The 52,569-nt window shown below is 50.1% G+C and carries 52 protein-coding genes, 1 pseudogene and 1 riboswitch (1 of these 54 only partly in view); of the genes and pseudogenes, 34 read left to right on the top strand and 19 right to left on the bottom strand.

Features of this window, described 5'->3' with window-relative positions:
- The 7 genes from trmFO to cobI form a co-directional block, all read left to right on the top strand.
- A protein-coding gene (trmFO, locus tag FMR86_RS07705) for a methylenetetrahydrofolate--tRNA-(uracil(54)-C(5))-methyltransferase (FADH(2)-oxidizing) TrmFO (RefSeq protein WP_163350516.1) crosses the window boundary here: on the top strand, positions 1–1,160 show its 3' portion. It extends 157 nt beyond the left edge of the window; only the last 1,160 of its 1,317 coding nucleotides appear in the window; the start codon falls outside the window, past its left edge; it ends in the stop codon at positions 1,158–1,160.
- Positions 1,161–1,274: 114 nt separating this feature from the next.
- Positions 1,275–2,612, top strand: coding sequence for an MATE family efflux transporter (locus tag FMR86_RS07710; RefSeq protein WP_163350517.1), 1,338 nt, complete (start codon positions 1,275–1,277; stop codon positions 2,610–2,612).
- A 19-nt stretch (positions 2,613–2,631) separates the two neighbouring features.
- Positions 2,632–2,833, top strand: a riboswitch (cobalamin riboswitch).
- A gap of 103 nt (positions 2,834–2,936) precedes the next feature.
- Complete coding sequence (locus FMR86_RS07715) at positions 2,937–3,839, top strand: sirohydrochlorin cobaltochelatase (RefSeq protein ID WP_163350518.1); 903 nt, start codon at positions 2,937–2,939, stop codon at positions 3,837–3,839.
- An 18-nt stretch (positions 3,840–3,857) separates the two neighbouring features.
- Positions 3,858–4,925: an iron ABC transporter permease gene (locus FMR86_RS07720; RefSeq protein ID WP_163350519.1), complete on the top strand. Its 1,068-nt coding sequence runs from the start codon at positions 3,858–3,860 to the stop codon at positions 4,923–4,925.
- Complete coding sequence (locus FMR86_RS07725) at positions 4,922–5,698, top strand: ABC transporter ATP-binding protein (protein ID WP_163350520.1); 777 nt, start codon at positions 4,922–4,924, stop codon at positions 5,696–5,698. The genes FMR86_RS07720 and FMR86_RS07725 overlap by 4 nt, the downstream gene beginning before the upstream one ends.
- Positions 5,616–6,566 (top strand): ABC transporter substrate-binding protein, encoded by a 951-nt coding sequence (locus FMR86_RS07730; RefSeq protein ID WP_239057172.1) that lies wholly within the window; start codon positions 5,616–5,618, stop codon positions 6,564–6,566. Before FMR86_RS07725 ends, FMR86_RS07730 begins: the two co-directional genes overlap by 83 nt.
- Entirely contained in the window at positions 6,567–7,274 is a 708-nt protein-coding gene (cobI, locus tag FMR86_RS07735) for a precorrin-2 C(20)-methyltransferase (protein ID WP_163350521.1), read from the top strand. It begins immediately after the preceding gene.
- 61 nt (positions 7,275–7,335) lie between these two features.
- Here the strand turns inward: cobI and FMR86_RS07740 are convergent, their stop codons facing one another.
- The 7 genes from FMR86_RS07740 to FMR86_RS07770 form a co-directional block, all read right to left on the bottom strand.
- Entirely contained in the window at positions 7,336–7,644 is a 309-nt protein-coding gene (locus FMR86_RS07740) for a HigA family addiction module antitoxin (protein ID WP_163350522.1), read from the bottom strand.
- A 10-nt stretch (positions 7,645–7,654) separates the two neighbouring features.
- Positions 7,655–7,939 (bottom strand): type II toxin-antitoxin system RelE/ParE family toxin, encoded by a 285-nt coding sequence (locus FMR86_RS07745; protein WP_163350523.1) that lies wholly within the window; start codon positions 7,937–7,939, stop codon positions 7,655–7,657.
- Positions 7,940–8,032: 93 nt separating this feature from the next.
- Positions 8,033–8,983 carry an aminotransferase class IV gene (locus tag FMR86_RS07750; protein WP_163350524.1) on the bottom strand — a complete coding sequence of 317 codons (951 nt, stop codon included), beginning with the start codon at positions 8,981–8,983 and terminating at the stop codon, positions 8,033–8,035.
- A 287-nt stretch (positions 8,984–9,270) separates the two neighbouring features.
- Positions 9,271–10,299: an aspartate-semialdehyde dehydrogenase gene (locus FMR86_RS07755; protein WP_163350525.1), complete on the bottom strand. Its 1,029-nt coding sequence runs from the start codon at positions 10,297–10,299 to the stop codon at positions 9,271–9,273.
- 206 nt (positions 10,300–10,505) lie between these two features.
- A complete protein-coding gene (locus tag FMR86_RS07760; protein ID WP_163350526.1) occupies positions 10,506–11,378 on the bottom strand; it encodes a methylenetetrahydrofolate reductase in 873 nt (290 codons plus the stop codon).
- A gap of 168 nt (positions 11,379–11,546) precedes the next feature.
- Positions 11,547–11,954, bottom strand: coding sequence for a (deoxy)nucleoside triphosphate pyrophosphohydrolase (locus tag FMR86_RS07765; protein ID WP_163350527.1), 408 nt, complete (start codon positions 11,952–11,954; stop codon positions 11,547–11,549).
- A 116-nt stretch (positions 11,955–12,070) separates the two neighbouring features.
- Positions 12,071–14,065, bottom strand: coding sequence for an ABC-F family ATP-binding cassette domain-containing protein (locus tag FMR86_RS07770; RefSeq protein WP_163350528.1), 1,995 nt, complete (start codon positions 14,063–14,065; stop codon positions 12,071–12,073).
- Positions 14,066–14,194: 129 nt separating this feature from the next.
- On the opposite strand from FMR86_RS07770, the gene FMR86_RS07775 reads away from it, so the two are divergent.
- Positions 14,195–14,494 carry a GIY-YIG nuclease family protein gene (locus FMR86_RS07775; protein WP_163350529.1) on the top strand — a complete coding sequence of 100 codons (300 nt, stop codon included), beginning with the start codon at positions 14,195–14,197 and terminating at the stop codon, positions 14,492–14,494.
- Between the two features lie 38 nt (positions 14,495–14,532).
- Here the strand turns inward: FMR86_RS07775 and FMR86_RS07780 are convergent, their stop codons facing one another.
- Positions 14,533–15,537 carry a glycosyltransferase family 9 protein gene (locus FMR86_RS07780; RefSeq protein WP_239057173.1) on the bottom strand — a complete coding sequence of 335 codons (1,005 nt, stop codon included), beginning with the start codon at positions 15,535–15,537 and terminating at the stop codon, positions 14,533–14,535.
- Between the two features lie 230 nt (positions 15,538–15,767).
- On the opposite strand from FMR86_RS07780, the gene FMR86_RS07785 reads away from it, so the two are divergent.
- From FMR86_RS07785 to FMR86_RS07890, 22 genes are all read left to right on the top strand, one after another.
- Complete coding sequence (locus FMR86_RS07785; RefSeq protein ID WP_163350531.1) at positions 15,768–16,835, top strand: hemolysin family protein; 1,068 nt, start codon at positions 15,768–15,770, stop codon at positions 16,833–16,835.
- Between the two features lie 14 nt (positions 16,836–16,849).
- Positions 16,850–17,266, top strand: coding sequence for a cytochrome c maturation protein CcmE (locus tag FMR86_RS07790; protein ID WP_163350532.1), 417 nt, complete (start codon positions 16,850–16,852; stop codon positions 17,264–17,266).
- Between the two features lie 58 nt (positions 17,267–17,324).
- A complete protein-coding gene (locus tag FMR86_RS07795; RefSeq protein ID WP_163350533.1) occupies positions 17,325–19,202 on the top strand; it encodes a heme lyase CcmF/NrfE family subunit in 1,878 nt (625 codons plus the stop codon).
- A 10-nt stretch (positions 19,203–19,212) separates the two neighbouring features.
- Positions 19,213–19,893, top strand: coding sequence for an ATP-binding cassette domain-containing protein (locus tag FMR86_RS07800; protein ID WP_373682461.1), 681 nt, complete (start codon positions 19,213–19,215; stop codon positions 19,891–19,893).
- On the top strand, positions 19,886–20,563 hold the full coding sequence (locus FMR86_RS07805) for a heme exporter protein CcmB (protein ID WP_163350534.1): 678 nt from the start codon (positions 19,886–19,888) through the stop codon (positions 20,561–20,563). The genes FMR86_RS07800 and FMR86_RS07805 overlap by 8 nt, the downstream gene beginning before the upstream one ends.
- 33 nt (positions 20,564–20,596) lie before the next feature.
- Positions 20,597–21,262, top strand: coding sequence for a cytochrome c biogenesis protein CcsA (gene ccsA / locus FMR86_RS07810; RefSeq protein WP_163350535.1), 666 nt, complete (start codon positions 20,597–20,599; stop codon positions 21,260–21,262).
- A gap of 219 nt (positions 21,263–21,481) precedes the next feature.
- Complete coding sequence (locus tag FMR86_RS07815) at positions 21,482–21,622, top strand: CcmD family protein (protein ID WP_163350536.1); 141 nt, start codon at positions 21,482–21,484, stop codon at positions 21,620–21,622.
- Positions 21,612–22,229, top strand: coding sequence for a tetratricopeptide repeat protein (locus FMR86_RS07820; protein ID WP_203544811.1), 618 nt, complete (start codon positions 21,612–21,614; stop codon positions 22,227–22,229). Before FMR86_RS07815 ends, FMR86_RS07820 begins: the two co-directional genes overlap by 11 nt.
- 481 nt (positions 22,230–22,710) lie before the next feature.
- Entirely contained in the window at positions 22,711–23,826 is a 1,116-nt protein-coding gene (locus tag FMR86_RS07825; protein ID WP_163350571.1) for a branched-chain amino acid ABC transporter substrate-binding protein, read from the top strand.
- Positions 23,827–23,907: 81 nt separating this feature from the next.
- Positions 23,908–24,810, top strand: coding sequence for a branched-chain amino acid ABC transporter permease (locus tag FMR86_RS07830; RefSeq protein WP_163350537.1), 903 nt, complete (start codon positions 23,908–23,910; stop codon positions 24,808–24,810).
- A gap of 72 nt (positions 24,811–24,882) precedes the next feature.
- Positions 24,883–26,106, top strand: a complete 1,224-nt coding sequence (locus tag FMR86_RS07835) for a branched-chain amino acid ABC transporter permease (protein WP_163350538.1) — start codon at positions 24,883–24,885, stop codon at positions 26,104–26,106.
- Entirely contained in the window at positions 26,099–26,902 is an 804-nt protein-coding gene (locus FMR86_RS07840) for an ABC transporter ATP-binding protein (RefSeq protein ID WP_163350539.1), read from the top strand. The genes FMR86_RS07835 and FMR86_RS07840 overlap by 8 nt, the downstream gene beginning before the upstream one ends.
- Positions 26,895–27,602, top strand: coding sequence for an ABC transporter ATP-binding protein (locus FMR86_RS07845; protein WP_163350540.1), 708 nt, complete (start codon positions 26,895–26,897; stop codon positions 27,600–27,602). The genes FMR86_RS07840 and FMR86_RS07845 overlap by 8 nt, the downstream gene beginning before the upstream one ends.
- Before the next feature lie 426 nt (positions 27,603–28,028).
- A complete protein-coding gene (guaB, locus tag FMR86_RS07850) occupies positions 28,029–29,486 on the top strand; it encodes an IMP dehydrogenase (RefSeq protein WP_163350541.1) in 1,458 nt (485 codons plus the stop codon).
- A gap of 12 nt (positions 29,487–29,498) precedes the next feature.
- Positions 29,499–31,046, top strand: coding sequence for a glutamine-hydrolyzing GMP synthase (gene guaA / locus FMR86_RS07855; RefSeq protein ID WP_163350542.1), 1,548 nt, complete (start codon positions 29,499–29,501; stop codon positions 31,044–31,046).
- Between the two features lie 353 nt (positions 31,047–31,399).
- Entirely contained in the window at positions 31,400–31,738 is a 339-nt protein-coding gene (gene tatB, locus FMR86_RS07860) for a Sec-independent protein translocase protein TatB (protein ID WP_163350543.1), read from the top strand.
- Positions 31,735–32,886: a twin-arginine translocase subunit TatC gene (gene tatC, locus FMR86_RS07865; protein WP_163350544.1), complete on the top strand. Its 1,152-nt coding sequence runs from the start codon at positions 31,735–31,737 to the stop codon at positions 32,884–32,886. Before tatB ends, tatC begins: the two co-directional genes overlap by 4 nt.
- A 38-nt stretch (positions 32,887–32,924) precedes the next feature.
- Entirely contained in the window at positions 32,925–33,512 is a 588-nt protein-coding gene (gene hisB, locus FMR86_RS07870; RefSeq protein WP_163350545.1) for an imidazoleglycerol-phosphate dehydratase HisB, read from the top strand.
- Positions 33,512–34,168, top strand: coding sequence for a hypothetical protein (locus FMR86_RS07875; RefSeq protein WP_163350546.1), 657 nt, complete (start codon positions 33,512–33,514; stop codon positions 34,166–34,168). The genes hisB and FMR86_RS07875 overlap by 1 nt, the downstream gene beginning before the upstream one ends.
- Complete coding sequence (gene hisA, locus FMR86_RS07880) at positions 34,165–34,893, top strand: 1-(5-phosphoribosyl)-5-[(5-phosphoribosylamino)methylideneamino]imidazole-4-carboxamide isomerase (RefSeq protein ID WP_163350547.1); 729 nt, start codon at positions 34,165–34,167, stop codon at positions 34,891–34,893. The genes FMR86_RS07875 and hisA overlap by 4 nt, the downstream gene beginning before the upstream one ends.
- Positions 34,894–34,999: 106 nt before the next feature.
- Positions 35,000–35,209, top strand: coding sequence for a heavy-metal-associated domain-containing protein (locus FMR86_RS07885; protein WP_163350548.1), 210 nt, complete (start codon positions 35,000–35,002; stop codon positions 35,207–35,209).
- Between the two features lie 136 nt (positions 35,210–35,345).
- Positions 35,346–36,539, top strand: a complete 1,194-nt coding sequence (locus FMR86_RS07890; RefSeq protein WP_163350549.1) for an aminotransferase class III-fold pyridoxal phosphate-dependent enzyme — start codon at positions 35,346–35,348, stop codon at positions 36,537–36,539.
- A 24-nt stretch (positions 36,540–36,563) separates the two neighbouring features.
- Here the strand turns inward: FMR86_RS07890 and FMR86_RS07895 are convergent, their stop codons facing one another.
- The 3 genes from FMR86_RS07895 to FMR86_RS07905 all read right to left on the bottom strand — a co-directional run bounded on the left by FMR86_RS07895 (position 36,564) and on the right by FMR86_RS07905 (position 39,358).
- Entirely contained in the window at positions 36,564–36,959 is a 396-nt protein-coding gene (locus FMR86_RS07895) for a bacteriohemerythrin (RefSeq protein ID WP_163350550.1), read from the bottom strand.
- 111 nt (positions 36,960–37,070) lie between these two features.
- A complete protein-coding gene (locus FMR86_RS07900) occupies positions 37,071–38,954 on the bottom strand; it encodes a pentapeptide repeat-containing protein (protein WP_163350551.1) in 1,884 nt (627 codons plus the stop codon).
- Positions 38,955–39,094: 140 nt separating this feature from the next.
- A complete protein-coding gene (locus tag FMR86_RS07905; protein ID WP_163350552.1) occupies positions 39,095–39,358 on the bottom strand; it encodes an RNA-binding protein in 264 nt (87 codons plus the stop codon).
- A gap of 445 nt (positions 39,359–39,803) precedes the next feature.
- Between FMR86_RS07905 and FMR86_RS07910 the strand changes: the two genes are divergently transcribed.
- Positions 39,804–40,244, top strand: coding sequence for a hypothetical protein (locus FMR86_RS07910; RefSeq protein ID WP_163350553.1), 441 nt, complete (start codon positions 39,804–39,806; stop codon positions 40,242–40,244).
- A gap of 91 nt (positions 40,245–40,335) precedes the next feature.
- Here the strand turns inward: FMR86_RS07910 and gatA are convergent, their stop codons facing one another.
- The 6 genes from gatA to FMR86_RS07940 all read right to left on the bottom strand — a co-directional run bounded on the left by gatA (position 40,336) and on the right by FMR86_RS07940 (position 48,594).
- Complete coding sequence (gene gatA, locus FMR86_RS07915) at positions 40,336–41,799, bottom strand: Asp-tRNA(Asn)/Glu-tRNA(Gln) amidotransferase subunit GatA (RefSeq protein WP_163350554.1); 1,464 nt, start codon at positions 41,797–41,799, stop codon at positions 40,336–40,338.
- A gap of 27 nt (positions 41,800–41,826) precedes the next feature.
- Positions 41,827–42,120 carry an Asp-tRNA(Asn)/Glu-tRNA(Gln) amidotransferase subunit GatC gene (gatC, locus tag FMR86_RS07920; protein ID WP_163350555.1) on the bottom strand — a complete coding sequence of 98 codons (294 nt, stop codon included), beginning with the start codon at positions 42,118–42,120 and terminating at the stop codon, positions 41,827–41,829.
- Positions 42,121–42,353: 233 nt separating this feature from the next.
- On the bottom strand, positions 42,354–44,414 hold the full coding sequence (locus FMR86_RS07925; protein WP_163350556.1) for a penicillin-binding protein activator: 2,061 nt from the start codon (positions 44,412–44,414) through the stop codon (positions 42,354–42,356).
- A gap of 235 nt (positions 44,415–44,649) precedes the next feature.
- Positions 44,650–46,572: a molecular chaperone DnaK gene (gene dnaK, locus FMR86_RS07930; protein ID WP_163350557.1), complete on the bottom strand. Its 1,923-nt coding sequence runs from the start codon at positions 46,570–46,572 to the stop codon at positions 44,650–44,652.
- 88 nt (positions 46,573–46,660) lie between these two features.
- Positions 46,661–47,239, bottom strand: a complete 579-nt coding sequence (gene grpE, locus FMR86_RS07935; protein ID WP_163350558.1) for a nucleotide exchange factor GrpE — start codon at positions 47,237–47,239, stop codon at positions 46,661–46,663.
- A gap of 143 nt (positions 47,240–47,382) precedes the next feature.
- Positions 47,383–48,594 (bottom strand): aminopeptidase, encoded by a 1,212-nt coding sequence (locus FMR86_RS07940; RefSeq protein ID WP_163350559.1) that lies wholly within the window; start codon positions 48,592–48,594, stop codon positions 47,383–47,385.
- A gap of 288 nt (positions 48,595–48,882) precedes the next feature.
- On the opposite strand from FMR86_RS07940, the gene FMR86_RS07945 reads away from it, so the two are divergent.
- The 3 genes from FMR86_RS07945 (at position 48,883) to FMR86_RS07955 (ending at position 51,958) form a co-directional block, all read left to right on the top strand.
- The gene (locus FMR86_RS07945; protein ID WP_163350560.1) at positions 48,883–49,116 is read left to right on the top strand and encodes a FeoA family protein; all 234 of its coding nucleotides are present in this window, start codon (positions 48,883–48,885) and stop codon (positions 49,114–49,116) included.
- A 3-nt stretch (positions 49,117–49,119) separates the two neighbouring features.
- Entirely contained in the window at positions 49,120–51,303 is a 2,184-nt protein-coding gene (gene feoB / locus FMR86_RS07950) for a ferrous iron transport protein B (protein ID WP_163350561.1), read from the top strand.
- 271 nt (positions 51,304–51,574) lie between these two features.
- The gene (locus FMR86_RS07955) at positions 51,575–51,958 is read left to right on the top strand and encodes a hypothetical protein (protein ID WP_163350562.1); all 384 of its coding nucleotides are present in this window, start codon (positions 51,575–51,577) and stop codon (positions 51,956–51,958) included.
- A 120-nt stretch (positions 51,959–52,078) separates the two neighbouring features.
- On the opposite strand, the gene FMR86_RS07960 is transcribed toward FMR86_RS07955, so the two are convergent.
- Both FMR86_RS07960 and FMR86_RS20815 read right to left on the bottom strand, forming a co-directional pair.
- Positions 52,079–52,249 carry an HTH domain-containing protein gene (locus FMR86_RS07960; RefSeq protein WP_163350563.1) on the bottom strand — a complete coding sequence of 57 codons (171 nt, stop codon included), beginning with the start codon at positions 52,247–52,249 and terminating at the stop codon, positions 52,079–52,081.
- A 211-nt stretch (positions 52,250–52,460) separates the two neighbouring features.
- Positions 52,461–52,569 (bottom strand): annotated as a pseudogene (locus FMR86_RS20815) (IS110 family transposase); the annotation flags it as partial.

Here is a 52,569-nt window from a genome sequence, read left to right on the forward strand (position 1 = left end):
ATTCCCTGCGTTCCGGTGAGCTGAACACCGCCATCGGGGTGCTCAAAAAGGAAATGGAAGCCCTCGGTTCCGTGCTCATGAAAGCAGCAATGAAGGCCCGTGTTCCCGCTGGTTCCGCGCTGGCAGTAGACCGTGAAGTTTTTTCCAAGCTGGTCACCGAGGAAATCGAGCAGAACGAATTTATCACTGTGGTCCGCAAGGAAATCACTTCCCTTGATGATCCTGAGCTGGCTGATTTTTCCAAAGTTATAGTTTGCGCCGGACCGCTCGCTTCCGAAGGGCTGACCGAAAGCCTGATCTCCAAAATCGGCGAACAGCGTTTATATTTTTATGATGCCATCGCGCCCATTGTCAGCCGTGATTCCGTGAACATGGACGTGGCTTTTTACGGCTCGCGCTACAAGCCTGAAGATGACGATTACCTGAACTGCCCCATGACCGAGGAGCAGTATTACTCCTTCATCAAGGAACTTAAAGAGGGCGAGCGCGTCGTGCCCCGTGAATTTGAAAAGGAAATCCATTTCGAGGGCTGCCTGCCCATCGAGGAAATGGCGGATCGTGGCGAGCAGACCCTTTCCTTTGGTCCCCTCAAGCCCGTAGGGCTGATCGATCCGCGCACTGAAGAGCAGGCTTACGCTGTGGTCCAGCTGCGTGCCGAGAACAAGGACAAGACCGCCTTCAACCTTGTAGGTTTTCAGACCAAGCTCAAGTATCCGGAACAGAAGCGCATTTTCCGCATGATTCCCGGCCTTGAGGACGTGGAATTCCTGCGCATGGGGTCCATTCACCGTAACACTTACGTCAACGCCCCGGAAGTTCTGGACGAAAAGCTGGCCCTCAAGGCCGATTCGCGCATTCATCTTGCCGGACAGATCACCGGAGTGGAAGGTTATCTCGAATCCGCAGCCTGCGGACTCTGGGTAGGGCGCATGCTCGCCGAGCAGGCCAAGGGCAACGAGCTTCCCGCGCCGCCGCCGGAAACTTCCATGGGCGCACTGCTCGGGCATCTGCGCGAAAAGAAAAAGAATTTCCAGCCCTCCAACGTCCAGTTCGGCCTCATGCCCGCGCTCAATAAACGCGCACCCAAGCGAGTTAGAAAAGAACTCTACGGTAAACGGGCAATGGAAATTTTTGAAAGCTGGTTCAACGCGAACTTCTAACAGCACAATTTTCAAAGCTATTCATTATTAAAACCAACTAAAAGGTTTTGGGATTCTTAAACCCTTTTGCAAAAGGGTTTAAGGCCCCCGGCAGGGTCGCCGAAGGCATCTCTAATGACAAATAAACATCCTTTTGAAATTAAACCGAACCGGACATTGCTGACTTTGGCGATTCCGGTTCTTTTCTCTATGGTCGCCGAGCCTTTGACCGGGCTGGTGGATACTGCCTTTGTTGCCAAACTGGGGCCTGAGCCGCTGGCCTCGCTGGGCATCGGGACTATTGTGTTCTCGTCCGTGTTCTGGGTTTTCGGATTCTTGGGCATCGGTACTCAGACTGAAGTCTCACACGCTCTGGGCAAGGGCGATCTGGAGAGGGCTGCATCGCTGGGCTGGATGGCGGCGGGGATTTCCGCTGTGCTGGGCATGGTTTTGATTGTTCTTGTCTATCCGTTTTTAGGGCATATCGCGGTGATGATGGGCGGCGAAGGGACCGTGCGTGATCTGGCCGTGGACTACATGGGCTACCGTCTGCTGGGTGCTCCGGCAGTGCTGGTGGTGCTGGCCTGCTTCGGCTCTTTGCGCGGCTATCAGGATATGCGTTCCCCGCTGTGGATTGCGGTGGGCATGAACGCGATCAACGTGGTGCTGGACTGGGGGCTTGTGTTCGGTAAAGGGCCGTTCCCGGTTATGGGCGTGGGCGGTGCTGCGCTGGCAAGTGCCATCAGCCAGTGGATCGGCGCAGTCTGGGCGGTGCTGGTGGTGCGTAGACATTACGGTTTTAATCTTGGATTCAGCCTTTCGGATGCACGGCGGCTGTTTGTGATCGGCGGGGATATGTTTGTGCGTACCGGGTGCGTATGTTTGTTCCTGCTGCTCTGCACCCGTTTTGCCACCAAGGCCGGGGCGGAGTCCGGGGCCGCACATCAGGCTATCCGCCAGTTTTATGTTTTTCTGGCCCTTTTTCTGGATGCTTTTGCTATCAGCGGGCAATCTCTGGTGGGCTATTTTGTGGGCCGCGCAGACCGGGGAACAGCGCGCAAAGTCGCGTCACTGGTCTGCAAATGGAGTTTCGTTACCGGGGTGCTGCTGACCATCGGCATGTATCTGGGGCAGCAGCCTGTTGTCTGGCTGTTGGTTCCGGAAGAAGCGTCCATGGTCTTTGGTCCGGCATGGCTGGCAGTTACTTTTTTGCAGCCGATCAACTCGCTTTCATTTGCCACGGACGGAATTCATCTTGGAACCGGGGATTTCCGCTATTTGCGTAATGCCATGCTGACAGCTGTTCTTACCAGCGCGAGTGCCCTTTTTGTGGTAGATTGGCTCCAGCCGGAAAATATGCTGTTTTGGATCTGGATAGTGGCCGGATTATGGACCAGTTTGCGGGCTTTGTTCGGTATGATCCGCATCTGGCCGGGGATTGGAAATGGTCCGCTTGCGTTGCGTCAGGATTGACAACGTGAGTGAACAATCATATCAAGCTTTTGCCTGAGGTGCTCTCGCGAGCTTAATAGGGAACCCCGTGAAAGTCGGGGACGGACCCGCCGCCGTGAGTCCTGTGTATTTTTTACCCCGTGGATCAAAGCCAGTTTGATCCTGCGTGCCACTGATTAAATTCGGGAAGGCCGGGTGAAATAGGACGAGTCGGAAGACCTGCCCGGGTACAAATCACGATCATTCTGACGGACAACGGGGCTTTTGCCTGTCAGAAATACTGTGCATGTTTGAATGTGCATGGTTCCACAATCTTATAAGCCCCCCAAATTCCAGGAGACTGTTATGCAGTGTCGTTTTGGGGACAAATCCAAGTTCATCCCCGCATTTCTTCTTGCCTGTTTTCTGCTGATTCCTTCACTTGCCATGGCCGGACACGGTGAAGCCAAACCTGTTAAAAAAGGCATTATGCTGGCTGCTTTCGGTTCCAGCATGCCCGAGACCCAGCCTGCATTTGATGCCATCGACAAGGCTGTGAAAAAGGCTTTCCCCGGTGTTCCGGTTTACTGGTCCTATTCTTCGGCTATTATCAGAGATGTGCTGGCTAAAGAAGGCAAGATTGTTGATTCCCCGGTTATGGCTATGACCAAGATGATGGATGCAGGTTTTACCCATGTAGCCGTGCAGTCCCTGCATACCATTCCCGGTGAAGAATATTTCGGAATAGTTGAAACCGTGGAAGCCTTCGAAGGCATGCCCAAAGGTATCAGCAAAGTAACTGTGGGCAAGCCGCTCCTTTACTCCGATGAAGACATGCGGCGTACTGTAAAGGCCGTTGTTGCCAACATTCCCAAAGACCGCAAGGCCAAGGATGCTGTTGTGCTTATGGGCCACGGAACCCACCACTTTGCCAATATTTACTACCCCGCTTCTCAGGATTATTTCTCCAAGGTTGACCCTAAGATTTTTGTTGGAACTGTTGAAGGTGCACCTTCCCTTGATGAGGTGAAAGTGCTGCTCAAGAAGAGCAAAGCCAAGAAAGTCTTCCTTATGCCTTTCATGTCTGTTGCCGGTGACCATGCCCGTAACGATATGGCTGGTGATGAAGATGATTCATGGAAATCCGAATTGACCAAAGATGGTTACAAGTGTGTTCCCGTACTCAAGGGTACCGCTGAATTCCCGCAGGTTGTGGATATCTGGGTTGACCATCTCAAGGTTGCTTTCAAGCACCTTGATGCTCATTAATTAAATCAGGCGGTGAGGATGGAATTTTCAGGTAATAGAAGGGCGCAGGCAGTTATAGTACTGTCCTTGCTCGTGCCGGTTTCCATCTTTGCCGCCTGTCTTTTCGGGGCTTACGGAACTGAACCTGCACAGGTTCTGGCGGTATTCAAGTCCGTTCTCGGTACCGGTACCCAGAAGGTTGATCAGGCCCTTTCGTTTATTATTATTGATCTGCGACTCAGCCGGGTCTGTCTTTCTTTTCTGGTGGGTATGTCGCTGGCTGTGGCCGGGACTGTTTATCAGGGCATTTTGCGCAACCCTCTGGCTGACCCGTTTACCCTCGGGGTAAGCAGCGGTGCTGCTTTCGGAGCCAGTCTGGCAATTTTCTCCGGTTCGACCGTGCTCGGTGCTGAACTGTGGACCAGATTCGGTAATCTGTTCCTGCCGCTGGCGGCACTTGCCGGGGCAATGGCCGCGCTTGGCGCGGTGCTCATGCTGGGCCGGATCGGTGGAAGACTGCGCCGGGAAACCATGGTTCTGGCCGGGATTGTGGTGGCGACTTTTCTTTCCGCGCTCATTTCCCTGCTTAAATCCCTTGATGAGGAGTCCGTGACGTCCATTGTTTTTTGGATCATGGGCAGTTTTCAGGGGCGCGGCTGGAGTCATCTGCAATTGTTTCTGCCGTACTTTATCGCCGGAATGATTCCGCTGGTTTATTATTCCCGTGAACTTGATATCCTGTCCCTTGGTGAGACTCAGGCCCGTCATCTGGGTATGGATGTTTCCCGCGTGCGTATGGCCCTGCTTATCGGTTCCGGTCTGCTGACCGGGGCGGCGGTGGCTGTGTCCGGGATTATCGGATTCGTGGGGTTGATTGTCCCCCATCTGGTGCGCATGTTTCAGGGCGCGGAACACAGGCCGCTTTTGCTGTCTTCCTCCCTGCTGGGTGGCCTGCTGCTGGTCTGGTCTGATGTTATTGCAAGATCGCTGCTTTCCGGCGGCGAGGAACTTCCGGTGGGCGTGGTAACCGCGCTGCTGGGCGGACCGTTTTTCTGCATTGTGCTTCGTTCCGGTTTTCGAAGTGGAAACGGGGGAAGCGGCTTATGATCAGGATTACGGACTTGAAAGCCGGATACGCAGGGCGGGAAGTTCTGCACGGGCTGAATCTTGAATTTCCCGCAGGTTCCATGACCGCCATTCTCGGTCCTAACGGCAGCGGTAAAACTACCCTTGTGTCATCAATTTCAGGTGTGCTTTCTCCTTTGAGGGGTACTGTTGAAATTGAAGGGCGGGAGGTTAATGCATACCGTCCCCGCGAACTGGCCGGGATTATGGCTGTGCTGCCGCAGCGGGTCGATCCTGCCTTCGGGCTGACCGTGAAATCCATGGTCATGATGGGCCGATACGCTCACGGTTCCGGTTTTTTCGGTTATGATGCAGAAGATGAATGCATTGTTGCCGAAGCTATCGGGCGGGTGGGGATCAAACACCTTGCAGAGCGGTCGGTGGCCGAGCTTTCCGGCGGAGAATTTCAAAGGGTGCTTATGGCCCGCACTGTGGCTCAGCAGGCCCGGGTTATGGTGCTGGATGAAGCTTCTTCCGGCATTGACGTGGCAGGAAAGATCGAGCTTTTTGATCTGTTGAAATCCATGAACCGGGATGGCGCGACCATTGTTTGCGTGATCCATGACCTCAATCTGGCGGCCCTTTATTTTGAACGGCTGGTCTTTTTATCCAAGGGTAATGTGGTTCTGGACGGCTCTCCGGCAGAAGTAATCACAGAGGAAAATATTTCAAATGTTTATGAAACATCTGTTGCGGTTGTTGAGCATCCCCGTCTCGGCGTTCCGCAGGTTCTTTTTTCTCCTGCTGCTGATTAGTTTTGCATCAGGCTTTGCTCCGTTTGGGGCGGTCAGTGCGCAGGCTGCGGTTTCAATTTCCGATGATTTCGGTAATGAGATAGCTTTGCAGGGACCGGCAAAACGCATTGTGGCCTTGTACGGATCGTTTAATGAGATTCTCTACGGTATGGATCTCGGCGACAGGCTGGTGGCCCGTACTGCTGCGGATCATTACCCGGAGCAGATTACAGCTTTGCCTTCCATCGGCACGCACATGCGGCCCAATCCGGAACTCATCGTGGCCCTCAAGCCTGATCTGGTGTTGCAGATGGCCGGGCGTTCGCAGGCTGCCACGGCCCTTGAACCTTTAAAGGAACGGGGAATTCCCTGTGCCATGTTCAAGGTCGCTTCCTTTGAAGAAATGTTTTCCATGATCCGCAGGTTGGGCGTACTCACCGGGGAATCGGACGCGGCAGGCAGATTGATTGATTCCATGAATGGCCGTTTGGATAAAGTGTTGCAGAAATATGTGACTTCATCCGTGCTGCCGTCCGTGTTTTTTGAAATACGATATCCTAACCTGCTGGCTGCCGGACAGGATTCAATTGTTAATGATATTATCCGTCATGCCGGGGGATTCAACTGCGTCAGTAATCGTAAAAAGATTGTGCGCATGGGCGAGGAAGAATTGATGCGGCTTAACCCGCAGAACTATGTTTACCAGACCGGACGCATGAATCCGTCTCCGGTCAGGCCTGATGAGCGCAGTCATTTTAGGCTCATTGATGCGGTGCGAAATAAAAGAATTTTAAAGGTGGATGAGTCGGTTTTTTCCCGGCCCGGTCCCAGAAATGTGGAAGCCGTGGAGATTCTGGCGGACTTCCTGCTTAATAATAAAGAGAAATAAATGAGTAATTCCGGAAAAATATATGGCATCGGGGTCGGCCCCGGTGATTCTGATCTGTTGACTGTGAGAGCGGTGCGCGTGCTGGAAAAAGTGGACGTGGTTTTCGCCGCTTCATCAACCAAGAATGAATATTCACATTCCCTTGAAATTGCATCCGAATTCGTGCGTGAAGATTGTGAAGTGGTCAAGCTCGGCTATCCCATGACCCGCGATAAGGAAGTGCTGACCGAGGCATGGGAAGATAATTGCCGCATTGCCTGTGAGATGCTCAGAGGCGGCAAAACAGCTGCGTTCCTGACTCTTGGTGATCCGCTCATCTATTCTACTTTCGGCTATATGATGCAGACCATGAAACGGCTTTGTCCTGAAGTGGAATTCGAGGTTGTTCCCGGCATCACATCATATCAGGCTGCTGCGGCGCGGTCACAGCAGGTGCTGGTGGAATCGGGGCAGAATCTGCTGCTTACTTCCGGTGTTGCCGATGCTGAGAAGTTTGCCGAGTCTTTGGAGATGGTCGATAATGCGGTGATTCTCAAGGCTTACCGTAATTTCCCGGAGCTGCGTAATACAGTGAATGAAATGGATAAGATGGATGTGAAATTCTACACCCGTCTGGGGCTGGACGGGGAGGCCATTTATCTGGACATCAATGAAGTGCCGGAGAAGACGACATATCTTTCGCTTATGTTGCTGACGGCGAAGAAGTAATTGATATTTTAGTGCAAATTAAGAAGGCCGTGAATCTGTGAGATTTACGGCCTTTCTTTTATTAACAGAAATGCAGTTCCTTGCAGGTGCGAACTTCCCTTGCAATGCGAAGTTCGAGCTGTTCGTCCTTGGCTGCTTCAAGATCGTATTTCTGCTGCAGATTTAGCCAGAATTGTGGTGTGGTATCAAAAAATTTTGCCAAACGCATGGCCGTGTCCACCGTTACTGCACGCTGTCCTTTTACAACTTGTCCAATACGTTGGGCTGGTATGCATAGAGCTGCTGCTAGTTTGTTTCTGCTTAAGCCCAATGGTTCCATGAATTCTTCCAGCAATATTTCGCCGGGATGAATTGGTCCGAAATCTGCCATGTTTTCCTCCCTAGCTGTGGTAATCGGTTATTTCCACTTGATAAGCGTGGTTGTTTTTCCAAATAAAACAAATTCGGTATTGGTTGTTGATCCGAATACTGTGTTGATCTGCCCGGTCTCCTTTCAAGGCTTCCAGCCTGTTGCCGGGCGGTACTCTTAAATCATTCAAGTCTTCTGCGGCATCTATCTGGATTAGTTTTTTGTATGCGTTTCTAGCGAGTTGGTTAGGAATAATCTTTGAATAGCTACGTTTAAAGATTTTTTCTGTCCCGCTGTTCTTGAACGATTTAATCATGATAAATAAATATATCGTTAGAGGTGTAACGTCAAGCGTTGTAGTGTGGTTTGAAAAAGAAGGCCGCAACAGGTGTTACGGCCTTCTATATTTTTAACTCTTAATAATCGGCGTCCCTGTTTCCTGTAAATCTTTTTGCAGCAATTCGCGCATACGCTTGCAGATGGGGCCGGGGCGGACATCGTGGATGGGTTTTTTGTTGAAGCGTACAACTCCTACGGCATCGATGGATGTGCCGCAGATGATTACTTCTTTTGCCAGCAGGATATCTTCTTCTGAGACAGCCCGGAAATCCACTTCAATCTCATCTTCAATGAGCTGCAGGGCGCGGGCAATAGTGGTCCCGGCCAGTGAGTTGGTGAATTTGGGAGTATAGAGTTTACCGTCCGGGCTGACAATGCAGACATTTTCAGTGGCACCTTCGGCGAGAAAGCTGAGATCGTCAAAGCAGAAAGGTACATCGAAACCTTCCTCCTTGGCGTTGATTTTCATCATTACGTTGGGCAGGTAGTCGATGGATTTGATTGTGGCCAGATAAGGCTGTTTGGCCGGAACCTTGCTCCTGAAGGCGGTTACGCCTTTCTCATACCATGATTCAGGTTTGGGTTCGTGCTTGTAGACCACGATATACAGGGAGGGAATCGGACATTCGTAAGGATCGATGCCGAACCCGCCGGGACCGCGTCCGAGCAGTACGCGCACCAGACCGGAGTCAACACCGGATGCCCCGGCAACTTCCAGAATGAGATTGCCGAGTTCATCCCACGAGCAGGGCGGCTCAAGGCTGATTGTACGCGCGGAGCGTTTCATGCGGCGCAGGTGCGGCTGCAGCTGGTAGAGCTTGCCGTCCACGAACTTCATGGTTTCAAATACGCCGTCCCCGCGATGTACCAGATGGTCATCCCAAGGCATGAGCATGAGCTTGGGGTCGGTGCAGACCAGCCCGATGCGGTGTTCGTAAAAGGCACAGACTTTCTCGGTTCCCGCGCGCATGGCGGAAATCATGGCATCAATATATTCGTTACTGTCTACTTTTCTGATCAATTCCGGACTCCGTAAAATTTATCTAAACCCCATCAGGGATCATAACCGCCATAAGCTTCAGGGAATCCCACTTCCGCAAAGCGGTGATACACTACCGCCAAAGGGTGGCCTTTCGCAAGTGGAATAGGTAATAAAAAAAGCGGTGAAGTCAAAACAACTTCACCGCTTTCTAATTTTTAAAGGCACCCTTTAATAAGTTTTGCAAAAATCAAAACTACTAAAAGATTTTGAAGAGTCCAGAGAAACTTTTGCAAAAGTTTCTTTGGTCCCCGAGGGGCCGCCGGAGGCTATTTCACACGGACCAGATCGCGTTCGATAAGGGTCTCGGCGATCTGTACGGTGTTCAGGGCTGCGCCTTTGCGGATGTTATCGGAAACGATCCACATGTTCAGGCCGTTTTCGATGGTTTCATCTTCGCGGATACGTCCGACGTATACATCGTCTTCACCGGTGGCGTCGATAGCCATGGGGTAGAGGTTCTTCTCGGGGAAGTCCACTACGGTACAGCCGGGGAAGTTGGAAAGCATGTTGCGGCATTCCTCAACAGTTACTTTCTCTTCGGTCTCAATGTTCACGGATTCGGAGTGGCTGTAGAAGACGGGCACGCGTACGGTGGTGGCGGTGAGTTTGATGGAATCATCACCCATGATCTTCTTGGTCTCGTTGACCATCTTCATTTCTTCTTTGGTGTAGCCGTTATCCATGAAAACATCGATGTGCGGCAGGCAGTTGAATGCGATCTGGTGCGGGTAGGCACTGGGGACCACGTCTTTGCCGTTGAAAAGTCTGCTGACCTGTGTTTCCAGCTCGGTGATGGCTTTCTGTCCGGTACCGGATACAGCCTGATAGGTGGAAACGATGATACGTTTGATCTTTGCTGCATCGTGGATGGGCTTCAGCGCAACAACCATCTGGATGGTGGAACAGTTGGGGTTGGCGATGATGCCGGGGTGCCAGTCGAGGTCTTCAGGGTTTACTTCAGGTACCACGAGAGGAATCTTGGGGTCCATGCGCCACTGGCTGGAGTTATCCACAACTACGCAACCCGCCTTGGCAGCAAGGGGAGCGAATTTTTCGGAGGTACCGCCGCCTGCGGAAAAAAGAGCCAGATCGAATCCTTCGAAGGAGTCTTCTTTCAACTCGATAACGGTCAGCTCTTCGCCTTTATAGGGAACCTTGGTTCCGGCGGAACGGGCGGAAGAAAAGGGAACAATTTCTGATGCGGGGAAGTCGCGCTGCTCAAGCACTTTGAGCATTTCACGGCCTACCGCGCCAGTGGCCCCTACAACTGCAACTCTGGGATTTTTGGTACTCATAACTAAACCTCCGTATTCTTGACCCGGACCATCGGCAGTCCGGTTTGTTTATTGGGTATGATACGCTTCGCGTTTTGATAGGTGATTTCGCCTCCGGCGGCCAAAGGAGCAAGCCGCTCCGCTCTCTGTATCCGTAAGACTCGAAGCAAAGTTTCTCGCCTAACGGCTACAGGCCTTTGGAATCCCTACTTACTTTAATAATTATCCTAAAATTTTAATGCTTGCCCGATTTCGAGGCAGGCTTTTGCTCTGTTTAATGTGTAAAGATGCACTCCGGGTGCGCCGCCGTCCAGCAATTCCTGAGCCTGTCTGGTAGCGAATTCGATACCCAGTTTGTAGACCGCCTCATCGCCGCCTTCCGCATGTGCTTTTTCAAGCGCGCTGAGGAATTTGCCGGGGATGGCCGCTCCGCACAGGGAAAGAATGAATTTCGCGGATTTGAGGCTCATGATGGGCAGCACTCCGGGCAGTACAGGGACATCAATGCCCATGCCTTTCAGCCTGTCGCAGAAATCAAAGTAGACCCGGTTATCGAAAAAGAGCTGGGTGATGATGAATTCTCCGCCCTCATCGATTTTGTACTTCATCCACTTGAAATCTTCCTTGATGGAAGGGGATTCAAGGTGCGCTTCCGGGTATCCGGCCACTGCAATGCCTACGCCGGGATGCTTTTCCTTAACGTAAGTGACGAGGTCTGAGCCGTGCTTGAAGGTCTGGGTGTTGAAGTCAAAATCATCATCGTCCGCCGGGGCGTCGCCGCGCAGGGCAAGGATGTTTTCAACGTCCGCCTCCTGAAGGGCGGAAACAAATTCACTGATGTTTTCAGGGCTGGCACCGACACAGGTCAGGTGTGCAAGAGGTTCAATCCCTGCATCCTGCTTCATTCTTTTAACAATTTCAAGTGAATTGTCCTGAGTTCCTCCGCCCGCGCCGTAAGTGACAGACGCGAAAAGCGGATTTAGAACTTTAAGCTTTTCCACAACATCAAAGAATTTAGGCCACGATTCGCGGTCCTTGGGCGGGAAAAATTCCAGTGATATGAACTGTCCGTTTTTATTAATCAGATCGATAATCTTCATGATGGCTCCAATTTGATGCGCTGCGCGCTTTTTGATGAATGGATTTGCCTCCGGCGGCCCTCCGGGGGCCAAAGAAACTTTTTGGAAAAGTTTCTCTGGACTCTTCAAAAACTTTTAGTAGGGCTTCGCCGCTGTAGCGCGGCAGATCGTGCGAGGCTTTTGGTTATTCTAACGAACGTTTTCACGTTCTTTCAGCATTTCGAGTATTTCGTAGTTGACGGGCAGGAATTTTACATCGCGCATGTTTTTAAGATCGAACCAATCGAAACGCTGATTTTCAAGTGATTTCACTTGGCCGGAAAATTCCCAGATGTCGAAAAAATTTAGGTGAACTGTATATTCGGGGTACTCTACTGTTTTTTCTATCCAAAAGTCAAAGCTTGTAGGGATTATACCCAGTTCTTCCTGCAGTTCACGGACAAGTGCATCGCCGAGGGATTCATTGATCTCGACCTTGCCGCCGGGAAATTCCCACCATCCGGCATAATCCTTACCCACGGGCCGCTCCGCAGAAAGAAATAATCCCTCTTTCCAGATAACCCCGGCAACAACTTCGATAGGTTTGTTTTTGGTCATTTCAATGTGGATTAAACAAGCTAGACAGCGAAGCTTATTAAAAGGTTTTGAAGGGATGGGGTCTGGGGAAGGGAAACTTTTGCAAAAGTTTCCCTTCCCCAGCCGCCGGAGGCATCTTAATTATCTTCCAATAATTGCTTTTTGCGTTCTTCCAGTTCGGCGATTTCTTCTTCGAGCACGGCCATTTTTTCCATGAGTTCTTCGGCCCAGTTGCAGGTCTCAGTGTAGCGGGAATTCAGTTCCACTGCTGCTGCGCCGTCATCATAGAGAGCGGGATCGTTAAGCTGTTCTTCCATGGTGGCCTGATCTTCCATGGTTTTTTCAAGATCCTTTTCGAGTTTTTCATACTCGGCAGTCTTGGGCTTGAGTTCCTTGTACAGGGCATTGCGGATTTCAGCCTGACGGCGCTTATCTTCCTTGCTCAGCTTGCGCTTGGCGGGCTTGTAGCTGTCGTTGGATTCAGCGGGGTCAGACTGGGCTGCGGGGGCTGCAAGTTTTTCCTTGCGATAGTCGTCGTATTCTTTGAAAGAGAAGAAAGTCTCGATTCCCGAATCAGTCAAAGCCCATATTTCATCAGCCACTTCGCCGAGCAGGTAGCGGTCATGCGCTACAAAGAAAAGGGTGCCGTCATAATCTTTCAAAGCCCGGATAAGTCCTTCGCGGCTTTCAAGGTCAAGATGGTTGGTGGGTTCGTCAAGAATGAGCAGGTTGGCCCGTGAAAGGAACAGCGATGCGAGAATCAGCCTGTTCTTTTCACCACCTGAAAGGGCGGAAACTTTGCGCTCGAAATATCCTTCGCCGAGCAGGAACAGGCCGAGAACGCTTTTGAGTTGCTCTTCGGTGGTGTCCGGGTCGCAGAGGCGGCGGATTTCGGAAAGAGCGGTTCTTTCGTCACGTAAAATATCGCTTTGATGCTGGCTGAAGTAGGCGAGAGATGTGTTCTGGCCCACTTTTGCAAAGCCTGCATTGGGCTTGAGTGTTCCCATGATCACTTTGAGCAGGGTCGATTTACCGGCACCGTTGGGCGCGGCAAGGGCAACTTTTTTGCCCCGGAAAAGCTGGAAATTGAGCAGGGGCCAGATGGACGGCGGTTTGCCGTCATAGGAAAATTCAAGATCAACTATGCTGATAGCGGCTTTGTCTCCGCGTGATGTCGGGGGCAGACGAAAACTCAGGGTGCGGCCGGAACGGTTGAGCTCGGCCTCTCCTTTGATTTTGTTTAACTCCTTGGACATCTTTTCCACTTTCTTGATTTTGGACTGGGCCTGTGCGGCCTTGCGGGCCTTGACCCGGAAGCGGTTGATGTAGGAGTTTTCGGCTTCGATGCGTGCAGAAAGCTTGGCGGCCTCGCGACTGCGCTGTTCCGCATTTTCGGCCTGCCATTTAAGGAATTCGGTGAAGTTGCCGCGTCTGACCTGCGGACGCCCGGAACCGAGGAAAAGCACATGGGTACCGACTTTATCGAGAAAAATACGGTCGTGTGCCACGTAGATGACTGCACCACGAAAGGAAAGCAGGTAGCTTTCCAGCCATTCCACGGCCTCAAGATCAAGGTGGTTGGTGGGTTCGTCCAAAAGGAGCAGGTCCGCACCCTGAAGGAGTACGCGGGCAAGTTTGGCGCGTTCTCGCCAGCCGCCGGAAAGTTCTTTGATTTTGCTGAGCAGGTCGTGTTCGGAAAAGCCCAGCCCGGTGAGGATGGTACGGGCTTTGTGTTCGGGATTGTATCCGAACTGGTGTTCTAATTCAGCCTGTTTTTCGGAGAGCCGCTCCATGAGTGCCTGATCATTTTTTTGTCCGGCTTCTTCCCATTGTTCCCAGAGCTTATTCCATGAGGGCAGAGCGGAAAGTACCCAGCTGAGCAGGGTGTTTTCAAGGATTTCCCCGGTCAGTTCCTGCGCCACGTATCCGAGACGCGCACCTTTGGAAATGGAAAGCACTCCGCCGTCCGGTTCTATTTTTCCGGCAATGAGCTTAAGCAGGGTGGATTTACCGCAACCGTTGGGGCCGGCCACGGCAAGGCGCATTCCTGCGGACACTTCAAAAGAAAGGTCGCTGAACAGGTCTTCCCCGTTGTAGGATTTTTCAAGGGACGAAATAGTGATTCTGGGCATGATATATATGTTTTGCTGTAAAATTGTGGGCTGAGAAAGCGAGTTAAAATATATATTCATCCTGCAGATTGCAAGGGTAATTGAAAGTTTAAATTTGACCGCGTTGCAGGCAACAGTTATCCCCAATCCATGAGTACATGGTATGTATATCTGCTGCGTTGCAGCGACAACTCACTCTATTGCGGAGTAACCACTGATCCTGCACGCAGGCTGGAAGAGCATAATTCCGGCAAGGGCGCGAAGTATACTCGTTGTCGTCTGCCCGTTGAATTTGAAGCTTATGAATCTTTCCCGGATAAGCGTGCTGCTTATCGCGCTGAGTATGCTGTAAAGCAAAAGCGGGCAGGACAGAAGGTCGGGTTTCTTAGGGAGCTGGCAATGCAAGACAATGCTGTGCCGCCTGATCGCGTTAAATGCGAAGCAAACTAAGCCGCCGGAGGCATCTCTTTTAATTCTTAAAAAGCGTGTTAGCGCATCAAATCCTGTATTTTTTTTAAAACCGTTTCAGGTTCTATTCTACGCAGACATTCCCGGTCTTTTTTGCAATTGCTTTTGCCGTGCAGTGAGCAGGGGCGGCATTCCATTTCTGACTCAAGCACAACATCACGCTTTCCTGCGGGGTAGAATCCCCATGCTTTTGAGGTCGGTCCGAACATGGCGATTACCGGGGTGGATACGGAAGCGGCCAGATGCATGGGGCCGGAATCCCCGGTGATCAGCAGGGCGGATTTTTCCAGCAGGGCGCAGGTCTCGCGCAGCTGAAGCTGACTGGTGAAGTTTGCTCCATGGGATTGCGGCTCGAAGACGTTGTCGTCGCGTCCGATGATTGCCCAGTTTATGGATGCAACATCGAGCATGGCGATGAGTTTCTGCCAGTTTTCTTCGGGCCATGCTTTGTCGGGATGAGTGGCGTAGGGATGCAGGGCGATGAAATTTTGACCTAGGTCATGTTCTTCCATGAGTGTTCGGATGATATTTCTTTCGTTATCAGCCAGATAGATACGCGGCAGAAGTTCCGGGGCTTCCGGGATTTCTTCTTCGAGGGCGGAAGCGTATCGTTGGGTGACCCGCAGTTGGGAAAGTCTTTCGTCCAGTTTGGGAGAACGGGTCAGCCTGAACATGCGCCGATCAAGGGAAAATTTGTTGTAGCGGGAAACTTTTCCTTTCCAGCGTGCGGCAAGGATTCTGGAGCGCAGGGTGGAGTGCAGGTCGATGAGTTCGCATCCTTCGTACTCGGCGGCGAGTTGTCCGGCCTTTTTAATCCATGCCAGATCACCGAGGTCTTTTTTATCAAGACTGATGACTTTTGTGATATGGGGATTATTTTCTAATACAGGGCTGCTGGAAACTTTGGTAATAACCGAGAAAGTGCAGTTGTATTTATTTGCCCAGTACTCGATTACCCCGGTGGTCAGGACCACGTCACCGAGGGCACTGAGCCTGAAAACGACTTTGTGATTTGTGTTTGGCATTGCGCGCATATTTTATGTGTGAAGCTCAAAAGGTCAATGTCTTTTTTTTGTGCTCTAACTGTTTGAACTCTTGTTGATTTTAATTTAAGATTATATTTTGTAGCAAAACCGTAGGAAATCTGGGCTGAAACGGCCCTATTTCTGTTGCGCCACTATCTGGGTTCTGATACTGATGCCAGTATCAAAAAGATGCCGGATGGCGTCATTCAACAACTTTAACTCAAAAATTAATGCTGGAATTAATACTTTCCGTCAGTGTAGCCACACTTGTTTCCGCCTACTGTTCAGTCAGTGAAGCCGTATTTTATTCCTTTCCTTGGAGCAGGATCGAAACCCTGCGCAAGGAAGGTCACAAATCCGGGGCGATTCTGCATAAGCTGCGTGCCAATGTGGACCGGCCCATCACTGCCATTCTGACCCTCAATACTGTTGCCCATACTGCCGGGGCCGCTTTTGCCGGTGCTGCATGGGCATCTGTTTACGGGGCGGAGACCCTGCCTTGGTTCACGCTTGGATTTACAATCGTCATTCTCGTTCTGTCTGAGATTCTGCCCAAGACCATCGGCGTGCTTTACTGTGAACCTCTGGGACGGGTGCTGGCCCGGCCCATGGAAATTTTAATCTGGATATTTCTTCCGGTTATCTGGATCTGCGGTATTTTTTCGCGTCTTGTTAACAGAAACAAGAGCTGTGAAGGACCGCAGGCCACGGAAGATGATATAAAAGCTATGGTCAGCCTGACCAGGAGATCCGGGGCGATCAAACCGTATGAAGCCCTCTCAATTGCCAACATCCTGTCGTTGGACGACAAGATTGTTGAGCAGATTATGACTCCCCGGACTGTTGTGTTCTCTCTTCCTGCTGAGATGACCGTAGCGGAGGCCCATGCCAAGTACAGCGCATGGCCGCACAGCCGTATTCCCGTTTATGAAGGTGATGATCCTGAAGACATTGTCGGGGTTATTTACAGGCGTTCTGTTTTTGAAGCGCTTGCGGATGACCATGATGATGTGAAGCTTTCAGAGTTGATGAAACCGGTCCGTTTTGCGCTGGAAAACATCACTCTGGATAAGTTGCTGGTCAAATTCCTTGAAAGCCGCATGCATTTGTTTGTGGTGCTGGATGAATACGGCGGAATGTCAGGGGTTGTAACCCTTGAAGATGTAATGGAAGAGATCCTCGGCAGCGAGATCGTGGACGAGACCGATCAGGTTGTGGACATGCGCGAACTCGCCCGCAGGAGAAGAAAAGAACTGGTCGTCAGCAAGGAAGAAGCTTCCGCTGACGTTTCGAAATAAAACGGAGAATAAGAATGGCCAAGAAAGGCGGAAAAGGCGTCTACATTGCCGCCTTGATCCTTTTTCTCGGTGGACTTGGGTACCTGATTTATTCAGGTGTTTCACAGGACAGCGTGTATTTTCTTAATGTTTCCGAGGCCCTTGCCATGGAAGAGTCCGAGCTTGGACAGGCAAGGCTGTTCGGCAAGGTGGCTCCTCAGAATATTGAATCCAAAGCCGGAGGGCTGGGGGTTGCTTTTGATCTGACTGATCAGGAGAAAAATACACAGACCATCCGTGTAGATTACAGCGGTGCAGTGCCTGACACTTTCAAAGAAGGTGTCGAGGTTATTGTTGAGGGTAATTTTGTCAATGGACACAAGATGTTCAAGGCAACTTCCCTCATTACCAAGTGTCCGTCCAAGTACGAGAAGGAAAACCGCGAGGGTTGATCCCTTGCGGAACTGATCCGTTTAAAAAAGATTTTATCCGTAATGGAGTAATTATAATATGCAGCTTTTTGCTAACCTTCTGCTCCTCATCGCCCTGCTTGCGGCGTTGGGGGCGGGTGCTTATGCGTGCCTTGCCCTGCTCACGGGCAAACGCAGCGTGCTGGATTTGATTGACAAAGCGAATATGGCAATTGCCGGTCTGATTACAGGTTCCAGTGTCATTTTGACTATCGGCCTTATCAACCGGGATTACTCATTCAAATATATCTACGAATACGTAGATAATACACTGCCCATTTTTTATACGCTTACAGCATTCTGGGCCGGGGCTGACGGTTCCCTGCTTTTCTGGATGCTGTCCATTGCGATTATGGGTGTTATCTTTTCCAGACTGGCTCTTTTTAAAGAGTTTTCCGAAAAAACAAGACTGTATTACTGGCTGTTTTACATGGCGGTGCAGGCTTTTTTCCTGCTCCTGCTGACCAGTTGGTCCAATCCTTTTATGGAACTGGTCCCCACCCCGGCGGACGGGCACGGTCTTAACCCGCTGCTGCGTAACCCCGGTATGATATTTCATCCGCCGCTGCTGTTCCTCGGCTATGCCGGATTTACAAGTCCTGCTGCGCTGGCTCTTGCAGCCTACATTTCAGGTGAGCTGAAATCATGGGTGTCCTTTTGCCGTAACTGGAATATTCTCTCCTGGATTTTCCTTACCGCAGGAATCGTACTCGGCTGCTGGTGGTCCTACATGGAACTGGGCTGGGGCGGTTACTGGGCATGGGACCCGGTGGAAAATGCTTCACTTATCCCGTGGCTCAGCGCATCTGCTTTCATGCATACCGCCATCATTCAGATCAAACGCAAGGCCCTGCATCGGACCAATGTCTTTCTCATGAGCCTGACTCTGCTGCTGTGCATCTTTGCCACCTATCTGGTGCGCTCCGGTGTTGTGCAGTCCCTGCATGCTTACGGTGAGAACGGAGTCGGGCTGCCGCTGCTGCTTTTCCTGATGTCCAACCTTGCTGTTATCGTGTTTGTGCTGGTGGTCGGACCCCGTCCTGAAAGCAGGACACTTTCCGGCCTGAACAGCAGGCAGGGTATGCTGGTTATTGCTGCGTGGGCCTTCCTCGGTCTCGGCCTTGTGGTCGGTCTGGGAACCATGTGGCCGGTGATCAGCAAGATGTGGAGTGCCAATCCGGTGGGCCTTGACGCACGGTTTTACAACCGGGTCTGTCTGCCCCTGTTCAGCCTGATTATCCTTATTTTTACTGTCTGCCCGTGGTTCAATTGGAAAGAAGGTATTTTCGATAAACGCGGCCTGTTTCTCGTGGGCGGTGCTTTTATCGGCGGCGGCGCAATCAGTTATGTTTGCGGCCTGCATAATCCCCTCGGCCTGATTACCAGTGCTGCGGCAATTGCTTCTCTTGTGGGAATCATCGGCGTTTTCGCTTTCATCCCACAATTGCGCAAAGTCCGCTCCATGATCGGGGTTTACGGACTGCATTTCGGGGTGGCTCTTGTTTTCCTCGGCGTAGCGTGGTCCGGTCCCAACAAGGTTGAGCACCAGTATGTGGTCAAACAGGGCGAAAGTGTGCAGCTCGGCACCTATTCCGTTACCTTTAAAAGGATTACCGAAGGACAGACTCCCGAGATGGCGCATATTGCCGCTATTCTGGAAGTTACCGAGAACGGTAAACCTGTCGGCCTGATGGCTCCTGAGCGTCGTCTGTACCGCAACTTTGATCAGCCTTTTGCTGAAGTTTCGGTTATTCCCAGCCTCGGCAGCGAAATTTACGCTACCTTGCTGAGTGTTGATGCTGAAGGTAACGCAACGCTTAAGATGAGCCTTAATCCGCTAATCAACTGGCTCTGGATCGGCGGCACCCTGATGTGTCTGTTCGGATTCATGGCTTTCAGAAAACCGAAACTCTCTTAGGCGGATTGCAGTGTCTGAGAATGGAAGCATAGCTCTTAAGGTGCGCAAGGCAGCCAAGTTCTTCGGGACAAGGCTGATCTTCAAGGATGTCAGTTGCGATGTGCTGCGCGGGGAAATTCTTCTCGTGGTGGGCCGCAACGGTGCGGGCAAAACAACCCTGCTCAAGATCATGTCCGGATTATCCCGTGCTTCGGCCGGGAGTGCGGATATTTTGACCGAGCCGGAAAAGACCGCCTACCTTGGGCATTCCACTTTTATCTATCCGCGTTTGAGCGGAGTGGCCAACCTCTCATTCTGGGCCTCCATGTACGGCCTTTCTCCTTCCCGCGAAGAGCTTATGGCTCTGCTGAAACGGGTGGGATTGGAAAGGGCGGCTGAAGAGCAGGCCGGGTCCTATTCACGAGGCATGGCCCAGCGGTTGAATCTGGCCCGTGTTTTCCTTGTGAACCCGGATCTCCTTTTTCTGGATGAACCGGGAACCGGACTTGATCAGGCTTCACTGACTCTTCTGCGTGAGGAAGTGGTGGCCCTGCGTGACCGCGGTACCGCCATTGTCTGGATCAGCCATGATGTGAACCACGATACCTCCCTCGCTGACCGGGTCTTAGGACTTGCCGGGCGCAGGATGGCCTATCTCGGTCCTGCTGCAGAGTTCGATCCCGAAACCGTACTGGGAGGGGAGAATGCTTAAGCGCGGACTGACCATCGCGGCCAAGGACCTGCGTCTTTCCATCGGCGGAGGACAGGGACTCACACAGGCGATTCTGTTGGGACTTCTGCTGATCTTCGTGTTCAGCTTATCCCGTCCCGCAGGGCAGCTGGTAGAGCCGCAGGCGGCATCAGCCATATTCTGGCTTGCATCCTCTTTCGGGTTGGTTTTGGTTTTCAACACTTTGTTTTCAATGGAAGAATCAAACGAAGCGCGCTTGGGACTGCTTTCATCGCCTGTCCCGCTGCATGCCGTATGGTTCGGAAAGGGTCTTGCCGGGTTCGGGCTGCTGCTTTGTTCGCAGCTTGTGTTTCTCCCGGCTACAATTGTATTCTTAGGTCAGGACATGAAGGGATCGATGGCGGTTTTCGCTGCGACCCTGCTGGCTGCGGACTGGGGGCTGGTTGCTCTCGGGGCATTGCTCGGTGCAATCTCCCAAGGGCAGGCCGCACGGGAATCACTGCTTTCAGTGATCCTTTTCCCCTTGATGCTGCCCATCCTGCTGGGAGCCATACAATTGATGACTTCGGTTTTTTCCGGGGTTAACCTTATGGACGAGAGTTCGTGGATGGGTATTATTGTTTCCGCCTCGGCTCTGTTCAGCGGTGCGGGCCTGATCCTTTTTCCTTTTGTATACAGCGGCGAGCAGTAGCTCGTTGAGAAATATAGTTTACGGAGCATTTAAATGAACCTTGCAATCGCAGCACTGCTGGCTGGTGCAGCACTTTGTGCCGGACAGTATCTTATCTGGATGTATGCGCCCATTGAAATGACCATGGGGCTGGTTCAGAAGATTTTTTATGTCCACATGCCAATGGCGGCCTGGGCCATGATTAGTTTTTTCGTGGTCTTCCTCGCCAGTGCGGCGTATTTGCTGAAACGTGATATCAAGTTTGATTACATTGCCGGAGCTGCCGCTGAGATCGGAGTGGTCTTCAGCGGACTGGCACTTGTTACCGGTTCCATCTGGGGCCGGGCGGCATGGAATGTCTGGTGGACATGGGATCCGCGGCTGACCACCACATTAATTATGTGGTTTGTCTATGCTGCGTACCTCGTATTGCGCACCTCTCCCATGTCGGCAGAACGCCGTTCTCTTGTCTGTGCAGTTCTCGGAGTTGTCGCATTTGTAGATGTCCCTCTCGTTTTTTATTCTGCGCGGCTCTGGAGAAGTGTGCATCCCAACGTGATCGGGGCCAAGGGTGGCGGAATGGAGCCTGAAATGATGACCACGCTTATGGTTAATCTGGCGGCATTCGGCCTGTTCTGGCTGGTATTGCTGGCAGTTCGCTACAAGCAGGTACGGCTTTCCGGTGAACTGGACGCTAAAATGATCTGGGATCATGATTAGAAAGGCATGCCTCCGGCGGCCAAAGAACCCTTTTGAAAAAGGGTTCTCTGGACTCTCCTAAAACTTTTAATAAGCTTCGCTGGGTTTAGCGGAGAAAAGTAATATAAAATTAAGACGACATAGCCTTTCAAAGCGGCGAAGCCTAATAAAACGTTTTGGGATTCTTAAACCCTTTTGGAAAAGGGTTTAAGCCGCCGGAGGCAAAATGGAGTATATACAATGAATAGTGAGACTTACCTGTTAATTGCAAATATAGCTGTTTGGGTTGCAATCGCCGGATATCTGGCATTCATCGCAGCCAAGGGAGCATCCATGGACCGCCGCATCAGGCAGATGGAGATGCTCGATAATGACGAATAATATCAAGGATTTTACATTAAACGGCGGTCAGAAAGCAGTTGTCTGGCTGCTGGGTGTTGCTCTTATTGCGCTGTTTGTTACTTCGCTGACTTACCGCATGAGCCATCCCGGCAATAAGGTGGAATTTCAGCAGCAGAGTAAAGGCAGCGGCATGCCGGGCGGCATGGACGGCATGAACGAAGATGCCATGAAAAACGTGCGTGAACTCATGGAACGCATGGGCAAGGAACCTGATAACATGGAAATCCAGCTCGAACTGGCTAATTCTTTCATGATGATCCGGGCTTACGGTCGTGCCCAGACTTTCTTTGAGAAAGTGGTCAGTGCGGAACCGGAAAATATTCAGGCTTTGATGGGGTTGGGTATGTGTTTTTATCAGGCTGAACAGTTTGATAAGGCTGCGGATGCTTTTGATAAGATCGTTGCGCTTAATCCGGACGATTCCATGGCCCTGTTCAATGCTGCCATCGTTAAGAAATACTATCTGCATAAGCACGAAGAAGCTGACGCACAGCTTAAGCAGATTGTAGATAATCCTAAATCTTCCGCTGAAATGAAAAAACGCGCAGAAGAAGAGCTGAAAAGAGATGCTCACGCTGAGCAATAATTTTAGCTTCAAAAATGTAACCAGTAAGGGAATCCGTAAAAACGGGTTCCCTTTTTTTGTGCATAAGCTGTGTGTGTGTTAAATTTTGCGCAAAGAGTAAGTGTGAGTGGTTGCTCTGAATTATCTGTTTTTTGAGGGTGGCAAAACAGGGGTAAACAGACTATTTTTTTACGAGTAGGTTGATTTGGCTTACTTTATTCGTAGTTTGCAGCCAAACATTGACAAGTTTGCTTAATGCTGGCTAGTTAATAGTCAAAGGTTATTACTTTTCTCGCAATTTAATATGTCCGTCTTGCCGGATCTGGACAGCTGGTGCGGGAAAATCAGCTAATAGCCGCAGTCTGTTGTTTTCAACAGCTGTAATAACATGATAGGGTTATTCACGTTTATTACTTGTGGCGAAGATCCGCGAGTTGTTACGCAGGTGAATACGGTAACCGGGCCAAAGCGGCCCAATTCAACACAGTCAAGGAGTGTTATGATGAAACGTTCATTGCTGGTCCTGCTGGTCGCAGCCATGATGACCATCGGTAGTTTCGGTTCTGCTATTGCAGGCAAAATTGTTCTCGGTGTTCCCGGCGCCCATAGTGGAGACCTCGCAGCTTACGGCCTGCCTACTGTAGATGCAGCCAAACTGGTTGTTAAATCCATTAATGAGTCCGGCGGTGTAAACGGCATGCAGGTTGAATTGTCCACCCAGGATGATCAGTGCAAGCCTGAATTCGCCACCAACGCTGCCATGAAGCTCCTTTCCGACGGCGTTACTGTTGTTCTCGGCCACATCTGCTCCGGTGCAACCAAAGCAGCTCTGCCCATTTATAAAGATTCCAACCTGGTCTGCATGTCTCCTTCCGCAACCAGTCCTTCCCTGACTCTCAGCGGAGATTACCCCAACTTTTTCAGAACCATCGCTTCCGATGACGCTCAGGGCGCACTGGCAGCTATGTTCGCAGCAGAGAAACTTGGTCTTAAAAAGCCCGCCATCATTCATGATAAAGGTGACTACGGTAAAGGTTTTGCCGAGTGGACCCAGAAATACCTCGAAGAGAAAGGCATCAAAGCAGTTCTTTTTGAAGGCGTAACTCCTGGTGCAGTGGATTACTCCGCGGTAGTTCAGAAAGTTAAAGCATCCGGCGCAGACGGCGTTATTTTCGGTGGCTACCACCCTGAAGCATCCAAGATCGTTTCCCAGATGCGCAAGAAAAAAATGACCATCCCCTTCCTTTCCGATGACGGTGTAAAGGCCAAGACCTTTATCGATATCACCGGCAAGGCCGCTGAAGGCGTATACGCCACCGGTCCTCAGGATATCACAGCCAACCCCATGTACAAGGTTGCCCTTGATCAGTTTAAAGCCGCAAACGCAGGTAAAGAACCCGGTGCTTTCTACTTTGAAGCATATTCCGCAGCTCTGGCTCTGCTCAAGGCCATCGATTACGCCAAGTCCACCGACTATGACAAGATCGTTGAAGCTTTGCGCACCCATGAAGTTGAGACTCCCGTTGGTAAAATCAAGTTTGATGCCAAGGGCGATGCAATCGGCGTAGGGTTCTCCGTTTATCAGGTTCAAAATGGCGAGTACGTAGAAGTTAAATAAACTTCCGCGCTTTTAAGTAATTCCGATTCAGGGGGCAGGCGTGAATGTCTGTCCCCTGAGTCTTGATTCAGCAGGGTCCAAATGGAATATTTTCTGGAATTATTTTTCTCCGGTCTGACCAGGGGCAGTATCTATGCGCTTATCGCCCTCGGTTACACCATGGTTTACGGTATTATCGAGCTGATCAACTTTGCCCACGGTGAGATCTACATGATAGGTGCTTTCGTAGGTCTTGTTGTTGCCGGGGTGCTCAGCAGTTTCGGTTTTCCCGCAGCTTCAATTGTTATTCTGGCTACCATCGCAGCTGTTATTTATGCCGCTTCATATGGTTATACAATTGAAAAAATCGCTTACCGTCCGTTGCGCGGCGCGCCGAGACTTTCTCCGCTTATTTCCGCCATCGGTATGTCCATTTTTCTTCAGAACTACGTTATGCTGTCTCAGACTTCAGATTTTCTTTCATTTCCGAGTCTGATTCCTGAGTTCGGCTTTCTTAAGAATTATGAGTCCATGATCGGCTCCACCGATTTTCTGATCATTGCGGTGGCGGCGATTGTTATGGTCGGACTTAATCTTTTTATTAAATTCACCCGCATGGGCAAAGCCATGCGCGCCACTGCGCAGAACCGCAAGATGGCCATGCTGGTCGGTATCAATGTCGATCAGGTCATTTCTGCCACTTTTGTCATCGGTTCCGCTCTGGCGGCAATCGGCGGTGTGCTCATCGCCTCCCACATCGGGCAGATTAACTTTTTTATCGGATTTATCGCAGGCATCAAAGCCTTCACCGCTGCAGTTCTCGGCGGTATTGGATCCGTGCCCGGCGCAATGCTCGGAGGACTTATCCTTGGCTGGACTGAAAGTTTCTGCACTGGATACGTTTCCAGTGACTACGAAGACGTCTTCGCTTTTGCGCTTTTGGTACTTATTCTTATCTTCAGACCTTCAGGACTTTTGGGTAAAGCTCCTATTCAGAAGGTTTAAGGTGCACTGGCAAAAGAATGGTGAATACGTTCTCTGACGATACAAAATGATAAAAACGGAAAATATTTGCATATGGAAGGCTTGAAAAAATCAATACTTGCTTCATTGTGGTTCATGTTTTTGACCCTGCCCATCATGGGGGTCTTCGTGAATACCATTGACAAGTCCGTTACCTGGCATCTGGATCGGGTCCTGTGTGTGGGCGTCGCTGCATTCGTGCTCTCTTTTCTCTGGCGTTATATGCTGGAGCAGAAGGATAAAGGCAGGCAGGAGGAGGAAGCTTCTTCTGTTGAAAAGGTGACCTTTTTTAATAAACTCATCTCCAGCCCTAAATTTTATTGGCCTGCGTTGGTCGGCGTGGCTGTTTTCGCCATAGCGTTTCCCAAGCTGTTTTCAATGTATCAGGTCAACGTCATGACCACTGCACTCATCTACGTGGTGCTGGGGCTGGGCTTGAATATCGTTGTCGGTCTGGCCGGACTGCTGGACCTCGGTTTTGTGGCATTCTACGCTGTGGGTGCTTATTCCTACGCGCTTATGAATATGTATTGGGGGATCAGTTTCTGGGTGGCCCTGCCCCTCGGTGCACTGCTTGGTGCCATCTGCGGTATCCTGCTCGGTTTTCCGGTGCTGCGTCTGCGCGGTGACTATCTGGCCATCGTAACGCTGGGTTTCGGGGAAATTATCCGCCTGGTGCTGGAAAACTGGGGTAGCTTTACTAACGGCCCGGCCGGTATTTCCAATATCGCCCGTCCTGAATTTTTTGGTTTTGCCAAGGGATTTTTGGCCCAGATCAACTTTATGTACTACCTGATGCTGGTGCTGGTGATTTTTACCATCTTCGTGGTCAACAGGCTTAAGAATTCCCGCATCGGGCGTGCCTGGCAGGCCCTGCGCGAAGATGAAATAGCCTGTCAGGCCATGGGCATCGATAAAATGAAAACCAAGCTTATGGCCTTCTCGTTGGGAGCCACTTGGGCAGGAATGGTCGGGGTTGTGTTCGCAGCCAAGACCACCTTTATCAACCCGGCATCGTTCACATTCCTTGAGTCGGCAATCATCCTGTCCATTGTTGTTCTTGGCGGCATGGGTTCCATCCTCGGGGTTATCCTCGGTGCGTTGGTGCTGATCTTGCTGCCTGAATACATGAGAGAGTTTTCCGAATACCGCATGCTTATTTTCGGTGCGGTCATGGTTTTGGTTATGGTCTTCAGGCCGCAGGGTTTGGTTCGCGATGTGCGCAAGAAGATTGATATCAGTGCAGTGAAAAAGGCTTTAGGTGGCGCGCATGAGTAATGAAAGAAGAACCGTTCTGCAGGTAAAGGGCGTCAGCAAGGATTTCGGTGGTCTGCGCGCCCTTGATGATGTTGATCTTGAAGTGAAGGAAGGGGAGATTGTCGCCCTTATCGGTCCCAACGGGGCAGGTAAGACAACTTTTTTTAACTGCATCACCGGAATATACACCCCCACCGAGGGTGACGTTAATATTGATCCTTATGGCGAAGGCTTCAAACGCATTAACGGCATGAAGCCTAATAAAGTGACCGAACTGGGTATGGCCCGTACCTTCCAGAACATCAGGCTTTTTCCGTCAATGTCGGTTATAGAAAATGTTATGATCGGCTGCCATTGCCGGACAAAGGCTACCTTTCTTGGCGCGGTGTTACGTGACCCGCGGACCCGCAGGGAAGAGCAGGAGACCATCCTTAAAAGCTATGAACTCCTGCAGGAACTCGGCCTTGAGCAGTATGCTGACGAACTGGCTCGTAACCTGCCGTACGGAGCACAGCGCAGGTTGGAAATCGCCCGCGCGCTGGCGACTGATCCTTTCATCCTGCTTCTGGACGAACCCGCTGCAGGCATGAACCCGCAGGAAACTTCCGAACTTGAAGAGTTGATTGTTTCCATTAAGGACAAACATAATATCTCGGTGCTGCTCATTGAGCATGACATGAAAATGGTCATGTCCCTGTCCGATCGTTTGTACGTACTGGAATACGGACGTGAAATCGCCCATGGCACACCGCAGGAAGTCAGCGAGAACCCCGCTGTAATCAAGGCTTATCTCGGGGAGGAACTCGTCGATGCTTAAACTTAAGAATGTAAATACATTTTACGGAAACATTCAGGCCCTGCGTAACATCAATATTGAGGTTAAGCAGGGTGAAATTATCACCCTCATCGGTGCCAACGGTGCAGGCAAGACCACCACGCTGATGACCGTCAGCGGTGTGGTTCCGCCGCGCACAGGCGAAGTCCTTTACAACGGCGAGCCGATACACAAGGCCAAGCCGGACAAGATCGTTAAAATGGGTATTTCGCAGGTTCCTGAAGGCCGTCTTATCTTCCCGGACCTGACCATCACCGAGAACCTTGATATGGGTGCCTTTCTGCGTGATGACAAGGACGGGGTAAAGGCGGACATGGACCATGTCTTCGAGCTTTTTCCTATTCTTTTCGAGCGGCGTAAGCAGCTCGGCGGCAACCTTTCCGGCGGGGAGCAGCAGATGCTGGCCATTTCCCGCGCGCTCATGGCCCGGCCGAAATTGCTTCTTCTTGATGAACCCTCTTTGGGGCTGGCTCCGTTAATTATCCGCCAAATCTTCGATATCGTTAAGAAGATCAATGAAGAAAGCGGCACTACGGTCTTTCTGGTCGAGCAGAATGCAAACCTCGCCCTGAAAACTGCCCATCGCGGTTACGTCATGGAAAACGGGGAGATCATACTTTCCGATACCAGCGACAAGTTGCTCGCGAACGATGATATCAAGAAAGCTTACTTAGGATTGTAATTGAGAATGCCCCCAGCGGATTGCCGGGGGCATTCTTATGTAAGTGCAAAATATCCTTAAAGAGTGGCGAAGCCTTATTAAAAAAGTTTGGGATTCTTAAACCCTTTTCAAAGGGTTTAAGGCCCCCGGCAGGGTCCCCGAAGGGAAATATAATTATTGACAAAAATCGGCCTTGCAAATATGCGGTGCCGAACACTTTTAATAACTTTTTGGTTACGGCCTTGAGTCCGTGGCAAAAAAGTATATAATCAGTTCATTAAAGATTGAAATTCCCGGCAGGGAAGAACCTGCCACAACCCCTGTGAAACTGATGGTACCGCACCCGGTTGACCGCCAGAAAGACCGGCCCGGTCCCTTGAGAGGAATCATATGTCATGATTTCTCTTTTCTTTTAGCTAATATTTCAAATCATTTTGCGAGGGCAATATGGAAAAGGTAGTAGGTCAGGCTCTGACTTTTGACGATGTTCTGCTTTTGCCCGCCTATTCGGAAGTTCTTCCCGATAGCGTGGACGTATCCGCAAAACTCACCGAAGAGATCACTCTTGGAATCCCACTGGTCAGTGCCGCTATGGATACTGTCACCGAGTCCAAAATGGCTATTCAGATGGCCCGCCACGGCGGTGTCGGCGTTGTTCATAAAAATATGAGCGTACGCGATCAGGTCCGTGAAGTTGAAAGGGTCAAAAAATCAGAATCCGGCATGGTCACCGACCCCATCGTGGTTCATCCCGACGACACCGTGGGCAAGGCTCTGGATCTTATGGCCGAATTCAAAATTTCCGGTTTTCCGGTTGTCAAAGGTGAGCACCTTGTCGGTATCATCACCAACCGTGACACCCGCTTCATCACCGACCGCAATGTGCCTGTTTCCGAAGTGATGACCAGCCGCAATCTCGTTACTGTGCAGAAAGGTATTTCTTCTGAAGAAGCTAAACGCCACCTGCACACCAACCGCATTGAAAAACTGCTGGTTGTTGACGAAGAAAACAAGCTTACCGGCCTGATCACCATCAAGGATATTGATAAGGTCAAGAAATATCCCAATGCAGCAAAAGACTCCGCAGGCCGCCTGCGCGTAGGTGCTGCTGTAGGTGTAGGTCGTGATCTCATGGAACGCAGCTCCGCGCTCATCGCTGCCGGTGTTGACTTCCTGACCCTTGATTCTGCACACGGTCACTCTAAAGGTATTCTCGATTCCATCAAGGAACTCCGTTCCTGCTACCCCGATGTTCAGATCGTAGGCGGTAACATAGCTACTTATGATGGTGCCATGGCTCTCATCGATGCCGGTGTTAACGCTGTCAAAGTAGGTATCGGTCCCGGTTCCATCTGCACCACCCGTGTTGTTGCCGGTGTCGGTGTACCTCAGATCACTGCCATCATGGAAGCCGCCCGTGCCTGTCAGGAACGCGGTGTGTGCGTAATCGGTGACGGCGGAATCAAGTTCTCCGGCGACGTTGTTAAGGCTCTGGTTGCGGGTGCAAATACCGTAATGATGGGCTCCATGTTCGCAGGAACCGATGAAAGCCCCGGTGAAAAAGTTCTTTATCAAGGTCGTTCCTACAAACTTTATCGCGGCATGGGTTCCATTGACGCAATGAAGAAGGGCAGTTCCGACCGTTACTTCCAGAAGGACACCAACAAGCTGGTTCCCGAAGGAATCGTTGGACGCGTTCCCTACAAAGGGCCCGTCTCCGATAGTATTTTCCAGATGATCGGCGGACTCCGTTCCGGTATGGGCTACGTAGGTTGTGCTAACATCGCTGAAATGGCCGAAAAAGCACAGTTCACCCGCATGTCTGCCGCCGGTTTCAAAGAAAGCCACGTACATGATGTAATTATTACCAAGGAAGCACCCAACTACCGGGTTGATTCCTACTAATCAGGAGTCGTCATGCAGCACGATAATAAAGTAATTATTTTGGATTTCGGGTCTCAGTTTACTCAGCTGATCGCCCGTAGAATCCGTGAAGCGGGTGTGTATTCCGAAATCCACCCCTGTAATGTTGATCCCCAGAAGATCAAGGATCTCAATCCCGGCGCATTGATCCTCTCCGGCGGACCTTCCTCCGTTCTGGAAGATGAATCCCCGCAGCTTGATCCATCCCTGTTGGAACTGGGCGTGCCTGTGCTAGGCATCTGCTACGGCATGCAGCTCATGACCAACGATCTGGGTGGCCGCGTTGTTTCTTCCGAAGACCGTGAATACGGCCGTGCGGAATTCAAAGGTGATTCCGGCTGTGCTCTTTTCGAAGGCATTGAAGACATTGAAAAGCTCACCGTATGGATGAGCCACGGCGACCGTGTTGAAGCCATTCCCGAAGGATTCAAGGTCTGCGGTACTACCGAGTCCATTCCTTTTGCAGCCATGGCCAACGATGATAAAAAAATGTACGCCCTGCAGTTCCATCCCGAAGTGGCACACACTGAAGGCGGCACCACCATCATTAACAACTTCGTTTTCAAAGTTGCAGGCCTCAAAGCTGACTGGACCATGTCCTCTTTCGTAGAGAACTGCATCAAGGAAATGCGCGAACAGATCGGCGACAACCAGGTTGTGCTCGGTCTTTCCGGCGGCATTGACTCTACCGTGGTTGCCGTGCTCCTGCACAAGGCCATCGGCAAGCGTCTGCACTGCATCTTTGTTGATAACGGTCTGCTGCGCATGCACGAGCGGGAAGAAGTTATCGGCTTCCTCGAAGAGCATTTCGAACTCAACGTTAAATGCGTTGATTCCGCAGAGCTTTTCCTCGACAAGCTCAAGGGCGTTGAAGATCCTGAGAAGAAGCGCAAGCTTATCGGTTACACCTTCATTGATGTTTTCAACGAAGAAGCAACCGCTCTCAAGGATGTTAAATTCCTCGCACAGGGAACTCTTTACCCCGATGTAATCGAGTCTGAATCCTTCAAAGGCCCCTCCGCGGTTATTAAGTCCCACCACAACGTTGGCGGACTGCCCGAAGATATGGACCTTGATTTGGTTGAACCCCTGCGCGAACTCTTCAAGGACGAAGTCCGCAAGGTTGCCTACGAACTGGGCCTGCCTGAGTTCATCATCTGGCGTCAGCCTTTCCCCGGTCCGGGGCTCGCTATCCGTGTTCTGGGTGAAATTACTGAAGAGCGTCTTGAAATCCTGCGTCAGGCAGACAAGATCGTACAGAACGAAATGCATGCATCCGGCTGGTACCGCAAGGTCTGGCAGGGCTTCGCAGTTCTGCTGCCGCTCAAGACTGTCGGCGTTATGGGTGATGACCGTACTTACGAGCACGTCATTGCACTGCGCATCGTAGACAGCATTGATGCCATGACCGCTGACTGGTCCCGCATCCCCAACGATATCCTCGCCAGAATGTCCAACCGGATCATTAACGAGGTAAAAGGTGTTAACCGCGTGGTTCTGGATATTTCCTCCAAGCCGCCGGCAACCATTGAGTGGGAATAATTTAAGAAAGCCTCCGGCGGCTGGGGAAGGGGTACTTTTGAAAAAAGTTCCCCTTCCCCAGACCCCATCCCCTCAAAATTTTTCAGTTTGCTTCGCATATAGTTTTGTCGGGCGGTTTTCGCCTTATTGATCGCAATGCCTTGACCGGGTGTTGCGTTTTTTTGTTCCGGATTTGGATAAGTAAATATTTTTTGCTCTTGAGTCGGGACTCGTTTATGCTGAATTTCATTGCAGATAAGACGTAGATAAAGTTTTAGAAATCGGTTACAAGACGTCAGCAAATTTTGAAAAAGCCTGTTTTCGGCTTTGACGCCTCGGCGTGTTTATCTTGTCGCAACGAAGAAGGAATTAATATGTTCGGTATCGGTTCTACAGAACTTATCGTAATTTTGGTTGTAGCTTTGATTCTCATCGGACCCCAGAAGCTCCCGGAACTTATCAAGAATCTTGGTAAGGGACTTTCTGAAGTCAAGAAGATGTCCAATGATGTAAAGTCCACTCTGGATGCTGAAATTTCCGCTGCTGACGAAGAGCGTAAGCAGAAGGAAGATGTCGAGCGCGAAGCTGCACGTAAAAAAGCAGAAGCCGAAGCAATGGAAAAAGCACGGCAGGCGGAAGCTGAAAAGCAGGCCGATGACGGCAAAGCTGAAGAAGTTGCAGAAGCACCCAAGACCGAGAGCGAGAAAGCATGAGTTCAGCGGAGAAAGATTCGCGTGAAGTAGGGCAGGAGAGTCCTGAAGAAAAAAATCAGGCTGAAGAGACTGCCGAGGAATCCTTGAATTCCGAAGAGGAAGCTTCTGAAAGCAAAGAGTCCGAAGCCGGACTTCCTGCTGAAAAAGATGCGGGAGAGATCACAGTGTCTGAAGATGGTTCAGGCCCTGAAGATGAAGATCCCGACGAGGAAGATGAGGAGCTGGACGAAGAAGAAGCTCCCATGACTTTCCTTGAGCATCTGGAAGAACTGCGACGCCGTTTTGTCAGGATCATGATTGCCTGCGGTATTGGTTTTCTGGCCTGTTACTCTTTTGCCAAGCCCCTGTTTTCCTTGCTCATGGCACCGCTGGTGGCGGTTCTGCCTCCTGATTCCACTTTGATTTTCACTTCCCTGCCCGAAGGTTTTGTCACTTACCTGAAAGTTGCTGCCGTGGCCGGGATTTTTGCAGTATCACCATATATTTTTGCCCAGATCTGGGGTTTCATAGCGCCCGGTCTGTACGAGCATGAGCGCAAGTGGATGATTCCGCTGGCATTTTTGTCCGCATTCTTCTTTGTGGGCGGGGCTATGTTCGGGTATTACGTGGTATTCCCCTTTGGTTGTGAGTTTTTTATGGGCTTTGCTGATGAATTTATTAAGCCCATGCCTACCTTGCGGGAATATTTGGGTTTCTCGCTTAAATTGCTGTTCGCTTTCGGTATTATCTTTGAGCTGCCGCTATTTATTTTTTTCCTCGCCAGATTGGGCGTGGTTACAGCGGAGGGGCTGCGCAGCAAGCGTAAGTATGCCATTTTGGTCTGCTTTATCTGTTCCGCCATCCTGACTCCGCCGGATGTTATGACTCAGACCCTCATGGCCGGACCGCTGATTATTCTGTATGAAATCGGTGTTTGGGTTGCTTACTTCTTTGGAAAGCGCGGCGGCAGGAAGCTGAAAAAAGCTGAGTCTGAGAATGACGGACCTGACGATTCCGGACCGGATTCAGATCCTGACGGCGGTGCTTCTGCTGATGATTCTGCTGCAGAAAAGTCTGAGTCTGAAGCTGAAAAGAAAAAGAAGCCCAAAGCCGAAAAGAAATCCAAGGCCGAAGATGCCGGCTACGACGAAGATTTGATTGAAATGTAATGGCCGCATTACAGGCCGTACCATAAGAGAGGTTGGTTTTGTCACAGAGATCTGCTGCAATTACCCGTACCACAAAGGAAACCGATATTTCCCTGAAGTTGAATATCGACGGTGAAGGCCGGACTGATATCGACACCGGGGTGGGGTTCGCCGACCATATGCTGACCCTGATGAGTTTCTGGGCCGGATTTGACCTTGACCTCAAATGCAAGGGCGACCTCGAAATTGATTCGCACCATACGCTTGAAGACATCGCGCTCGTGTTAGGGCAGGCCCTGTCCGAGGCCATGGGCGACAAAAAAGGCATCAACCGTATCGGTTTTGCCAAAGTACCCATGGATGAAGCTCTTGTGGAAGTTGTAATTGACCTTTCAGGACGGGCTTATCTTGTGTATGATGACGACATCCTGCCCCCGATCATTGCCGGGGATGAAAGGGATGTCTGGCGTGAATTTTTCAAATCACTGGCTTTTAAAGCCGGTATGAACCTGCACATCAAGTTTGAATACGGACGTAACGGCCACCATCTGCTCGAAGGTGCGTTCAAGGCTCTTGGGCTTGCTTTCCGCAATGCTCTTTCCGTTGAAAGACAGGGTGTTTCCAGTACAAAAGGGAGTCTTGATTAATGAAACGGCTTTTCCCTCTGCTTATTATTTGTGTTTTTGCTCTCGGTGCTCTCAGTGGGTGTGCCAGTAAAAGTGAGCTTGTTAAACTCCCGCGTCCTTCCGGTAAGATTGCTGTAGCCGGCTTTACCAACCCCGTGTTCAACTGGGAACTGCTGGCCGGATACCTGCCGCAGGAAGGCAAACCCATCAAGAAGGAAATCCTGCAGCAGCTTGATGCCAAGATGGTCGGAGTGCTTTCCAAGCATGGCGTTACCGCTTTTGCGCGCCCGGCAATTACCCGCCAGTGTCAGGAAATCGAAGTTTTTGAAAATTTGGGCGGTCGCCGCGAAGCCGCTTTTGCCTATTGGGTTAAGGTCGGCCAGTGCATGAGTGCCGACTACATTCTGGTTCCGCAGATTCTCTTCTGGCAGGACCTGCGCGGCATGCAGAAGGCTGATTTCAACATCCAGCCCGCATCTGTAATTATTGATCTGTTTCTTATTGATGTTAACAACAGGCGCATCATCAGAAGATTCCATTACGATGAAACCCAGCAGACTCTCATGGAGAACGTGCTGGAAGCGGATACTTTCTTCAAACGTGGAGGCAAATGGGTAACCGCAATGGAACTTTCTGACGAGGCCCTTGAGACCGGACTTATGGAGCTTGGTTTATGATCGTTTTTCCCGCTGTAGATATCAAGGACGGCGTATGCGTACGCCTCTCACAGGGACAGGCTGACGCTGTCACCGTATTTTCCAGTGATCCCGTTGCCCAGGCCAAGTACTGGGAGAATCAGGGCGCAAGATACCTGCACGTAGTTGACCTTGACGGCGCATTCAGCGGAATGCCCAAGAACTTTGACCTGATCAAGGATATCTGCAGTCAGCTCAGCATTCCGGTGCAGCTCGGTGGCGGTATCCGCGATATTGAAACCGCATCCAAATACCTTGAAGCAGGCGTGCGTCGCCTGATCATCGGTACCATGGCCCTTGAGGACGAGGAAACTTTCGCCGCTCTCTGCGCCAAATTCCCCGGTCAGATCGGGGTCTCCCTTGATGCCGTAAACGGACAGCTCAAGTCCCGCGGCTGGGTGGAAGATGCAGGAATCTCCATCTTCGACATCATCCCCCGCATTGAAGCAGCCGGTGCAGCATTTATCATCTACACTGATATCAGCCGCGACGGCATGCAGACCGGTGTAAATGTGAACGCCATGGCTGACCTTTGCGCCAAGACCAAACTTCCGGTCATCGCAGCAGGCGGTGTTGCCACCCTTGAAGATGTAATCAACCTGCGTCCGCTGGTTTCCAAAGGCCTCGAAGGTGCTGTTTCCGGTCAGGCTATCTACACTGGAACCCTCAATTTTGCTGAAGCTATCGAGTGGTTGGAAAATAATTAAAGGCAAGGAGCTGATGCGCTTCGCGTTTTGACGAACTGATTTCGCCTCCGGCGGGCAGAAGGGCTAAGCCCCTCTGCACTCCCTAGTAGGGAAGAGGAGTTTGTTTATGAAAAGAGTAGAAGTTAAAGGCATGAGTTGCATGCATTGCGTTGGGTCTGTAGAGAAGGCTCTCAGCGCAATTGAAGGCGTAACTGACGTTAAGGCCAGTCTCGATGATGCCTGCGCTACCTACGTAGAAATTACCCCGGTAGATGATGCCAAGATCAAGGAAGCGATCACCAAGATCGGCTTTGAGGCTGGCGAAGTTAAGTCGTAGATTATAGAATGAATGTAGAAAGCCCCGCGCTCTGATGAGTGCGGGGCTTTTTTGCGTCGTATGGAAACTTGTTGCGATTATATTTTGAATAAGATAATTGTTTTGTGTCCGTATGTTAAGCTAGGAGAATATTTGCATGAATAGTACCTTTGCGTTTCCCGGTCGTGAATTGTTGATTCCAAATGTTGTGAGAGCTGAAAATTGTACCCTTACTGATGCTGATGGTAATCAATATATTGATTTAGAGGCTGGTATCTGGTGTACAAATATAGGGCATGGCAATAGTGCAGTAATCTCTGCAATTGTAAAACAGATGGATTGTGTCTCTCACGTCGGGTTCTGCTATAGTTCTGAAGTTGTCGAAAGGGCTGGCGGAGCGGTGCTTGATCTCTTTGGACACAAAAACGGATGTTGTTCTTTTCTTTGTTCCGGAAGCGAATCTGTCGAGTACGGGGTACGGGTGTTGCGTTCGTTGCTGGGATCAAAGCGGATTATGACCTTATCTGATTCATATTTCGGAGCCTACGGCGATGCGGCGGCAAAGAATTCTGATAAATGGTTTCTTTTTGATTGGGAAAAGTGTGAAAACTGTACTCACGAGCAATGTACGAAAGAGTGCTCCGGCTATTCCGGGATACCGTTTGATGACATTGGTGCCTTCCTGTTTGAGCCGGGCAGTTCTTCGGGGATGGTCCGTTTTCCGCCCGCTAAATTGATTGACAGCATAGTCAAGGACCTAGCCGCTGCTGACGGACTGGTGATGGTCAATGAAGTTACTACCGGAGTCGGCAGGACCGGGAAATGGTTCGGTTACCAGCATTATGAAATGCAGCCGGATATCGTCGCCATGGGTAAAGGGATCGGGAATGGTTATCCCGTAAGTGCTGTGTCGCTAAGTAGCCGTGTCATTGATTTGCTTGGACCGGAAGGGGTGGCTTACGGACAATCCCATCTCAATGATCCCTTGGGAGCTGCCGTGGTGGAAGCAGTGATAGCTGAGATTCATGGGCATAACCTGATACAGCGTGCAGAGCTGCTCTCAGATATTTTTCTGGATGGTTTGCAGAAAGTAGCAACTGATTCGCCATTAATCGATTGTGCTCGCGGCAGGGGGCTTATGGCGATCCTGATCATTGATGACAAGCTGGATGTCTCAAAAGTAGCGGATTTGCACAGACGCTTGGTTGCACGGGGATTCATAGTAGATCATCGGATTGGCACCAATGCCCTGCGCATGCACCCGGCCCTTACCATAGACGAGCAGGATATTCGCCGTTTTCTCGCAGTGCTTGAGGATCTTCTGGGGGCTATGGAGATTAAGCTGGGTTAGATTGGAATGATGTGAACGGCTAATTTAATCGGATTGCATGGTTTTTAAATAGAAGGCTGCGAAACGGCTGTCATGCTCTTCCAGGTGATCATTGAGCCAGCTGCAAAAGTAATCAATTAATTCTTGTTTGCCCGTCCTTTTGAATCTGCCGTGGGTGAGAAATGTTCTGACAAGATGGGTATGCTCGTCTGAATGTTCTTTCAGCTGTGGGTACGATGTTTTACGCATTATCGTTTCTTCATCTCTGAAATGATTCTGCACTTGTTCAAATAGTTTTGAGTACAGTTTTTGGCAGACATCTTCGTCGCTGTTTTCAGAAAGGGCGAGTATATATTTTTGGGCGGTACGGGCTAGTTCCTCATGCTGCTTATCCATCGGTTCAATTCCAAAGCGGTATGATTCTGTCCACAGCCGTTTCATTTTTTCTCCGTATTTCTATGTATAATTTTTTACTCATTAATATTACCAGCCTTGCTGTCTTTGTCCAATTATAATTAGGTAGATAGTCCGGCGCGATATTTTTGCGTTCTATCAGCGGCGTAGTTTGTTTCGCAGGGCGAAACCGAAGAGGGCGGCTTGGAGGGTGATTAGGGTTACTGAGATGCCTTTGAAGAAGTATTGGAGGCCTGTTAGATCAGTATCTGCGAATTTAATTTTAATAAGTGGCATGTACCACATGGCCATTTTTAGCCAGTCTTGGTTTGCCCATGGGGTGAGGCTTATTATGAATTGCGCTAGGAAGGGGAAAATGACTAGACAGAACAGGATTGCTCCTGCGCGGATAGGATCTTCTCCGTAACCGCTGATTTGTTGGTAGAAGTTGAGGTAGATTTTTGAGGCTACTTTGTTGATGTCGTTTTTGATCTTTTGGAAGTCGTTATAGCCAATTACTATTGCTGTTAGTAGGAGCGAAAGCCCTACTGCAATATTTAGAAAATATTCGTGCTGCATTTTTAGGAAAAAGGCGCAGACTGGGATCATGAAAATTGCGGTAGCAAGTATGTTCCAGAAATGTGTTGAGGGAGCCTTGTCCAAGCTTTTGCGGGTCATTTCTTTTTCGCGGTAATGCCAGTGCGAGGTTTGTTCTTCGTCTGCGCTTTCGCGGGCTATTCTTTTTAGGCGGCGATATATTTCTGCGAGGGTGGTGTCGGTGCAATCTGTTTCTTCTTGATGCTTTTCATCATAAATCGGTGCAAATCTTTCGTCACCCCAAGTGCAGTTAATGAATTTGAAAGACTCTATGTTTGTCTTATCAAATTTGAGATTTGTAAGATTTACGGACTCAAGAAGGATGGTCTCTTTTGATATTGCGCCTGCGAAGCTTGTCTCACCTAAGAATTTAGAATCACGGAAATAGGTCCATTCTTTGAAAAAAGCTAAATTGAAATTAACACCGTCTTCGAAAATTGTTTGTTCGAAGTTGGAGTAGGCTTGGAATATAGTATTGTCGAAAGATGGTTTGTTCTCAAATGATGAACTTTGAAAGAAAGTTGGGCCATTGAATTCCATTAAGTAAAATGATGCTTTTTCAAATTTGCTATGATCAAAATATATCTCCATTAATGATTCCGTCTCGTTAAAATCAACGTGTTGGAATTCAGCATATACAAAAAAAGTACATGCATTGAATTTTGAATTTATAAATTTTGCTTGTTGATGAAATTTAGTGTTGCTGAAATCTGTTTCGGATAAAAATATTGATTTGCTAAAGTTTGCAGTTTTCATGAAATGTACATATTCAAAGGTTGCCTTGCCGTTAAAGTTCGCGCTTTTGAAAATTGCATTTTTAATGAATTGTGCATGCTCAAAGGTTATTTCATTATAGAATTGTGAGTCCGAGAAGTTCGTCTCATCACAGAAGTGGGTGTCTATAAATAGTGGTGTGTTGTGAAAATGGGTATTGATGAAGTTGATTTTATTGAATGTAGTATTTCTAAAGTCGCTAGTCGATTTAAAATGTACATTGTTAAAGTTACTTTTTGCATCAAAAAAAGCATTTTTGAAATCGGTATGTTTCAAAAAAAAAGAGTAGTTTAAGTTAATTGGCGGTATGTGTTTGGCATTTAGTTTATGATATTTTGAAAGTGAAATTTCATATGGGAAAATAGTTGCGGAGAAGTTACATCTTGGATTCCAACGCATTTTTAACCAATTATCTTTATCCCGCTCCTCATCCTCCCCCTCCTCAATAACCCCATCAATCCGCTCAAAAATCAACCCATTAAACTTCTCAGCCCTCATCAAAGCAGGTCTTTCCCCACCATCACGTCCGTCATAAGGCTTCCCACTAGGAACATCAAACTTACAATCAGCAGGAGCATGAAAAATACAATACTCTTTCCCATCAGCATCAATATAGACGATGTCGTAATCTTTACACCAATTACTATGCTTCTCCCCAATGCAACAACCCATGTGTACCTCTTATAAATGACGAATTTCAGTAAGTGGGGGTTTTATATCTTATAATGCTGCAATTAATCCACAATAAAAAACGCCCGATTCTCAAAAGAGAACCGGGCGTTAAAAAGTCTTTTAAGACTTACAGAGACAGACTACCAGCGGGGGCGTTCTGCTCTGGGCTTGGCTTCGTTAACCTTGAGGTTACGACCGCCGAAGTCTTTGCCGTCGAGAGCTTCGATAGCATCCATGGCGCCGTTGTCGTCCATTTCTACGAAACCGAAACCACGAGCGCGGCCGGTTTCACGATCTTCGATGAGTTTAACAGAGATAACTTCACCGTAAGCTTCAAAGGAAGCGCGGACATCTTCTTCAGTAGCGGACCAGGGCAGGTTACCAACGTAGATATTCTTAGACATTCTAAATACTCCAATAAAAAATAAAAATTATATCAGTGCCCGTGCACCAAAAAAAAGGGCCGCGTACAAGATGCGTACTCGGCTCCTCGATAGTCATGTTCAATTTAAACCAGCGCTAGTCACAGTTTGACCGTGCCTTCACGGGTACGGCTGGTGTTTGATTGGTAGTTAATCTATTGTTTATGAATTAAAGTCAAGCTATATCGGAGTGTGGAAGTAGATTAATATGTATTTGTTAGTCTAAAGTACTGAGAAAAAAGTAAAATTTTTTTAGATAAAAAATAAAACAGCACTTTGATTCAATAAAGCCCCGCACTCTGATGAGTGCGGGGCTTTATTGCGTATGGAGTTGGATAGTATTTCAAAAACATCTTGGTTATTACGAATATAGATGCTATGTCGTGTTAGGAATATTTAATTAATTCCGTTTTGTAGAGGGGGGATTATGAATTTAATAACAAAATCAAGCCTTCTGGTGCTAGCCTGTACATTTATGATTTTAAGTGTGGTGTCGAATTCTTCGGCTCAAGAAGTAATTACAATTCAGGCAGCTAAAGGCGGTCAGTATTCAATTTTAGCGTATGATGATCGTGCGAAACGTTATTATCACTTCAACGGTATATTATCTTCCGATCATCATCAGATTAATATTCCTGACGGTTGTGCCAGTTCCGTCACTGTCGCGCTGGGCAGAGCAACAGGAACAAGAAATCTTTATGAAAAACGTGACCCGTACAATCCAATATATAAGGTAACCAAAAAATCAGCTGTAGTGTTGGAAATTCAGTTTGTTGCTAAGGGGACTGGCGCGGTTGTTCCAAATGCTGTCGGTTCTGTAATAATGGGTGGGATTAGCTCAGGATTTAAACGTCAGCCACCGCAATAAGTTTTATGCTTTGGATTTGATTGCATATGTAAAAACAAAAGCCCCGCACTCTGATGAGCGCGGGGCTTGAATTTTTTTATGTGCCTGCTTCCTAGAGTTTGACTTTGGGCAGCTCGGGGAGGTTCTTTTCGAGAACGTTGGCAGCCTGAAGCATGGTCTTTTCATCAAAGGCGGGTGCCATGAACTGGAGACCTACGGGCATGTTGGTTTTCTTGCCAAGTGCTACGGGCAGGGACATGCCGGGCATTCCCACTAAGTTCAGTGAAATGGTGAAGATATCCTGCAGGTACATCTGCAGGGGATCGGAAGTCAGGTCGCCTACAGGGAAGGCTGTGGTGGGGCATACCGGGCCGGCGATGAGGTCGCAGGACTCGAATGCCTTGTTGAAGTCTTCGCGCAGCAGGCGGCGGATCTGGGCGGCCTTGCGGTAGTATGCATCGTAGTAACCTGCGGAAAGAACGTAGGTCCCAATTATGATTCTGCGCTGGACCTCGTCACCGAAAGCTTCGGTGCGGGATTTGGTGTAAAGCTCGGCCAGTTCCTTGGGGTCCTTGGTGCGGTGACCGTAGCGGACGCCGTCGAAGCGGGACAGGTTGGAGCTCGCTTCAGCCATTGCGATGATATAGTAGGTCGCGATGGCGTATTCGGTCATGGAAAGTTTTACGGGAACGGTCTTGGCACCCAGTTCTTCGGCCTTGGCGATTGCGGCGCGGCAGGCTTCGCTGACTTCCTCGGAAAGACCTTCGCCCCAGTATTCTTCGGGCAGGCCGATGGTCAGGCCGGAAAGGTCCTTGCGTTCTTCAAGGGCGGCTACGAAATCTTCCATGGGCTTATCAGCGGATGTGGAATCGCGCTGGTCGTGACCGCCGATTACGTTGAGCACTCTTGCGGCATCTTCTACGGTTCTGGTCATGGGACCGATCTGGTCGAGGGAGGAGCCGTAGGCGATGAGGCCGTAACGGGATACGCGGCCGTATGTGGGCTTAACGCCGACACAGCCGCAGAAAGATGCGGGAAGACGGATGGAACCACCGGTATCGGTGCCGAGAGCGGCGTAGCACTGTCCGGCTGCGATGGTTGCGCCGGAACCGCCGGAAGAACCGCCGGGTACGCGGCTGGGGTCCCAGGGGTTGGTGGTGGTCTGGTAGGCGGAGTTCTCAGTGGTGGAACCCATGGCGAATTCGTCCATGTTGGCCTTACCTACGATGATGGCACCTGCTTCCTTGAGCTTGGCTACCGCAGTGGAATCGTAGAAGGGGGTGAAACCTTCGAGGATTTTGGAACCTGCGGTGGTGGGTACACCCTTGGTAGCCAGTGCGTCTTTTACGACGACCGGAATACCCCAGAGCGGCTTGGATGCATCAGGGCCTGTGGCGTCCATTTCTTCGGCCTGCTTGAGGGCTTCCTCATTGCAGATGTGCAGCAGGGCCTTGGTTTCGGGTTCGCTTTTGGTGATCTGCTCAAGGCAGGCTTTGACAGCTTCAGTGGCAGTCACTTCCTTGGCCATAAGCATGGCGTGGATTTCAGTGAGTGATTTTTCTATGAGTGAGGACATTTTATATCTCTGTGTATTAGCTTGAATTTATACGATGCGGGGAACAACAAAGTACTTGCCGTCAGTATCCGGCGCATTGGAAAGAACTTCATCTCTGGTGTGCTCTTTCCTGACCTCATCCTTGCGCAGTCTGGTGGTGTGTTCCACCGGGCTGAACAGAGGTTCTACTTCGCTTGTGTCGATTTCGTTCAACTTGTCCATGTATGAGAGGATGTTATTGAGCTGTCCTGCAAATAATTCAGTTTTTTCTTCTGAAAGATCGAGTCTTGCAAGGCGTGCCACACGGGCTACTTCCTCTAAATTGAGTTTCTCATCACTCATTATTATCTCCTTATTTTTGTCTCCGGCGGCCAGAGGGGAAAAACTTTTTATCGGGGTTTCGCCGCTGGAGACTGAATATTTACTTTTGATTTAATCCATTAGCCCCACGCCTGATTGTGCTGGCTAGGGGTGTAGATATTACATTCGGCGAAGCCCTATTAAAAGTTTTTGGGATTCTTAAACCCTTTTTACAAAAAGGGTTTAAGGCTCCCGGCAGGGCCGCCGGAGGCAATCTATTGTTCAGTATTTTTCAAAGCAGCTTCTTCCTGCTTGGCTTCCAGTTCGGCCTGCTTTTCTTCCCAAGCGGTAACGCGTGCTTCGCGTCTGGCCTTGGCCTTGGCGAGAGTTGAGCTGACCAGTGCAGCATCAATGCGGGTTTTGCCGTTCTGCTCGGGACGGAACAGGTAGAGCTTCTGGCTGGCCTTGCCCTGTGCATCCCAGCTGATGGGTGCGAGGCTGAAATCCATATGCTGCGCTTCGTTTATGCGTGCGTTTACGGTTTCGGCGGTCCAGCCTTCATTGAAGGTTCCGAGCTTGCCTGCGAATTTAATGAAGTCGTAACCCAGCGCAACCCAGAAATCAGGTGTGCCAAGACCTTCACGGTTCATTACTTCTTTGAGACGTCCGGCACCGTCACTGGCTGACCACCATGCTCCGGGGGCAACGGTAAGGCGTAGGTTGCGTGCTTCCACGTCGCGGGCGGAGTTCAGGGCCTGACTCCAGAGTTCGGGACCGAGGAAAACAAGGGTGTCCGCTTCATGGAAAAAGAAGTGCGGAATCATCAGCTGTGCCTGATGCCATGTGTCCGGGATGAAGACCGCGCCGAAATCTGTTTCCGGTAGGGGGGCGTCCTCGCCCAGTCCTTCTGCTTCGTTCTGGGCCTGCTTCTGGTCCGCACGGACCAGCTTTCCGACCACCTTGCCCCATTTGGGAAAATCGCGGGGTGGATATGATTCCATGCCGGTTATTTTTGCACCGCGCATGGCAGCCATATTAAAGAACTTTTTGGACATCTGACGACCGAATTTTTCCTGCGGATAAAGCACGGCCAGTCTGGTGATGCCCAGATCGTTTACAGCAAGATCAAGGGTGGAGCGGATCTGGTCTTCGGGGCTGGAGAAAAATCTCCATGCCTGTTTTCCTTCTTCAAGGTTGCCGGGCTTGGCAAGGAAGGAGAAGGTGACCTTGTCCGCATATGTTTCGGCCTGTTCCAGCTGCTTGAAAGCTTTTACGCTGATAGGGCCTCCGATGGTGGTGTACCACGGGGGCAGGTTCTGGAGTCGTTCCAGCCAGTCCGGGGATTCGGTGTTGATGACCTGCACGTCCACGTCGAGACCTGCTTTGGTCATTTCCCACTGGGCCGCGCCCGCACCGCGAACGATTTTCCAGCCGTATTCCTGAAAGCGTCCTGAGATGGGCAGCACGAGGGCGATGCCTACGCGCGGGATGCCGTATTCACCTTCAAGTCTGCTCAGGATTTCGCTGAAATATGTTTTGTCCGCGATCTGGCCGTTCTGGATGATCCCGGCCATGGTGCGCCATGACATGGGCCAGTATTCGGTATCTTCGGACTGACGGACCGCTTTTTCGAAAACAAGCAGTTCGTAAGGAAATTTAAGGTTCGCGCCGCTGGGAACTAGTTCGGCCATGGCTTCGATTTCAGCCTTGCTCTTGTCTGCAAGGCCTTTCATGAACCATAGTTCCAGTCCCTGTTTGTTGGCGTCTTCCGGGGCGATTGCATAGAGCCGCGCCAGAGCGGTAAGCGAAGCAGAGTCCTGCTCCATACCGGAAAGATTTTTACCGGCTGTGGAGCGGATTTCCCATGACAGGAACGGATCTTCCATGGTCTGGGAGAGATGGGTTCTCAGCTTGGGGAAGTCTTTGATGGCAGTGAGGGTCTCGAAATAATATTCCTGCCAGACCGGGGAGCTTATCGCGTCTTCAGAGAGCTTCTGCCACTGCTCAAGGCGTGCTTCTGCCTCGTGATAATGTCCGGACTTGAAGGAACTGACTGCCAGTCTTTCCGTGGCCGGAAGGATTACCCGTTCCGGGATGTCGGTGCGTTCCAGCAGTCTGGTGTAGTACAGCTCACTGGTGATGTAGTCCCGTGTCCGCCAAGCCTTATCGGCTTCGCTGACAAGAGCCTGCGTGGTCATCATTTCAGTGGAGACGGTCGGCATTTTGACCGGCTGTTTCTGGAGCGAAATACAGCCTGATGCGGCAAATACAAAAGCAGCCAGCAGTATAACTGCAAAAATATGATTTGAAAGGCGTGAAGCCTTTTCTTTACTCATGAAATTTCCCATGCAAAGTTTGTGGCTTATGAAAGTAAATTCGTCAAGTTTAATGCCTATCAGACGAAAGAATCTCACGAAGAGGCGAAGCCATAATAAAAGGTTTTGGGATTCTTAAACCCTTTTGCAAAAGGGTTTAAGCCGCCGGAGGCATAAAAAAATCCGGCCTTCATTAATTAATGAAGGCCGGATCAAATTATACTTTACTAATCAGCTATGCAAGTCTGCACGCAAATTATTTTTTGTCGTCGTCTTTAACTTCGGTGAAGTCAGCGTCAACTACATCGTCATCAGCGTTTGCTGCGCCTGCATCTGCTGCACCTTCGGGACCTGCTGCGCCTTCAGCACCGGCAGCATTCTGCTGTGCGTAGAGCTGTTCAGCCAGCTTGTGGGAAGCCTGTGCCAGAGCATCGGTAGCCTGCTTGATGGCTTCGGGATCTTCGGTTTCGAGAACCTTTTTAAGATCTTCGCTCTTGGCTTCGATGTCAGCCTTGAGTTCCGCGTCTACGTTTTCACCTACTTCGCGCAGGGACTTTTCAGTGGTGTATATAAGGGAATCAGCCTGGTTGCGGGCTTCAATGAGCTCCTGCTTTTTCTTATCGTCTTCAGCGTGGGACTCAGCATCCTTGACCATTTTCTCGATGTCTTCTTCGGAAAGACCGGAGGAAGCGGTGATCTGGATGGACTGCTCTTTACCGGTACCCATGTCCTTGGCGGATACGTTTACGATACCGTTGGCGTCGATGTCGAAAGTAACTTCGATCTGGGGTACGCCGCGGGGTGCTGCGGGAAGTCCGGTCAGCTCAAAACGGCCGAGGGTCATGTTGTCGGCAGCCATGGGACGCTCACCCTGCAGAACGTGGATGGACACGGAGGGCTGGTTGTCCGCCGCTGTGGTGAACACCTGACTCTTGCGGGTGGGGATAGTGGTGTTTCTTTCGATCAGGTTGGTGAAAACACCGCCCATGGTTTCGATACCCAGAGACAGGGGAGTAACGTCGAGCAGGAGAACGTCTTTAACGTCACCGGCGAGGATACCGCCCTGAATGGATGCGCCCATTGCAACAACTTCGTCCGGGTTAACGGAACGGTTGGGCTCTTTGCCGAAGAATTCCTGTACCTTCTGCTGTACCAGAGGCATACGGGTCATACCACCTACGAGGATTACTTCGTCGATGTCCGCTGCGGTGAGACCTGCGTCTTTCAGTGCTTTCTGGCAGGGAGCCTTGGTGCGGTCAACGAGATCTTCAACCAGTTTTTCCAGCTTGGAGCGGGAAATTTTGACCATGAGGTGCTTGGGACCGTTCTGGTCAGCAGTGATGAAGGGCAGGTTGACTTCGGTTTCCATGGCAGTGGAAAGCTCTTTCTTGGCCTTTTCGCCTGCTTCTTTCAGACGCTGCAGAGCCATGCGGTCCTGAGAGAGATCAATGCCGTTTTCACGCTTGAACTCTTCAACGAGGTACTGGATTACAGCGTTGTCAAAGTCTTCACCGCCGAGGAAAGTGTCACCGTTGGTAGCGCGAACTTCAACAACGTTGTCGCCTACTTCGAGGATGGAAATATCAAAGGTACCGCCACCGAGGTCGAATACCGCGATCTTTTCGTTGGCTTTTTTGTCGAAACCGTAAGCCAGAGAAGCAGCGGTAGGCTCGTTGATGATACGCTTTACTTCAAGACCTGCGATGCGGCCTGCATCTTTGGTGGCCTGACGCTGAGAGTCGTTGAAGTATGCGGGAACAGTGATAACCGCTTCGGTTACGCTTTCGCCAAGGTAGGTTTCAGCGTCCTTTTTGAGCTGCTGCAGGATGATTGCAGAAACTTCAGCGGGGCTGTATTTTTTGCCTTCGATTTCAACCCATGCATCACCGCCTTTACCGTCAACGATGGGGTAGGGGCAGTGGTCGGTCCATTTTTTTACTTCAGGAGCACTTGCCTGACGGCCCATGAGACGCTTGATGGCGAAGACGGTTTTTTCAGGGTTGGTAACAGCCTGACGTTTAGCAATTTCACCAACGAGGCGTTCTTTATCAGTGAAGCCTACGATGGAGGGAGTGGTGCGGCCGCCTTCTGCGTTGGTAACGCATTTGGGGTCTTTACCTTCCATAACATAAACGCAGGAGTTGGTAGTACCGAGGTCGATTCCGATGATTTTAGACATATATAAATTCCTCCAGATGTATTTTCAAATTTACTGCATTATGATTTAAGGCCTGATTTCAGCTTGTAAAGAGGTCAGGCTATAAAAATCAGGATAATTTATTGACCATTACTTTTGCCGGGCGGATAACGCGTCCTTTGAGGACGTAGCCGCACTGCATGATCTGGGCGATGCTTTCAGCGGGAAGATCCGCATCCTGTGCCATGCCCATGGCTTCGTGAAAATTGGGGTCGAACTCTTCGCCGACTTTGCCCACAGCTTCAAGGCCGTGCTTGGCGAGGGTTTCCAGAAACATTTTTCTGGTCATATCCACACCGATAACGAAATCTTTGCAAGCGTCAAGATTCTGGGCGTGGTTAAGGGCGAGGTCGAGGTTGTCCAGCACGGGCAGCAGATCGGAAAGGATGGAGTCCGCCGCGAACTTTTTCAGTTCATCAGTCTCGCGGGCGAGTCTCTTTTTAATATTTTCCGTTTCAGCCAGTGCACGGAGACGCTCTTCCTTGGCTTCTCCCATCACATCGCATGCGGGACAGACGTGTTCCCGGCAGAGGGCTTTGAGTTCGTCTTCGCTTAAAGTCACTTCATTCTCAGTTTCCGCAGTTTCTTCAGTTTCAGTCGCCGCGGTTTCCTGTTCGTTCATTTCTTTATTATCTTCTTTTCCAGACATGGACTCTCCGGTGTCATGAATTAGCGGCCTGAGAACCTTGAAAAAGGACAGTCAGACCGCGTAATTAGACAAATAAGCATCCCGATAATGTTGTCAACATGTGAAACGGGATCAAATGGGACTTTTTTTCAATTTAAGATGATTTAATCGATTTTAAACCGTCCGTTCTCGTAAATAGTCACTTTTTCACCCCCGGCAAGATTTGCGGTGACAATTTTTTCTTCAGTATTTACGAGGTCCCAATGGATGGATGACGTGTTGAATCCAAGTGAGTCCATCATCATTTTATCCAGAATTTCCGGCGGCCCGGCAAATGTTTCGCTTAAAGACTGGCCAAGCGCGATATGACAGCTGCCGTGCTCGCCACCGAAATTTTCATCAAGGATGGTCTGGGCCATGAAATGATCCACCCGTGAAATGGAAGCATCGGTCAGCGCGAATTCACCCACCCGGCGCGCGCCGCCGTCTGCCCGGAGCTGGTCGAGCAGGAATTTTTCTCCGCCCATGGCTTTCACGCGCATGGCGATGCCGTCCATAAATTCCATCTGCACCCCGTAGGTGGCTTTATCCATATATAATGAAGGCAGGTCAGCGAAGTAGATTCCGTTAACCGTACGGCAGTCCGGGGAGATGAAGATTTCATAGCCGGGGATGTTTTCACCTGCTGCCGCGCACCACTTTCGGTTCTCACCCGGCGAAAAAAAGAGGTCGCAAAGCTCGGATTGCATGCGGATGGTCTTGATATCAAGCGAGGTCAGCCAGCGGGCAATCTCATTGGTGCGTTCGGAGATTTTCTGCCATTCGCGGGCCGGGTCGGGCATATTCAGATAGCAGGCCCGCATGAGCCGGGTGGTGTAATCCTCAAGGGAAAGTCCGGACTTGTCGGCCAGGGCCTGCGTGGGGTAGGCGCACTCGGTCCAGGCCAGCTTGCCGTGCAGCTTGCGTTTTTCAATGGCTTGTTTGAAGGGGCGGGTGCCGTTGCGGTTTTCCATGATTGCGCGCGGGTCCACTTCGGTCATGGCTTCCACTTCTTCTGGGGCATGGATGCGAATCACCCCGGCGGCTTCGCCGTAGAGTTCTTCTTTTCCCGGAGGATGGAAGGTCAGCTGTCCGTAACTGGAATTGATGTACAGTTCCGCCTTCATGGCCGGAGTTAAAGCGGTTTCCATGACCGGATGTAGGTGCTTTTCTATAAGCAGTCCGAAGAGTGCTTCCGCCAGCGGAGTGGCAAGGTAATCATATTTAATGATGATGATATTTTTGTTTTTCAGCCCGTCAGCCTTCTGGCTGCCGATAGCCCAGAGCAGGACTTTGGCGTATTGGCGCAGGTCTTCGTAGGAAATTAAGTTATTCATATAAAATACTGATTGTTTAGAATGCTGGTTGCTGAAAAGACAGTAATGCTTCCGCTTAATCTAATCTACAATAAAAATAAATATACCAGCTTGAAGTCGGAAGATATATGTCTGGTCAGTGTGATATTCATTGTGCTTAAAATTATATGTTAAATTACCGTGTCTGAGATTGACTTTCAATCATGGGCATGGCTAAGTAGCAGATTCGAATTGCGGCTGGGATAGACTGGCTGTTGTTGAAAATGCTATTCATAATCAAATTAAAAGATATATGGTGTAAGGGGAGTTATGTCTGTATCACTCAGAACAATGAAAAAGGACCAGAAAGGTGTAGTTGTTTCGGTTAACGCCAGCGGTGAATTGGGGCGTCGTATCCGGGACATGGGGCTTGTACCCGGCACTGAATTCATGGTTGTGGGCCGTGCGCCTCTGGAAGATCCTGTTGCACTGCGCATGAAGGGCTTTACCCTGACCCTGCGCAACAACGAAGCTGATTTTATCGTGGTCGCTCCGGAGGATTAAGCTATGGGCAAGGAATATTTTGTAGCGGTTTCCGGTCAGCCCAACTGCGGCAAGTCCACCATGTTCAATGCCCTTACAGGGTCAACAGCGCGGGTGGGCAACTACCCGGGCATCACTGTGGACCGTACTGAGGGACGCTACTGCACCCCTGATTTTTGCGCCAATCTCGTCGATCTGCCCGGCACATATTCCCTTACTTCCTATTCCATGGAAGAGGTCGTCGCCCGCAATGTGATTGTCGATGAAAAGCCCGATGTGGTTATCAATATGCTCGATGCCACTTCTCTTGAGCGTTCCCTGTATCTTGCCGTGCAGTTTATGGAGATTGGTGTTCCGGTCGTCCTCGGCCTGAACATGATGGACGAGGTGCGTAAGAAGGGCATCCGCATCGATTCCAAAAAACTTTCCGAGCTTATGGGTGTTCCGGTTGTGGAATGCATAGCCCGTCGCGGTGTGGGCAAGGAAGAACTCATGGAATCCGTGCAGCAGGTTGTTGAAGCAACCGAAGGCGAATGGAATCCGGTAAATATTTCATATGGTCACGACCTTGATCCGGTTATTGAAGAGATGACCGTGCTCATCAAGGAAAACGAATTCATGACTGATCGTTACGATCCGCACTGGCTGGCGGTGAAGTATCTGGAAGAAGATGAGATAGTCATGAAAAACGGCCAAAAAGCCGATCCGCAAATGGCTGTGCAGATGGAAGAAAAAGTGCAGACTGTTTCCGCGCACATCCAGAAGACACTGAATACCTACCCTGAAGCAGTGCTGGCTGATTATCGTTACGGCTTTATTAATTCCATCCTCAAACAGGGCGTCATCAGCCGTGAGGACAATCTGCGCTTTGATGCTTCAGACAAGATTGATCTTGTGCTGACTCACAAATTTCTTGGTCCGGTGATCATGCTCTTGATCATGTATTCCATGTTTTACATCACATTCAATGTTGGGGCTATCCCGCAGGGCTGGGTGGAAGCAGGTTTTGCGTGGTTCTCCAATACAGTAGGCTCTTTGCTGCCGGACGGTTTGCTCCGGTCCATGGTCACATCAGGGGTAATTGACGGCGTAGGCGCGGTTATGGGCTTTACCCCGTTGATCCTGATTATGTTTGCCATGCTCGTTTTTCTGGAAGATCTCGGCTACATGGCCCGCGTTTCCTACATGGTCGACCGGGTGTTCCGTTCATTCGGCTTGCACGGCATGTCCATCATGCCTTTCATCATGTCCGGCGGTCTGCCCGGCGGCTGTGCTGTTCCCGGCGTTATGACCTGCCGTACCCTGCGCAGCCCCAAGGAGCGCATTGCCACCATCATCACCGCACCGTTTATGATCTGCGGAGCCAAGACCACTGCATATCTCATGCTTGTCCGCGCTTTTTATCCGGACAACGCCACTACGGTCATGTTCGGGTTGGTGCTCATCTCATGGCTGTTGGCCCTTTGTTTCGGGCGTCTGCTGCGTTGGACAGCCCTAAAAGGTGAGTCCACCCCGTTCGTTATGGAGTTGCCTCCGTACCGTATCCCGACCCTGCATGGTGTAGCCATCCACACTTGGGACCGTGTCTGGGAATACGTGAAAAAGGCCGGGACTGTGATCCTCGCAATTTCTATCCTCATGTGGGCCTTGATGACCTTCCCGCAGCTCCCTGCCGAACGTGTAGCGGCTTTCGAAGCCCAGCGGGTGCAGGTGGCTGAGCAGAGTGTAGCTTGGTCCGGCACTGCTGAGGAAAAAGAAGCCAAAGTGAAGCAGGTCCTTGCTGAAATCAGTTACAATGAAGGTGAAGCCGCTCTCAAGCATTCTTATGCCGGACGCATGAGTGAAGCCATTTCCCCGGTAACTGATGTGGCCGGGTTCCCGTGGCAGGCCAATGTTGCTTTTATCGGCGCGTTCGCAGCCAAGGAAGTTTTTGTTTCCACCATGTCCACCGCCTATTCACTTGGCGAAGAGGACCCGGAAGAAGCCCTGTCGCTCACTGAAAAGATCGCAGCCGACAAGGCCTGGACTACTCCGGTAATCTGGTCGGTGTTCATCTTCTTGATGGTATACGTGCCATGTATGGTTACCGTGGCGGTTATCGCTCGCGAGACCAACTGGAAGTGGGCTACTTTTTCAGTGTTCGGGTCGCTGACTTTCGGCTATTCGCTGTCTGTGATTATTTATCAGGTGGGTAGTTTGTTGATGTAATTGCCTTCGGCGACCCTGCCGGGGGCCTCAAACCCTTTGAAAAGGGTTTGAGGATCCCAAAACTTTTTAGTAAGCTTCGCTGTATAACTTCTTAGTTTATTACTAATAATCACGACCGTAATATCTTTTGGTATTGCGGTCTTTTTTGGGTCTGTTGCTAATAAGCATTATGTTTGATAGTTATTTATAACAAGTCTAATCAAGGTGTTTTGGTGGGGTATAGGGGCGGTTCAGTTTAGCCGTATATAAATGTGGGGATTTGGAAAATATTATGAAAAAAATTGCGTTATTATTGAGTATGTTGCTCGTTACCATGTTTGCGACAGCCGCTTTTTGTGAAGATGGGAAATTGATCGTAAAGAACGCAGCTGAAATGCCGAGGGTCGTTAAAGTCAAGGCGTCTGTGCCTACTGGGTATATCGTAAAGAAATCAGATATTGTCGGTAGTGATAGTGAAGAAAGCTTTGAGATAACTCTGCAAAGAACTATTGACTATACCGAAACTTGGCATATTAAGATTATTGATGTCACAGGCATACCGATTTGTGATGGCTATTTACTTAGGGATAAAAATGGTTTTAGAGTTAAAACTCCGGGGGCATATTTTACTTTCCAAGCATCAGGAAAAGATGGAGTGGTAACGATAACCAAGTAATATGTGGTAGTTACTTAAACAGGTTTATCAAAATAGCAAAAGGCGGAATGTTCGGGTGGTAACGAACATTCCGCCTTTTTGCGTGGGGTGTGAGTGGTTATGAGGTGATTGGAAATTTTATTAAAGAGGCTCGTAGTAGCAGCGTTTGGGGCTGTGGACTTTTCCGTCTTCACGGAGAGCTTTAATGGCTTTGGAAACATCCTTGGATTCAACACCGAGTGCTTTAGCTATATCACCGGGACGAACTGGCTTGCCTGCTTCTTTCATTGCTTCGAGAACTTTATTCTGCATTTGTAATCTCCTTATTTATTGCTGTTGATAACTATTACTAATTTAAAGAGTGGTATCTGTCAACAACAAATTTAAATTTCCGTAGGACAAATTTTAAATCAAAGCGGCGAAGCCATAATGAAAGGTTTTGAAAGGATGGGGTCTGGGGAAGGAAAACTTTTGCAAAAGTTTTCCTTCCCCAGCCGCCGGAGCAACGGTGGCAAAAGTCAAGCTACGCAGGCTGCTCAGACCAATATTGGTCGTTAGCAATTAGGGCATTCAAAATGCCAAGTAACTTTCTCATTGATGCGACCATCGCAACTTTATGAGCTTTGCCAGCG

It is taken from the genome of Desulfovibrio sp. JC010, from assembly GCF_010470675.1.
Classification (GTDB): domain Bacteria; phylum Desulfobacterota; class Desulfovibrionia; order Desulfovibrionales; family Desulfovibrionaceae; genus Maridesulfovibrio.

Coding starts and splice junctions, on each gene's coding strand:
- FMR86_RS07725 (WP_163350520.1), top strand. CDS start 4,922: ATGATCAGGATTACGGACTTGAAAGCCGGATACGCAGGGCGGGAAGTT.
- FMR86_RS07885 (WP_163350548.1), top strand. CDS start 35,000: ATGAAAAGAGTAGAAGTTAAAGGCATGAGTTGCATGCATTGCGTTGGG.
- FMR86_RS07745 (WP_163350523.1), bottom strand. CDS start 7,939: ATGATTAAATCGTTCAAGAACAGCGGGACAGAAAAAATCTTTAAACGT.
- FMR86_RS07805 (WP_163350534.1), top strand. CDS start 19,886: ATGCTTAAGCGCGGACTGACCATCGCGGCCAAGGACCTGCGTCTTTCC.
- FMR86_RS07875 (WP_163350546.1), top strand. CDS start 33,512: ATGAAACGGCTTTTCCCTCTGCTTATTATTTGTGTTTTTGCTCTCGGT.
- FMR86_RS07905 (WP_163350552.1), bottom strand. CDS start 39,358: ATGTCTAAGAATATCTACGTTGGTAACCTGCCCTGGTCCGCTACTGAA.
- FMR86_RS07770 (WP_163350528.1), bottom strand. CDS start 14,065: ATGCCCAGAATCACTATTTCGTCCCTTGAAAAATCCTACAACGGGGAA.
- FMR86_RS07820 (WP_203544811.1), top strand. CDS start 21,612: ATGACGAATAATATCAAGGATTTTACATTAAACGGCGGTCAGAAAGCA.
- FMR86_RS07895 (WP_163350550.1), bottom strand. CDS start 36,959: ATGAAACGGCTGTGGACAGAATCATACCGCTTTGGAATTGAACCGATG.
- FMR86_RS07775 (WP_163350529.1), top strand. CDS start 14,195: ATGAGTACATGGTATGTATATCTGCTGCGTTGCAGCGACAACTCACTC.
- FMR86_RS07945 (WP_163350560.1), top strand. CDS start 48,883: ATGTCTGTATCACTCAGAACAATGAAAAAGGACCAGAAAGGTGTAGTT.
- FMR86_RS07890 (WP_163350549.1), top strand. CDS start 35,346: ATGAATAGTACCTTTGCGTTTCCCGGTCGTGAATTGTTGATTCCAAAT.
- ccsA (WP_163350535.1), top strand. CDS start 20,597: ATGAACCTTGCAATCGCAGCACTGCTGGCTGGTGCAGCACTTTGTGCC.
- FMR86_RS07960 (WP_163350563.1), bottom strand. CDS start 52,249: ATGCAGAATAAAGTTCTCGAAGCAATGAAAGAAGCAGGCAAGCCAGTT.
- cobI (WP_163350521.1), top strand. CDS start 6,567: ATGAGTAATTCCGGAAAAATATATGGCATCGGGGTCGGCCCCGGTGAT.
- feoB (WP_163350561.1), top strand. CDS start 49,120: ATGGGCAAGGAATATTTTGTAGCGGTTTCCGGTCAGCCCAACTGCGGC.
- hisA (WP_163350547.1), top strand. CDS start 34,165: ATGATCGTTTTTCCCGCTGTAGATATCAAGGACGGCGTATGCGTACGC.
- gatA (WP_163350554.1), bottom strand. CDS start 41,799: ATGTCCTCACTCATAGAAAAATCACTCACTGAAATCCACGCCATGCTT.
- FMR86_RS07795 (WP_163350533.1), top strand. CDS start 17,325: ATGCAGCTTTTTGCTAACCTTCTGCTCCTCATCGCCCTGCTTGCGGCG.
- FMR86_RS07815 (WP_163350536.1), top strand. CDS start 21,482: ATGAATAGTGAGACTTACCTGTTAATTGCAAATATAGCTGTTTGGGTT.
- FMR86_RS07740 (WP_163350522.1), bottom strand. CDS start 7,644: ATGGCAGATTTCGGACCAATTCATCCCGGCGAAATATTGCTGGAAGAA.
- FMR86_RS07955 (WP_163350562.1), top strand. CDS start 51,575: ATGAAAAAAATTGCGTTATTATTGAGTATGTTGCTCGTTACCATGTTT.
- FMR86_RS07840 (WP_163350539.1), top strand. CDS start 26,099: ATGAGTAATGAAAGAAGAACCGTTCTGCAGGTAAAGGGCGTCAGCAAG.
- guaA (WP_163350542.1), top strand. CDS start 29,499: ATGCAGCACGATAATAAAGTAATTATTTTGGATTTCGGGTCTCAGTTT.
- tatC (WP_163350544.1), top strand. CDS start 31,735: ATGAGTTCAGCGGAGAAAGATTCGCGTGAAGTAGGGCAGGAGAGTCCT.
- tatB (WP_163350543.1), top strand. CDS start 31,400: ATGTTCGGTATCGGTTCTACAGAACTTATCGTAATTTTGGTTGTAGCT.
- FMR86_RS07765 (WP_163350527.1), bottom strand. CDS start 11,954: ATGACCAAAAACAAACCTATCGAAGTTGTTGCCGGGGTTATCTGGAAA.
- FMR86_RS07710 (WP_163350517.1), top strand. CDS start 1,275: ATGACAAATAAACATCCTTTTGAAATTAAACCGAACCGGACATTGCTG.
- FMR86_RS07785 (WP_163350531.1), top strand. CDS start 15,768: ATGCTGGAATTAATACTTTCCGTCAGTGTAGCCACACTTGTTTCCGCC.
- dnaK (WP_163350557.1), bottom strand. CDS start 46,572: ATGTCTAAAATCATCGGAATCGACCTCGGTACTACCAACTCCTGCGTT.
- FMR86_RS07940 (WP_163350559.1), bottom strand. CDS start 48,594: ATGAATAACTTAATTTCCTACGAAGACCTGCGCCAATACGCCAAAGTC.
- FMR86_RS07925 (WP_163350556.1), bottom strand. CDS start 44,414: ATGAGTAAAGAAAAGGCTTCACGCCTTTCAAATCATATTTTTGCAGTT.
- FMR86_RS07790 (WP_163350532.1), top strand. CDS start 16,850: ATGGCCAAGAAAGGCGGAAAAGGCGTCTACATTGCCGCCTTGATCCTT.
- FMR86_RS07825 (WP_163350571.1), top strand. CDS start 22,711: ATGAAACGTTCATTGCTGGTCCTGCTGGTCGCAGCCATGATGACCATC.
- FMR86_RS07845 (WP_163350540.1), top strand. CDS start 26,895: ATGCTTAAACTTAAGAATGTAAATACATTTTACGGAAACATTCAGGCC.
- gatC (WP_163350555.1), bottom strand. CDS start 42,120: ATGAGTGATGAGAAACTCAATTTAGAGGAAGTAGCCCGTGTGGCACGC.
- FMR86_RS07780 (WP_239057173.1), bottom strand. CDS start 15,537: ATGCCAAACACAAATCACAAAGTCGTTTTCAGGCTCAGTGCCCTCGGT.
- FMR86_RS07835 (WP_163350538.1), top strand. CDS start 24,883: ATGGAAGGCTTGAAAAAATCAATACTTGCTTCATTGTGGTTCATGTTT.
- FMR86_RS07900 (WP_163350551.1), bottom strand. CDS start 38,954: ATGGGTTGTTGCATTGGGGAGAAGCATAGTAATTGGTGTAAAGATTAC.
- FMR86_RS07760 (WP_163350526.1), bottom strand. CDS start 11,378: ATGAAGATTATCGATCTGATTAATAAAAACGGACAGTTCATATCACTG.
- FMR86_RS07830 (WP_163350537.1), top strand. CDS start 23,908: ATGGAATATTTTCTGGAATTATTTTTCTCCGGTCTGACCAGGGGCAGT.
- FMR86_RS07910 (WP_163350553.1), top strand. CDS start 39,804: ATGAATTTAATAACAAAATCAAGCCTTCTGGTGCTAGCCTGTACATTT.
- FMR86_RS07720 (WP_163350519.1), top strand. CDS start 3,858: ATGGAATTTTCAGGTAATAGAAGGGCGCAGGCAGTTATAGTACTGTCC.
- guaB (WP_163350541.1), top strand. CDS start 28,029: ATGGAAAAGGTAGTAGGTCAGGCTCTGACTTTTGACGATGTTCTGCTT.
- grpE (WP_163350558.1), bottom strand. CDS start 47,239: ATGTCTGGAAAAGAAGATAATAAAGAAATGAACGAACAGGAAACCGCG.
- FMR86_RS07715 (WP_163350518.1), top strand. CDS start 2,937: ATGCAGTGTCGTTTTGGGGACAAATCCAAGTTCATCCCCGCATTTCTT.
- FMR86_RS07755 (WP_163350525.1), bottom strand. CDS start 10,299: ATGAGTACCAAAAATCCCAGAGTTGCAGTTGTAGGGGCCACTGGCGCG.
- FMR86_RS07730 (WP_239057172.1), top strand. CDS start 5,616: ATGTTTATGAAACATCTGTTGCGGTTGTTGAGCATCCCCGTCTCGGCG.